The organism is Flavobacterium crocinum, from assembly GCF_003122385.1.
In the GTDB taxonomy this organism is placed as follows: Bacteria; Bacteroidota; Bacteroidia; order Flavobacteriales; family Flavobacteriaceae; genus Flavobacterium; species Flavobacterium crocinum.
On record NZ_CP029255.1, the window covers coordinates 2,652,890 to 2,710,560 of the forward strand.

Below are 57,671 nucleotides of genomic sequence, written 5' to 3' on the forward strand. Positions count from 1 at the left end.
TTTTAAACTAACTGTTTTTTCCTCTTTTTTATCTGATTTACAGCTTGAAAAGAGAGTAATAAATAGCAATAAAAAGGAAATATTTCTCATGAATAATTTTTAAAAATAGTATATATTAATCGATTTGCATACCACTTTCGGCATCAAATTGTTTGCGTTCTTCTTCGCTCATTCTGTTTCGCAACACCTTTATGGTATAACCGCCAAATAATTTACCATTTTCGAGATACATCCAATCGCTAATTTTAGAAGGATCAATATCTATTTTATCACCGGATTTATATTCTTTAACATATTCAGGATCATTGTTTAAAATCCCGGAATATTCCCCATCTTTAAAAACAATATCTCCAACCCACATATGTTCGGTTCCGCTTGAATTGGTAAACTGAACCTTTAAAGCCAGATTTTCAGCTTTAGGATTTAGTAATCCTGCATTAAAATCTTTTAAAGTTTCATTTGCTTTAAGTATCGCCGCATTCATTTCTTCGTCCTGACTTTCGACGCCGTAAATTGTAGGTTCGTTTTCTCTTTCAATTTTGTTTGAATCTTTGCAACTTATCAGGAAAAATATGCTTAGTATGGCTAAAAGTTTTGTTTTCATTTATCTGGTAATTTTTAGTTAAGTTTAAATAATGATTGTTTTGCTCTATTTGTATTCCTTGCCATTAAAAATCAATTTGGTTGTCTCTTTTTTAATTGTTTCTTTAGAGACACAATCTTCATTTTTAAAGGTATTTTTTGTTTTAGTAATCTTTGTTTTTACAATGAGATTATTAAAATTATTGGTTTGCAGTTTATCAATATCAATAGTTGAATCATTGTCTTCAAATTCACCATTACATTTCATGTCCCATTCTCCGCGATATCTGTAAATATTATAATTATGAAGCACCGGTTTCAGTACATTTTTATTTACAGTATATAAGGACAAGTTGGTTTCGCTGTACGGATTAGGTTGACTTTGGGTACGATAATCTACTCTTACGCCAAAAGCTCTAGTAGATTTGTTTAAATGGTACAAACCGGTATCGATGGTAATGGAGGTTAAAATAAGAGCATCAGATGTCCATGCATTGAGTTCGACACATTTGGAAATTATTTTTCCTGTTGCATTATCGACTACCAATATGTAAGCGTCCAGTGTGAAAGAACCTTCTTCTATATCAGTAGCATACTTTGGAACAACTAAAACGCTTTTACTTTTGTCATAGGGTAATATTTTTTCAGTAAAAAGCTGAACGTTTATTTGCTTTTCTTGTAATTTAAGCTGTTTCAAAACAGTATTGAGATGATCTGTATTTTGTGAAAAAGAAAACTGCACACAAAATAGTAAAATGAAGAGATTTGCTTTCATTGCTTTATGTCTTATATTTTAATTAAGTTGAACTTTTTCATTACTGGATTAAATTCATAATTAAGAGTATTTCCTTTAAAACAACTTTTGGCTTCTTCTAATAAAGAATTAGTAATATGTATTTTTTTTGTTCCAATAAAATCATATTCAAAACCGATGTAATTGTCTTTAAAATATTCAAGGCATTTTTCATCGTTTTCATTAATAAGTAATGTTGTAAAAAACGGATCAAATACATCTTTGAAAGGGATGTATGTTAATTGACCATTTAAATATTCGAAAGCCATAAACTGATTTCCATCTCCCACAATATCATCTGTTAGGACAATATAATTATTGGGTTTTATTTTATAGATAGACAAAATCCAGCTTCCGTCAACAACTCCAATGTGCAACGTGTTAGGTTGTATAAGTGCAATACTGGAAAAATGATCTCTTGATGGGAGTGTATAATTGTTTTGTTGTATTTTTTTTACATATTCGATTCTGTCTTCTTTTTTCCATTCCCAGCTTCCCATCGAACTGTCCGGTACTAGAGTTAGGATATTCAGCAGGTTTTTATGCTCGAGATAATTTATTTTTAAAGTATCAGGCTTTGCTATGTCATTGTTTCCTGTTTCTACTTTTACAGTGTCTTGTGCTTTTTGATTTGTAATTTTTGATTCGTCTTTTTCTTCATTCTTTTTACAGGAGAACAAAAACAGAATTAAGAGTGATAATAGTATTCTTTTCATTTGATTTTTCTCTTTGATTATAAGATTAATAGTCCCCGTCCTCACGTTCTTTTTCATATTCAGAAGTAAAAACACCACTTACTTGTTCGCTGTATTTTTCTACCCATTTTTTATAGTAATACTGAACATGCAAAACATTGTTTTTAAGTGTAATTTTTGAAAAGGGCTTTCCAATTTGCGGAATATCTTTTAATCCAAAAGTCTCATCTGTGCCATTGTCAAATTTGCAGTCCATCTCTCTTGACCAGATCATTTCAAATTGGGTATCACTTATTCTTCGAACAGGATAATTGTAAACGCATTGACCATGATATTCAAAAGCCAGAGAAGTCTTTCCAATATTGAGTGCAACCATACCATTTTCCCACCTTCCGGTAAAATCATTTGTTTGCTGAAAACTTTCGACAAAACTATCATAATCAAAACCTTCCAGATAGGATATTTTCCATTCGTTGTTTTCTTTTACAGCTTTAATATTATATACAATGCCATCGCCCCAGCTCCAATTGTAAAAGGCTTTGTTGTTTTCTATGGAAAGGTGCATGATCCAGATTTTATCCAAAAAATGATTGGGCGTATCCTGGCAATTACACCAGGGACTTGCTCCGGAACCAAACGGCGGGAGTTCGCCAACATTCCATTTTAAAGCTCCGCTTTTAAATTCACTGTCAATTTTTAGTGCAATTTTATTATAGTTAGCAATAAAATCTTTTGAAAATAAATGCGTGTTTTCGAGCTCTTTGACTCTGGCTTTATGAAGATTCATATCGATTCCGTTATAAATGCTGTCGACATTTTTACCTTCAATAGGGCTAAAATCGCTGCCGGTATTTTTCTCTTCCACCCATTTATAAAGTTTTTTTGTGAGTGCTAATAAAGCAATACTATCATTTTTGGAATCTGTTAAATTGGTTGTTTCTTCAACTGTATTATTCTCTTTTTTCTGAGGTTGTTTGTCTTTTTTGCAGCTTATAAATAGTAGTAACAAGCATAAAAGTAAAATTAGTTTCTTCATTTTTTAATTGGTCAGTAATTTTTTAATCAACACAATTTGTCCCAGATGATAATAGCTGTGTTCAATCATGGCGTCGATATTTCTTTCGTAACTTCCATACTTTTCATTCACAAAATACTGATTTAGCTCTTCGTCAGACATTTGTTCAACAAAAGAGGCAAATTCTTCGGTTGCATTCCAGAATCGAGTCAGAAATATGTTCCAGTCTTCTTGTGAAGAAATAGGAGGAAAGTCAAAACTAAACTTATCTTTTATGTCGAGTGTTCCGCCTTTAAAGACATTGTTTATTCCTTCAATATAATAATGAATATGCTGTGCCAGAAGTGCAATCGTATTTAGATTTTGAATCGGAGTAACAGCAATTTTCCAATCCAGATTCTGCAGTTGATCTTTGTAATTGGTGTTAGCAATCCAGGTTCCGTTTAAAATAGTTTCTCTAAAACGATTGGCAATTTCCGGTGCATTTTTCATTTTTCAATATTTTAGAATTTACAAAATTGGAAAAATTTATTCCTGCTGTATCCAGTCGTATTTTCCGTTTTTCAGATAAATAATACCGCCACCGCAGCTTTCTTCTGCATGAATAAAGATTCCGTCATTTGGGAGTTTTATTTTATCTTCTTCCTTAATTTCTTCATCGCCCATAATTTCGCCGTCATCGTTTACATTGTTCCAGACAATTTCTCCTTTCGGTGCTTTCTCGAATATTCCGGCCCAATCAATTTCGTCAAATCCCTGATTTAAAACATTATGTCCTAAACCAAGATAATCTGTTCTTTTTCCGTTTTCGTAAGTTATCCTTAAACCGCTTTTATCACTGTTTGTACTTCTTACAATTTCTACGGTTTCATTTTTTCCGTCTCCGTCCAAATCACATACAATTTGGTTGATTTTATGTTTTTTAGAAATTATTATTGTATCAGTTTCTGCAACTTTAGTTTCGGGTTCTGGCGCAATTTGGATGGTATCTTTTTGAGTAACCTGAGGAGTTTCAGTTTTTGTTTCGTTTTTACAGGAAACAGCAATTAAAGATAAGAGGAGTAAAATTCTGATTTTCATTATTTCATTATTTTGGCTTGGAAAAATTTTAAAGAAGCTAATATAAAAAAATACGTACAGAATTTAAAGCATTTGTATTTTAACTTTTAATGAAGTTTAAATGTATTTCAGCCACCAATGTTGATTTTCAGCTTTGTGTTTTCCAAACCATTTACAAGGTTTGTAAAGCAACGCTAATACAAAAATCCAAATTAGATAAACTGTCCAAATAGGGAAACCGCTTTCTATGTCTTTAGGTCTTCCAAAAGTTCCCGTTGTAAATTCAAATTGCGAAAAGCTGAAACCTTGTGCAAAAAGCATAACAAGCGTGAGAATATGAATGATATAAAAATGAATTACAAAATAAAACAAAGGGACTTTTCCATAAACCAAAGTCACTTTCTGAATTCTATTTGAGAAGTTTTCAGCAAAGGCAAGCAGTAAAAACATAATACCTAAAGTAACCAGACAGAACAGGAGTGAAGGCGGATATTTAGTTACATTCATAAAAGATAGAAAGGTAAAAACAGCATCTTTTTGCGTTGTCCACAAAGCAGGATCTCCATAAATATTTACAAAACGAATTATGGTAAACAATGTCAAAGCGCTCAAACCGATTTTAATGAATAGTTTTTTTCTTTTCTCTTCAGCCAATACAAAGAATTTTCCTGTTGCGAAACCAACCAGCATTATGCCTAACCATGGAATTGGCGGATATCCCATAATAAAAGCTCTTCCTGAAAACGGAAACACAACCGGACTAAAAAGTGGCGCTAAAACAGCTTTAAGAACAGAATTTTCGGCAAAAGGAATAAGCGGTAGAAGATTGTGGAAAAAGAGTATTAAGAGTCCAATAATACTTAAAGTTTGAGTGCGGATTTTGAGTAAAAAACTTAAAACGATAAATCCAAAACCTATTGCGGCTATGACTTCAAACAAAAGAGAATGAAAACCAATATCGAAGAATAAACCAAAATTGACAACAGTAAATTCAAGTAAAAGCAACCAAAGACCTCTTTTGAATAAAAATGCTCTCGTTTCGGCTAAATTATTTTTGTTTTGAAGCGAAAGATAAACCGAAGTTCCAGCCAGAAAAATAAATGTTGGCGCACACAAATGAGTAATAAAACGAGTAAAAAACAACAAAGGGGAAGTAGTCGATAAATCGGTTGGACTTTGCGTAATCGAATCAACATGCATCAAATCCCGAACATGATCGAGAGCCATAATAATCATTACGATTCCTCGAACAATGTCTATGGATGGCTGTCGTTTCATGGATTTGATTTTTAAATGCTTAAGGGTAAATTTAATGAATTGTTTTTTAAGTAGTTGTAATCAGTAACTAAATGTAAAACTAGTTTAGGAAGTAACATAAATTGCCTCCAGCTTTAGCTGGAGGTATGTGGGGAAAACGAAAACGGCTTTAGCCAAACTTATAAAGTTTTTGGCTAAAGCCGTTTTTGAAAGACTTTTATTGACATCCGGCTAAAGCTGGAGGCAATTTATATTTTACTTATTTTATTCTGTTTTTCACTTGATATACAATCTCCCAAAAAATAATTGCAATAAGAGCATTAGCAAATATTGCAGTTTTAATCTGATAAGGATCGTAATTAACCAAAAGATGTAAATTGGTAAATTGTAACGCTAAAAATAAAGACAAAGCAGCAATTCCAACAGCAAGTATGATATTTAAAAGCGGTTTCCATTTTAATGCTAAAAAAGCATAAATAAGATTAAAAAGAGCAAATCCGCAACCTAAAGTAATGTAAGGATCTGTCTTTAATTTTTGGCCTATAGAAAGAAAAAATGTAGTCGAAGTTAGGTATAAGAAGAATAAGATGGAGTAAAGCAGGATTCGTATTTGTGGTTTCATTTTAAATTATTTTTATTGAGCAAAATTAAGCATTTAAAATGAAGAGCCGATTAGGTTTTACTCCAAAATAGCCTCTACTTTAGCTTCAGACTTCTTTTTTAGCGGACTGTCTGCTTTCAAACTCCAAATTACTAAAAATTTTCCCTTGGCAATATACTCTTCCGGATGTTCATCGGTTGGTTCGCCAGCTTTTCCCCAAAGCAAACCTTGTAGAAATCGATCGCCTTTGAATACGTGATCAAATTCAAAATACATGATAGAGCCTTTATCTCCTTTATTTTTAAAACTTTGAATGGCTTTACTTTTTACCGTTCCAACAATATTGCTGTAAGTTTCAATATCAGTATAAAAATTACATGCCTGAGGCGTTACACAAATATTACCGTCGTTTGCAATATAACCTTTTGGGATTTCTTTTGGCTTTAGTTTTAAATCTGATAGAGTTTGGCTGAATGAATTGGTTGCAAATAATAGGAAAAGTGTTGATAGTAGAATTGTAGGTTTCATTGGATTTGGGGTTTGATTTGGTATGCTAAAATAGAATTTTTATTTGAGTTTTAAACGTCGGTTTTATATCCATTTAGTAAAACCTATCAGTCTAAAAAGGTATCAAAATATAAAAACATTTTGGCTAAAAATATTAGACTAAAGGCAAGAAAAACTAAGGAAAAAAATAAAAAGAACTTGTTTTTAAAAACGCTAAGAAATGCAAAAAATAAATAGCCAAAAATAACACTAGTAACGATGTATAGCATTTTCAGGAACTCTAAAGCATCTGCGTCAATCACAATGTATTCTCCATCATTGATAGTATATGGCGTAATAAAATAACTGCATAAAAAAAGAAAAACTCCAATAAAAAATAATATTCTTATTATGATTCTCATAGTTAACTAATAGGATTGTAATGACAGTGAATTAAAAGATTAATTTTTAATATTTAATTTGATGAAAAGATCTAGTATTTTTGAAGAAGTGAAGGTTTACTTTTTATGTTTTCGTTTGATCCGAACGTTAGCTTTATTGTTTGAAATGATTTGACTGGATATTACAGATTCTTGTAAACATTCCTGATAAAGTTTTTCAAGCCATTTTTCAAAAAGATCAATTAAAACAAAAAACAATTCTTCTGAAGGATTTTCCGGCTGACGCTTTTTCTCCATAAAACCTACTCCAATATTATGAGATATACCATTATTATTAATAACAAAATGTTGATCGCCGAAGTCTTCCATAACCCCATCTACATAATTATGTTTTAATACGAGATGATCAAGGTTCATTATTTCAGAAATTATATTTTTAATTTCAAAAGGTATTTCGCATTCAAATTGTTTTTCAAATTTATACCGATTTTTTGTATAAAAGTCTATCTCAACTTTACATTCATAAATGATATCTATATAAATTCCAGCTCTTAACAATCGTTGAGTCCAGCCATCATAATGATCATAAGAAAGAATATAATCTTGATGTAATTTGAAATATCCTGTTGCCGGGTCTATCCTGCGTATGTTAAGTACTTCAAAGTTCATTTGTTTAGGTATTAAATATTTTTTTTTGTTTTGATTACGTAAAGTTTATAAACAATCTTGTCAATTTCGACGAAGGAGAAATCTTCGTAAGTAACTCTACAAAGATTGGAAACATTATTCAAATAAATAATTCAAAAAATCTAAATCAGGATTAATAGTTTTTATTAGTTCGATTTTTTTTTCTCTTCGCCAGTCTTTTATTTCTTTTTCACGAGCAATTGCTTCTTGTATCCAAGTGAACTTTTCATAGTATAGCAAATATGTTGTATTGTATTTTGATGTAAAAGTTTTGCTTCCAGTTGTATTATTTCCTTTATGCTGGCTTAAACGGATTCTTAAATTATTTGTGACTCCTGTGTAGAAAACGGTTTTGTATTTATTCGTGAGAATGTATATATACTAAGTATGATAGCCTTCTTGATGTATCATTTTTTTTGGCTAAAGATAAAATTTATTTAAGTTTTTTCTTTCTTTTTGTCTTTTGTTTTTGATATGCTTTGTGGAGCTACTTACGAAGATTTCTCCTTACGTCGAAATGACAAAACTGTGTGGTTACTTTCTCTGGTTTCTTGTCTTTGTGATGATAAGTTATATACTTTGTAGAGTTACTTGCGAAGATTTATTTCGTCTGTTCGCTGTATTTTGAATGACAAAAAAAGCGGATAAAAAAATCCCGCCTCAATTAAGAAACGGGATTAGGTTGATATTCCTTTTTTTTCTATTGTTAAACCGCAGCAGCAACTTCTTCTGGTAACGGAATTTGATTTTTAAGTAAATCTTCGAAAGTTTCGGCTTGACGAATCAAGATTCCTTTTCCGTCTTTCCAAAGTACTTCGGCTGGTTTGTATCTTGAATTGTAGTTGGATGACATTGAGAAACAGTATGCTCCGGCATTTCTAAATTCTAAAATGTCACCTTCTGTGATTTCTGCAATTCTACGGTTGTTAGCAAAAGTATCAGTCTCACAAATGTATCCTACAACAGAATAAAAACGCTCTTTTCCTTTCGGGTTAGAAATGTTTTCAATATGATGTGAAGATCCGTAAAACATTGGACGGATTAAATGGTTGAAACCACTGTCGATTCCGGCGAAAACTGTTGAGGTTGTTTGTTTTACTACGTTTACTTTTACTAAGAAATGACCTGCTTCGCTTACCAAGAATTTTCCTGGTTCGAAAATCAATGTTAAATCTCTTCCATATTCAGTACAGAAAGCATTAAATCTTTTTGATAATTTTTTACCTAATTCTTCGATGTCTGTTTCGATATCGTCTTTTTTGTAAGGAACTTTGAATCCGCTTCCGAAATCTAAGAATTGTAGATCTTTGAAATGTTTTGCCGTGTCGAACAAGATTTCAGCAGCATACAAGAATACTTCGATATCTAAAATATCAGATCCTGTGTGCATGTGAATTCCAACAATACTCATTTTTGTATTTTCAACAATTCGCAAGATATGCGGAATCTGGTGAACAGAAATTCCGAATTTACTATCGATATGTCCAACAGAAATATTTGCATTTCCTCCCGCCATTACGTGTGGGTTGATACGGATGCATACCGGAATATTAGGATGTCTCGTTCCGAATTGCTCTAAAATAGATAAATTGTCGATATTGATTTGTACACCCATTGCGGCAACTTCTTCGATTTCTTCAAGAGAAACGCCGTTTGGTGTAAAGAAAATTCTTTCGGGTTCATAGCCAGCATGAAGTCCTAACAAAACTTCCTGAATTGATACAGTGTCTAAGCCAGACCCCATGTTCTTTAATAACTGAAGAATCGCAACATTAGACAATGCCTTCATGGCGTAATTAACTCTTAAGTTTTCTACCTTAGAGAAAGCTTTAGTTAATCGGTTGTACTGAGATTGGATTTTTTCGGCATCGTAAACATACAATGGACTTCCAAATTGGTCTGCTAACTGCAGTAAATCTTTTGCTTGCATTTTTAAATCATTTTGGGCAAAGTTATTACTCTTTTGTGTATCAACAAATAAATTGTAGAAAAATAACAAATTGTAACAAATTGTTTGTTTTTAAACAAAAAGTTGCTGTTTTTGGAATTTTGTAACATAGTAGGAGGTTCAAAGGGACAGAGAGACAAAGATACAAAGGTTTTTCGCTACGAATTCACTAATTTAACTTATCCTTAAATACTGCTGGAATTGTTTTTTGCCACAGATTAAAATGATTTGCACAGATTATTTTTTGTTAGCCACGAATTGCACAAATTTACACGAATTTTTCTCTTCTCTTTGGTTTCTATATTCAAATATAGCCCGTGGTTTCAACCACGGGGACGCAATATATGATTGCGTCCAATCCGTACGTTTCCCGTGGTTGAAACCACGGGCTATGTTTTGAGCATTTTGTGAAAATTCAAAATTAAAAATTCGTGTAAATTTGTGCAATTCGTGGCTAACAAAAAAATCCATTTAATCTGTGAAATCTGTGGCTAAAAAAAACAAAACCCCTGAATTATTAATTCAAGGGTTTGTTGGTAGTATGTGTTGTATTTTTGTTTAGTTTTTATAGGCTAGGAAGATCTCCTTTTCCTTTAGTAGGCAAGTTTGTAGATCCCATAAGGAATAAATCTACCTCTCTTGCAGCTTCGCGACCTTCTGAAATAGCCCATACGATTAATGATTGTCCACGACGCATATCTCCAGCTGTGAAGATATGAGGAACGTTTGTCTGATAGTTGTGCGCTTTGTAGTTGCTTCTCATATCAGTTTCGATTCCTAATTGTTCGCTTAACGTTTTCTCCGGACCTGTAAATCCAAGAGCCAATAAAGCTAAATCGCAAGGCCAGATTTTCTCTGAACCTTCTTTTTCGATTAATTCTGGACGCTGACCTGGAGTCATTTTCCATTGCACCTCAACCGTTTTTAATCCAGTTAATTCACCTTTATCATTAGAAATGAATTCTTTAGTATTGATCAACCAGTTTCTGTCGCAACCTTCTTCGTGAGAAGAAGATGTTTTTAACTGCAACGGCCAGAAAGGCCAAGGAGTTGATTCGCTTCTTCCAACTGGAGGTTTTGGTAAAATCTCAAAGTTGGTTACCGATTTAGCTCCGTGTCTGTTTGAAGTTCCGATACAGTCAGAACCCGTATCTCCACCACCAATAACGATTACGTCTTTTCCAGTTGCTTTAACTTGGTCTGGAATTGATTCTCCGTATAAAACTTTAGTTTGCTGTGTTAAGAAATCCATTGCCTGAACAACGCCTTTGCTTTCGATTCCTTTAGTCGGCAAGCTTCTTCTTTCAGTTGCTCCTCCGCATAAAACGATAGAATCGAATTGGTTTAATTCTTCAACACTGAAATTAACTCCAACATTTACATTTGTTTTAAAAGTGATTCCTTCTGCTTCAAGAATTGCTACACGACGGTCGATAATTCCTTTTTCTAATTTGAAATTTGGAATTCCGTAACGTAATAAACCTCCAATTGCGTTGTCTCTTTCAAAAACAGTAACGGTGTGACCCGCTCTGTTTAATTGTTGAGCAGCTGCAAGACCTGCAGGTCCAGAACCAATAACAGCAACTGTTTTTCCAGTTCTTGTTTTTGGTGCTTGTGGTTTAATCCATCCTTCTGCGAAACCTCTTTCAACGATGCTTTTTTCGATGTTTTCGATAGAAACCGGATCTTTGATGATTCCTAATACACATGATTTTTCACATGGAGCAGGACATAAACGTCCTGTAAATTCAGGAAAGTTGTTAGTAGATTGTAAAATCTCTAACGCGCTCTGCCATTCTTCCTGATGCACCATGTCGTTGAAGTCAGGAATTAAATTTCCTAACGGACAACCACTGTGGCAAAAAGGAATTCCACAGTCCATACATCTTGATCCTTGTTCTTTTAATTTATCTTTTGGTACCGGAATAGTAAACTCATTGTAGTTGGCAACACGCTCAGCTACTGCTAAATTACTTTCATCGGCTCTGTTATATTCTTTAAATCCGCCTATTTTACCCATGACTTTTTAATTAAATCTAAATGATAAATTCTAAAGTTCTAATTTTTTTAACCGCAAAGAGCGCAAGGTCTTTTTTGCTTTTTTGAGTGTTTTAAGTTCGCAAAGCTTTGCGGTTAAGTTTTAATCTAAAATCTGAACTCTAAAATCTAAAATCATTTATCCCGCTATTAATTCTTCTATTTGTTTTTCTTCTGCAATTCGTTTTAATGCTTTTTTGTAATCTGTTGGCATTACTTTTACGAAGTGCTGTTGTTCATTTTCCCAGTCTGCTAAAATTCTTTTTGCTAATGGACTGCTAGTGTACAATGAATGGTTTTTGATTAGTTTTCTTAGTTTAGTAACGTCCTCTTCTTCCATCGGATCGAATGCAACCATTTCCATGTTACATACTGTCGAATCGAATTTCTTTTTCGGATCGTAAATGTAAGCTACACCACCGCTCATACCAGCAGCAAAGTTTCTTCCAGTTTTTCCTAAAACTACAACTGTACCACCTGTCATGTACTCGCATCCGTGATCTCCAATTCCTTCTACAACTGCTGTTGCTCCAGAGTTTCTCACACAGAAACGTTCTCCTGCGATACCATTAATATAAGCCTCTCCGGTAATAGCTCCGTAAAGGGCAACGTTCCCAATAATGATGTTGTCTTCAGGTTTGAAAGTTGCAGTAGGAGGTACTTTTACAATTAGTTTTCCTCCAGAAAGACCTTTTCCTAAGTAATCATTACAGTTTCCGTGAATTTTAAATGACAATCCGTTTGTTGCAAATGCACCAAAACTTTGTCCGGCAGAACCTTCAAAATCAACTAAAATAGTGTCAGCTGGTAATCCTTGTGCGCCATAAATTTTTGAGATTTCGTTACTCAAAATTGCACCTACAGAACGGTCTGTATTTTTGATTTTGAATGTAACTCTCGTTTTCTCTTTTCTATAGATAGACGGAATAGCTTCTTTGATGATATCGAAATCCAATACATTTTCAAGAGCGTGGTCCTGAGTTGTTGTATTATGATTTGGAACCGTTTTAGCTTTTTCCGGTTTGTATAAAATAGCCGATAAATCTAAACCATTAGCTTTATAATGTTTGATAGCTTTGTCTACGTTTAATTTTTGAGACTGACCTACCATTTCTTTTAAAGTTCTAAAACCTAACTGCGCCATGATTTCTCTTAACTCCTCAGCAATAAAATACATGAAGTTGATTACGTGCTCTGGAGTTCCTTTGAAATTTTTTCTCAATTCCGGATCCTGTGTTGCAATACCAACCGGACAAGTATTTAAGTGACAAGCTCTCATCATGATACATCCGGAAGCTACAAGCGGAGCCGTTGCAAATCCGAATTCTTCTGCACCTAATAAAGCAGCGATAGCTACGTCACGACCTGTTTTTAATTGTCCGTCACATTCTAAAACTACACGGCTTCTTAAGTCGTTCAAGATAAGTGTCTGTTGAGCTTCAGCTAAACCAAGTTCCCATGGGATACCTGTGTGCTGTAAAGATGTTAATGGAGCAGCTCCAGTTCCTCCGTCATAACCTGAAATCAGGATAACGTCAGCTTTTGCTTTGGCAACACCGGCAGCGATAGTTCCAACTCCAACTTCAGAAACTAATTTCACGTTGATACGAGCTTCACGGTTTGCGTTTTTCAAATCGTAAATCAACTGAGATAAATCCTCAATTGAGTAAATATCGTGGTGAGGAGGAGGCGAAATCAAACCTACATAAGGCGTAGAGTTTCTGGTTTCAGCAATCCAAGGCACCACTTTTTCTCCAGGTAACTGTCCACCTTCTCCAGGTTTTGCTCCCTGAGCCATTTTGATTTGGATTTCTTTAGCGTTTGTCAAATAGTTGATCGAAACACCAAAACGTCCCGAAGCAACTTGTTTGATGGCAGAGTTTCTAGAATCTCCGTTAATTTCTTTCTGGAAACGTTTCGGATCTTCTCCACCTTCTCCAGAGTTACTTTTTCCACCAATTCTGTTCATTGCAATCGCTAAATTCTCGTGTGCTTCTCTGGAAATAGATCCGTAAGACATTGCACCCGTTTTGAATTTCTTAACGATTTCTGTCCAAGGTTCCACTTCATCAATAGAAATTGGATCCAAATTATTGAATTCAAATAAACCTCTAATCGTCATTAAGTTTGAGCTTTGCTCGTTTACAGCATTTGCGTATTCTTTATAGCTTTCTGGGCTGTTTAAACGAACTGCCTGTTGTAATTTAGAAATCGTAGTTGGGTTAAACATGTGTTTTTCTCCACCACGTCTCCATCTGTAAATACCTCCAATTTCAAGAGAAAGCAAGTTTGCGATTTTTGAATTTGGGAAAGCTTTTTGGAAACGTTTTTTCACTTCTTTTTCAACTTCCATTAAACCAATACCTTCAATTCTTGATGGCGTGTAAGGGAAGTATTTTGATGTAAATGTTTTGTTTAGACCTAAAATCTCGAAAATCTGAGCAGCTCTGTACGAATGTAAAGTAGAGATACCAATTTTGTTCATGATTTTCACGATTCCTTTTGCAATTGCTTTATTATAATTTACAACTGCATAATCTGCTTTTACTTTTGTAATAAAACCTTTTTCAACCTGATCGTGAATGATTTCGTTTACCATGTAAGGGTTGATCGCACTTGCACCATATCCGAATAATAAAGCAAAATGATGAGGTTCGCGTGGTTCCGCAGATTCGATAATGATTCCGAATTTAGAACGAACCTGTAAAATATTCAATGAGTGGTGAATGTAAGAACAAGCCAATAACATAGGAATTGGAGCTAATTCTTCGCTTACACCTCTATCAGATAAGATGATGATGTTGCATCCTTCTTCAACTGCTTTAAAAGTAGCCTGAACGCATTTTTCAAGAGCACGCTCTAGACCGTTAACTCCTTTTTCTATTTTGTATAAAGTAGAAATGGTAGCCGATTTGAAATCTGCGTGATCAATATTTCTGATTTTATCCAAATCCTCATTAGAAATAACCGGATTCTGGATTTTCAGTTTTTTACATTGCTTAGATTCAATTTCGAAAATATTGAAATCTCCTCCAATTGCTAAACTGATGTCTGTAATGATTTCTTCACGAATACCATCCAAAGGCGGGTTAGTAACCTGAGCAAACAATTGTTTGAAGTAATTGTACAACAACTGAGGCTGATCTGATAAAACTGCCAAAGGCGTATCGTTACCCATAGAGCTGATTGCTTCAGCTCCGTCGCTACCCATTGGGTTGATGATCGTTTTTAAATCTTCAATAGTATAACCAAACAAACGCTGTCTTGTTAAGAAATCTAATTTTTCAACAGGAGTAGGGTTGTTGGTGTAAGGAACGCTAGCCAAAGGCAATAAGTTTTCGTCAACCCATTGCTGGTAAGGACGTTTTGTAACTATCGCTTTTTTAACTTCTTCGTCTTCGATGATACGACCTTCATTCATATCAACCAGGAACATTTTTCCTGGCTCCAAACGTCCGTGCTGAATTACATCTTCCGGATCGATATCTAATACACCAATTTCAGATGACATAATTACGAAGCCGCTTTTCGTTAAAGTATAACGAGAAGGACGTAAACCATTTCTGTCTAGTAAAGCTCCAATTACGTTACCATCTGTAAACGGAATAGAAGCAGGACCATCCCAAGGCTCCATGATACAAGCATTGTACTCATAGAAAGCTCTTTTCTCCGGAGACATTGTCTGGTGTTTTTCCCAAGCTTCAGGAACTACCATCATCATTGCCTCTGGAAGCGAACGACCAGTCATTAATAAAAGTTCAACCACCATATCCATAGAAGCAGAATCTGATTTTCCTTCTAAGATAATTGGGAATAATTTTTTAATATCATCGCCAAAAACAGCACTTTGCATAAGCTCTTCACGAGCACGCATACGGCTTACGTTTCCACGAAGTGTGTTAATCTCACCATTGTGACACATGTATCTAAACGGTTGAGCAAGATCCCAAGAAGGGAATGTATTAGTAGAGAAACGCTGGTGTACAAGTGCAAGACGAGTTACCAGGTCCGGATCTTTCAAATCTATATAATAACGGCTGATGTCTTCCGGCATCAATAGACCTTTATATATAATAGTAGTTGTCGATAAACTAGTAAAATAAAACATGTGGCTTTCAGAAGTTTTAGATCCTCTTACGGCATGTTCAGCTATTTTTCTAGCTGCAAAAAGTTTTGCATTAAATTCATTTTCAGTTAAATCCTGTCCGTTTTTAGAAACGAAAACTTGTTTAATTGTTGGTTCTTTTTCTGCGGCGATTTCACCTAAATTTTCAACATCAACAGGCACATCTCTCCAACCTAAGATCTTTAAGTTCTGATCTTTAATAGTTGCTTCAAATGCATTGATACAAAAAGAAACCTGGTTTTTGCTTTTTGGTAAAAAAACCATTCCTACTGCATACTCACGAGCTTCAGGGATTTCAAAGTCACAAACTTTCTTAAAGAAATCATGAGGAATGTCGAATAAAATTCCCGCTCCGTCCCCAGTTCTTCCATCAGAACTAACGGCACCACGATGTTCCAATTTAATTAAGATGTCTAATGCTTTATGAATAATATCATTTGATTTAATACCATTCAAATTACAAATAAATCCCGCACCACAATTGTCGTGTTCAAATTCAGGCAGATAAAGCCCTTGTTCTTTAACTTTCATTCTTGATATTTTTTCTACAAAAATAAAGATTTCGTTAAACATAATGTAGTGAAATTATGCTTTTGCTTTCATTTTTGTTGTAATATTAGAAAATGGGTTCTTAATTATTAATAATATTATATAAAGCAGCCCGAATTGCTAAAAATATAATTACTCTTAAAATATATTAGGAAAAATCGTCGGCAGGCCAATAAATCCAGTGAATTTTTTGTTAAATATCAAACGTTTTACGCGGTTTGTGTTAACATTAACAAATTATTCGGTTAACGATTTGTTTGCATTGATAAATTCTCAACGCTTAATACCTATATATAACATTTATTTAATTGAAAAAGATTTTCCTATTAAGTTGTTATTTGTTACTTTTGTCGCACTTTTATTCTGAAATAAATTCAGAACCAGACAAATTCTATATTATGAACATACACGAATATCAAGGAAAAGAAATTTTAGCGAGTTACGGAGTACGCGTACAACGCGGAATTGTGGCTAACAATGCGGTTGAAGCTGTAGCTGCTGCAAAACAATTAACTGCCGAAACTGGTACAGGATGGCACGTAATAAAAGCACAAATTCACGCAGGTGGTCGTGGAAAAGGTGGTGGAGTTAAGCTGGCAAAAAACTTACAACAAGTTGAAGAGTTAGCTGAACAAATCATCGGAATGCAATTGATTACACCTCAGACTCCGCCAGAAGGAAAAAAGGTAAACAAAGTTTTAGTTGCTGAAGATGTTTACTATCCTGGAGAAAGCGAAACTTCTGAATTTTATGTTTCTGTTTTATTGAATAGAGGTACTGGACGCAACATGATCATGTATTCTACTGAGGGTGGAATGGATATTGAAGAAGTTGCTGAGCACACTCCACACTTAATCTTTACTGAAGAAATCGATCCTTCTGTAGGATTACAAGGTTTCCAGGCTAGAAGAATTGCTTTCAATTTAGGTCTTTCTGGAAACGCTTTCAAAGAAATGGTGAAATTCATCGACGCACTTTACAATGCTTACATTGGTTCTGATGCTTCTATGTTCGAAATCAACCCAGTTCTTAAAACTTCTGATAACAAAATCTTAGCTGTTGATGCTAAAGTTAACATCGACGATAACGCTTTATACAGACAACCAAAATATGCTGAAATGAGAGATATCCGTGAGGAGAATCCAATCGAAGTTGAAGCTAAAGAAGTTGGTCTTAACTATGTTGACCTTGACGGTACTGTAGGATGTATGGTAAACGGAGCTGGTCTTGCAATGGCAACAATGGACTTAATTAAATATGCTGGTTTTGAGCCTGCTAACTTCCTTGACGTAGGAGGAACTGCTGACGCAAAACGTGTTGAAACTGCTTTCAGAATTATCCTGAAAGATCCAAACGTAAAAGCTATTTTAATTAACATCTTCGGAGGTATCGTTCGTTGTGACCGTGTTGCTCAAGGTGTTGTTGACGCTTACAAAAACATGGGAGACGCTATCAATGTGCCAATTATCGTTCGTTTGCAAGGAACAAATGCTGAAATTGCAAAAGAATTAATTGACAACTCTGGTATGCCAATCTTATCTGCAGTTCAATTCCAAGAAGCTGCTGACCAAGTTAAAGCTGCTCTTTCTTAATTAAAATAAGAAATCAATTTATATAGAAAATCCATTCCGAAAGGAGTGGATTTTTTTTGCAGTCAATTTAACCGTAAAGCACGCAAGGATTTTTTTTACATATAAGAATCTATATAAGCGCAAAGTTCGCAAAGCTATATGGATAAAGCTTTGCGAACTTTGCGGTTGTATACATATTATTTGGTAGAAATCCTTGCGTGCTTTGCGGTAAAAAAAGCCCTATTTCAAAACAGTTGATAAGTCCACAATTTCAAATGTAGGATCATGTGCTATAAATTCTCTAATCAATGCAGCATGACCAGCGCCGACTAGAATCATTATTTTATTATCTGTACTTTCAGTCAATTTCTGAATTAAAGAATACATGTACAAGTTTCTTTTGTACCAATTTGAAACTAAAGAAGCTCCGGTAAAATCATCTGGGTTACCAGCTCTGTTGGCTACTTCCAAATACCATTGGATATTTCTATTTTCTGCTTGTTTTGTATTGTAATACAACATGAGTTCTTGTAATGAGCTTTTTGCGATTCTTTCATTATGATCTTTTTCATTTCTTTTTTTTGTTTCATCGCTTTTTTTCAATAAATCCTTCTGGTTTGCTTTTTCCATTGACATCAGTAAACTGTCATAAGGGAAAGAAGTATAGAGATTCATTCCGTATAATTTTTTATGATTCAGTTTTTTAGCCGTACGAAGTGCCAGTTGTGTTATTTCGTTTTTGTTATTTTTAAAAAGACTGTCGGTATTTTTATTGTAAAGCTTATCTAAATCGGCTTGTTCGTTAAATTCCCATTCTACAAATATTTTATCTGGACCAAATTTTTTGATTTTGTCACTCATTATTTCGAGTTCTTTTTGGCTTTTATCAGACAAGATATCAAAACTGTTTAGTTTAGCAACATCAAGGCCAGGATTGGCATAATGAAATGTTCCAACCAACAGAATCTGCTTTTTCTTAGTTTGAGCAGATGTCATGTTAAATGTAATAAGAGCTAGTAATACAATAATTTTTTTCATGATTTTTTGTTTTTATGGATAATGTATATCGTAGAGACGCTGCAGTGCGTCTACGCAAAGGTTAATGTTGAGGTTAGAAATAACTATTTCAAAACTGTTGCCAGTTCTACAATTTCAAATTCTGGATCGTGTGCCAGAAATTCTCTTAGCATTGCAGCGTGTCCGGCTCCAAGTAAAACCATTATTTTAGTATCAGTACTTTCGGTTAATTTCTGAACCAAAGAATACATGTAAAGGTTTCTTTTGTACCAATTTGAAACTAAAGAAGCTCCTGTAAAATCGTCTGGATTTCCAGTTCTGTTGGCTACTTCCAAATACCATTGGATATTATCTTCATTAGTTGCTTTTTCATTGTAGTAAAGCATAAGTTCGGTTAAAGAGCTTTTAGCCATTCTTTCATTATTGTCTTTCTGGAACCTTTCTGTTGATTCCGTATTTTTTTTCATTAAATCCTTCTGATTTGCTTTTTCCATTGACATCATTAAACTGTCATAAGGAAAACGAGTACGATAATCAATTCCATACATTTTTTTATGATTCAGTTTTTTAGCAGTACGTAACGCTAACTGAGTAATTTCATTTGTACTATTTTTAAGCAAACTGTCGGTATTTTTATTGTAAAACTGATCTAACTCGGCTTGTTTGCTAAATTTCCATTCTACAAAAATTTTATTCGGACCAAATTTTTTGATTTTGTCACTCATTATTTCGAGTTCCTTTTGGCTTTTCTCAGACATTACATTAAAAGTATTTATCTTGGCAACATCATGACCTGGATTTGAATAATGGAACGTTCCAATTAATAAAATTTGCTTTTTCCTGGTTTGAGCTGAAGCTAAGTTTAATGTAATAATTGTGAGTAATAAGATGATTTTGTGCATGACGTTTTGTTTTTAAATTCATGACAAATGTATTTCGTCTTTTGATCTCTGTTTTTTGTTTTTGATGAACATAGGATTTCATTTTATAAACAGATCAAATTTGCACTGTAATAATTTCATGTAAAGTTTTTGATCGTTCATCCCTAAAAAAGCATGTTTTAAATAAATGTCGTTTTCGATTAAAGGCTTAGTTGTATTTTTGAATTAATTATCAGAAACTATGAAATCAAGAATACCTTTTTACTACCACGTTGTCTTTTTCGTATTGTTATTTCTAACATACATTTTCTGGGATATTGGACTTAATGATCAAAAAATAGAAATTGTGATCAAAGCAATATGTTATGGAATTACGCCAACTCATTTGTTAGCAATATTTTGTATTTACATTCTCAACTTTTATTATTTCTGTGAATGGTTTTTAAACAGGAAGAAATTATTTTTTTATATTTTGACAATTCCAGTTTCGCTATTGCTTTTTGCGGCTGTTCGTTATTTTTTGCAAGAAGTTGTTATGTTTAATATTACCGGAATGCACAACTACTATGAAGAAGCCAGAGAGATAAGTTATTACATAAAAGACAACTTTTTCTTCGGATTACCAGCTGTACTTTTAAGTGCATTGACTTTTTTGTTTTGGCAGTTTCATACTACGCAACATCAAAATCAGGAATTGCTTTTGGAAAACAAAAAAGCCGAATTCCAAATGTTGAAAGCACAAGTTAGTCCGCATTTTTTGTTTAATACACTGAATTCTTTTTATAGTCAGTTGGTTTTAAAAGAAGATGAAATGGCTGATGATATATTAGTGCTTTCCGATTTGCTTCGATATGTGATTACCGAAACGGATAAAGATGAAGTAGTTCTTTCCAAAGAAATTCAGTTTATTCAAAACTATATTCATTTACAGAAAAAAAGGTTTGAAGATCAGTTGTATTTGGATTTTTCTGTTGAAGGCGAATATTCAAATGAAAGGATACTTTCTTCAGCTTTAATTCATTTTGTGGAGAATGTTTTTAAGCATGGAAAATTGAATGATAAAGAAGAGAAAGCTCTTATTTCGATCCAAATAAAAGACGGATTTTTAGAAATTTCAACATTTAATTATAATGTTGAAGGCGAAAATTATTCTTCTACCGGAATCGGCTTTGAGAACCTGACGAAGAGACTAGAATACATGTACAAGGATCAATTTATTCTTGAAAAAACAGAAGAAAATAATACCTTTAAAACCTACTTAAAAATACCACTAAAAAACTAATCTATGGCTTTGAAATGCATTATTGTAGATGATGAACCGCCTGCAACCAGGATATTGGAAAATTATATCGGAAAAGTAAATTTTCTTGAAAAATCCGGAGTTTTTAATGATTCCTTAAAGGCATTAGAATTTCTGAATACCAAAACAGTCGATGTTATTTTTTTGGATATTCAGATGCCTCAATTGACGGGTTTACAACTTTCAAAAATCATTTCGAAAAATATAAAAGTCATTTTTACAACTGCTTATCCGGACTTTGCTTTAGAAGGTTTTGAACTGAATGCAGTCGATTATTTATTGAAACCCATTTCGTTTGAACGTTTTTATCAGGCCGTTTCAAAACTGAATTCTGAACCAAAGACAATCGTTTCAAACCAAACTAATCAACCTGATTTTCTGTTCGTTAAAACGGATGGAAAAAACAAATTCCAGAAAATCTTTTTAAGTGATATTTTGTATGTAGAAAGCCTGCAGAATTATGTTTGTATTCATACCGAAAAACAGCAGATTATTACACATTCTTCATTGAAAAATGTAATCGAATCGCTTCCAGAAAATGATTTTATACAAATTCATAAATCGTATGTTGTTTCTTTGAAACATATTGAATCAACGGATAATTTTTCTGTTTTTGTAAATGGAAAAGAACTGCCGATAGGAGCAACGTTTAAAGATGCCTTTTTTGATAAAATAGAGGAGAATAAGATATAGATTTTAACCGCAAAGTGCGCAAGGATTTTTGGCCAAATATTGTGAATACAAACGCAAAGTTCGCAAAGCTAAACCAATAAGATTTTACGAGTTTTATTTCAGCATAGCCCGTGGTTTCAACCAAGGGTACAAAACGGATATCACGAAATGTATTTCTGGACGTCCCTGCGGTTGAAACCGCGAGCTATATCTGAGAATCAGACCGTAATTAGAACCTTTTTTAAAACACAAAGTTCGCAAAGCTCCATATAGCTTTGCGAACTTTGCGTTTATATTTAGTCTTTTAAGTAAAAAACCTTGCGTTCTTTGCGGTTAAATCCCCAGTTACGATTTTTTCTTATTACCGTTTTTAAAAACCACTTTTTCCACCACAACCGGTTTTCCATTTCCTTTTGGGAATGATTTCTTTTTAGGTTTTCCAGCAGCTGAACCAGATTTTGACGGACTTTTATCACCTCTGTATTTTTCAGAATCTTTAGGGCTCGCTTTAAATTCTGGTCTTTCCTTAGAAGTTTCTCTTTTTGGAATCTCAGCTTTATGTTTTGCTAAAACATCTGTTGGGTTTTTTGGGTTTTCTTTAGTTCCTCTTAAATGAATTACTAATCCGTTTAAGAAGTTTCTTAAAACCTGATCTCCACATTCCATATAATTTGGATGATCTTCGGCTCTGAAAAAAGCACCCAATTCTGATTTTGAAATTCTAAAATCTACTAATTCTAAAATTTCAACTATTTGATCGTCACGGAGCATCAAAGCCACGCGAAGTTTTTTAAGTATATCGTTATTTGTCATTGTTTATTTTTTACAAAGGTACGGTTTAAAAGCAAAAATTTGGAGTATTTTTTTTTGCCACGAATTGCACGAATTTTCACGAATTAAAATTTTAAAATGAATTAATGGAAATTTGTGCAATTGCTTAGCCTGTTTGCTATCGCTCGGGTCGTGGCTATTTTTTATTTAAAACGCCAACCAATTTGTCTAAATCTTCTTTTAAATGGTTGGCTGTAATTACAATTCGATTTAAAGGATCAGCTTCTTTTTTGTATCTGAAGCTGGCGATAATAATGTTTTCCTGTTGTAGTTTTTCTACTAATTCATTGGATAACAAATAAATCAGCGGATAAGTTTTGTCAAATTTCACATTGTTATTTTTATCTAAAATCGAATCAATGTAATTTAAATTATCCAACAGTTTCTGATGCTGTACTTGATAAATTTCTTTAGCCTCAGAAAGTGTCTGTACAAAAGCAGGATTCATTCCTGCGGCGCTGGTAAAAGTTTCCTGTTCTTTTATCTGATTTATGAATTCTGAATCGCCAGCAATAACACCGCCTGTTAATCCAAAAGCTTTTCCTAAAGAAGAAACCATGATTTTTCTTTTAACTGGAAATTGAATTAAAGAATAAATTCCAGATCCATTTTTACCTGTAATTCCTAAAGAATGAGATTCATCAATAATTAAAGTGATTTCTTTGTTTTTTGAAATCTTTTCTAAAAAAGATAAGTCAACAGGTTTTGTTTCAAAAGACGGAACTCCATCGGTTAAAATCGTTACTTTTTCAGGTTTTGAATCTAACAGCCGATCGTTTAATTTTCCGTTTAAGAATACAGGAAAACTATTTTCGGTTTGGATTGCGTTATGAGTATCATTCAAATGGAAAAAACAATCGGTTTGTCTTTTCATTAAATCGATAACCAATTTGCCGGCCAGCATTCCTGAAGAAACGGTTACAGCCTTTTCTGAGCCAATATGAGAAGCCAAAAAGTTTTCACCTTCATCATAAGCTTTTAATTGAATGTTAGCCGTTCTAGAGCTCCCGTAAGTCGTTCCCCAATTCAAAATATTCTGAACTACTAATTCTTGAAATGCTGTATTTGTTGGAAGTCCCAAATAAGCAGTTCCGCCAAAATACAAATATTGTTTTTGGTCAATTTCAATAATGCGATCGGGAAATTTATCGACTATCATTTTTATAAAAGTGTAACTCCAGTTCCGTTTAAATCTGAATAACTTACAACACCGTCTTTTATAGTTACTCCCGTTGCAATATCTTCTGCTAAAAGAAGCGCACCATCCATATCAACATAATCCAATTTGGGAAGTAAATGAGCGATTGCAGAAATTCCAACCGTAGATTCGGTCATACAACCTACCATCGTTTTTAATCCTAATTTTTTAGCTTCTTCAATCATGCGTTTTCCAGGAGTTAAACCACCGCATTTTACCAGTTTCACATTCACACCATGAAAATGATTATGGCATTTGGCAACGTCTTCTTCAATAATACAGCTTTCGTCTGCAATTACAGGAAGAACAGAATGCTTGAAAACCTCTTTATGACCTTCCCAGTTATCCGCTTTCATTGGTTGTTCTAAGAATTCAACACCGAGTTTTTTTAATTCTACAGCATTGTTTATCGTTTCTTCAACACCCCAGCCACAGTTGGCATCAATTCTAAAAATGGCATCAGTGTGTTTGCGAAGTTCTTTTACAATTTCAATATCTTCTTTAGTTCCCAATTTAATTTTATAAATTGGCCATGGAAGTTCCTGCATTTTAGAAACCATTTTATCGATAGAAGCAATTCCGATTGTATAATCCGTCATCGGATTTCTTTCGGTAGTGTAATTCCATAATTCATATAATTTCTTGCCTTTTTTGCGGGCATACAAATCATTGTAAGCCAGATCCAAAGCACATAAAGCAAACATATCGTCTTTTAAATACGGATGAATTTTAGCCCAAAATACTTCTGGAGTTTCGTCTTCGGTATTTTCAATAATGCTTCTTATTTTTTCCAAATCCTGCATCATCATTGGCACCGTTGTATTGTAATACGGATTTGAAGTGGCTTCTCCAAAACCTGAAAAACCATCACTTTGTAATTCAACAATTAAAGAAGGCTGAAAATCAATCGATTCTCTTGAAATCGTAAAAGTGTGCTTTAGTTTGAGATTGTATTCTCTTAAAATTAGTTTCATTTATAGGGATGTTTTTTTTATTTCTAATTAATAACCTAACCAAATTAAAGCTTCAGCAAAATGATCGCGCCAAAGTTTTTCGTTATGTTCTCCGCCTTTTACAATTTTGGTTTTGTCTAAATGAAGGCAATAACAACGTTTTGTATCAAGTAAACGTTTCATTTTGGTTAAATCGTTTACCATGTCGTCACTTTCTTTATCACCACACAAAAAATAGATTTTAGTTTTGATTTTGGATTGCTTTTCGGTGAAAGTATAAATGTCTGGAGAAAACCAAAAAGAAGGTGAAAAAACGCCTGCTTTTCCAAAAACTTCAGGATATTTTAATGCTCCATAATAAGAAACCAAACCACCAAGAGAGCTTCCAAAAAGAATAGTATTTTTTGCTTTTGTTTTGGTTCTGTAATTTTTATCAATATGTGGCTTTAATGTTTTTACAATGAATTCTAAATAATTAACGGCATTTCCTCCTCCATATTTTTCGTTTTTAAAAGGAGTCAGTTCGTCAATTCGTTTTTCATTTCCATGTTCGATTCCAACAACAATTACGGGAGCTTTCAAGCTGTCTAATTTTTCGTCAACATTCCATTCGCCGGAATAAGAAGTTTTAGCATCAAAAAGGTTTTGAGCGTCATGCATGTAAATAACGCTGTATTTCTTTCGAATGTCTTTAGAATAATTTTCCGGAAGATAAATCCAGATTTTTTTTGAAGTATTCAGTTGAGGCGCCTCAATTGTAAAGGTTGATACATTTTTTGAAGCAGTGCTTTGCGCTTTGCCAATAAGAGTAAATAGAAGTAAAACCGCCATGAAAATCCTCTTCATTATCCGTGTTTTGTATTTTTATTTAAAAGCAATATTTTAGCTAAAAATAAGAAATTGATGAATACAGAAGCAGAAAAAAGAAGTTTACTTTTGGAAATGATTACCCTCGCCACTGTAGACGGACATTTGCACAAACGCGAACTAGAATTTTTAAGACTTGTCGCTTTTGAATTGAATATAAGTGACGAAGAGTTTCAGGATTTATTTCATCAAGAAACAAAACCGCTTCCAATATCTTCTGAAATGCAAAGAATTAATCAGTTTTATAGACTGGCTTTATTGATGCATTGTGATGGTGTTTTGCATGAAAGAGAATTCCAGGCCATTCAGCAAATTGCTTTACAGATGGGGTTGAATCTTTCTGCGGTAAAGCGTGTTTTAGAAATGATGAAAAAAGCACCGAATACAGTAATCAACCCAATAGTTTTACTAGAAATTTTTCAGGAACAGCACAATTAAGCCAGCTGTTCCTGTAGTTTTTTAATTTCGTCACGAAGTTTAGCTGCTTGTAAGAAATCTAATTCTTTAGCTGCTTTCTCCATTGTTTTACGCTTTTCGCGAATCATTTTTTCTAGCTCAGCTTTAGATAAATATGCTGTTTCCGGTTCGGCCGCAACAGGAATCGGATGTCCTAATTCGTATTCTACCAATGGATTTTTGGTAAAAGCACTTTCGATTTTTTTGTTTAAAGCTTGCGGAATGATATTATTTTGAACGTTGAAATTAATCTGTTTGGTTCTTCTGTATTCAGTCTCGTCAATCGTTCGTTGCATGCTTGCCGTAATTTTATCAGCATACATAATGGCTTTACCATTTAAATTTCTCGCTGCACGACCAATTGTTTGCGTTAGAGATCTGTGGTTTCTTAAGAACCCTTCTTTATCAGCATCCAAAATAGCAACAAGAGAAACTTCCGGTAAATCCAGACCTTCACGAAGCAAGTTTACTCCAATTAAAACATCAAAAAGACCTTTTCGTAAATCCTGCATGATTTCGATACGCTCTAAAGTATCAACTTCTGAGTGAATATAACGGCATCGAATGCTTACTTTAGTCAAATATTTGGCTAATTCTTCGGCCATTCTTTTGGTCAATGTGGTTACCAAAACTCTTTCGTCCAATTCACATCGAACCTGAATTTCTTCAATCAAATCATCAATCTGATTCAAACTTGGACGAACCTCAATAATTGGATCTAATAAACCGGTTGGACGAATAATCTGTTCCACATAAACACCATCTGTTTTTTGCAATTCATAATCGGCAGGAGTTGCAGAAACATAAATAACCTGATTCTGCAAAGCTTCAAACTCTTCAAATTTTAAAGGTCGGTTGTCCATTGCGGCAGGTAATCTAAATCCGTATTCCACTAAGTTTTCTTTACGGCTTCGGTCACCTCCGTACATGGCATGAACCTGTGAAACGGTTACGTGACTTTCGTCAATAACCATTAAATAATCACTTGGGAAATAATCCAAAAGACAGAAAGGTCTCGTTCCGGCTTCACGTCCATCAAGGTAACGGGAGTAATTTTCAATTCCGGAGCAATAACCCAATTCACGAATCATTTCTAAGTCAAAATTGGTTCTTTCTTCCAGACGTTTCGCTTCGAGATGTTTTCCTATTTCTTTAAAATAATCTACCTGTTTCACCAAATCCTGCTGAATCTGCCAAATAGCGCCTTGTAAAACTTCCGGAGAAGTCACAAACATATTGGCCGGATAAATGGTCAGTCTTTGAAATTTTTCTATTACCTGAGATGTCTTAACATCAAACGATTCTATTTCTTCAATTTCATCGCCAAAAAAGTGTATTCTATAAGCGTCGTCAGCATAACTTGGATAAACTTCAACAGTATCGCCTTTTATTCTAAAAGTTCCAGGATTAAAATCGGCTTCTGTTCTGGCATATAAACTTTGTACCAGACTATGTAGTAATTTAGTTCTCGAAATAACCTGGTCTCGTTTAATTTCGATTACGTTTTTCTGAAATTCAACAGGATTTCCAATACCATACAAACAAGAAACAGAAGCAACAACCAAAACATCACGACGTCCCGAAAGTAGGGAAGAGGTGGTGCTTAAACGCATTTTTTCCAATTCTTCATTGATAGATAAATCTTTTTCAATGAAAACTCCTGTAACCGGCATAAAAGCTTCCGGCTGATAGTAATCGTAGTAAGAAACGAAATACTCCACCGCATTATTGGGGAAAAATTGTTTGAATTCAGAGTACAATTGCGCTGCTAAAGTTTTATTATGAGCCAAAACCAAAGTTGGTCTCTGTACTTCCTGTATCACATTGGCTACGGTAAATGTTTTTCCGGAACCCGTAACTCCTAATAGAGTTTGATATTTTTCTCCGTCGACTACGCCTTGCGCCAATTTCTGTATGGCTTGTGGCTGATCTCCTTTTGGACTGTATTCTGAAGCTACGTGGAAATTCATTTGTTGCTGATGAAAATTAGGTTTGTAAAGATACGAAGTTTAAAAACTGTTTTAAAAATGGTTCGCCACGAATTGCACGAATTAACACTAATTTTTATTTTCTGAAAGAATTATAAAAGTAAATTCGTGTAAATTGGTGCAATTCGTGGCAAAAAAACTCTTATTCTAGAAAATCAATAACCGCATCATTTACCATTTTTGGCTGATCGATAGTTAAAAAATGACCTGCGTCTTTTACGGTTTTTGTTTTACAATTGGATAAATATTTATTGGCTCTTTCTAAACTTTCTTCAGAATTAATGACGTCTTTATCACCAATTAAAACCAAAACGGGATTTGTAATGGATTCTAATTCTTTTTGAGAAAAAGGCATCATTTTAAGCATGCTGGAATTCGATTTTGAATATTTATTGGCCAAATAAAACTGTCTTTTATAAATGACACTGATATTTTCCGGATGAGTAGAAAAAGTCTTTAATGTTTTTCCGAATTTCTTTTCGCTTGGGAAAAGTTTCAACATTAAAGCAGAAGATGTTTTTCCGACTTTATCAATAAATTTAAAAGTCTGCGCGGGACTTAGTAAAACTATTTTGTCTATCGAATTAGGTTTTTCTGTAGCTAATAAAGTAGCAATCCAGCCGCCTCTTGAAGCGCCAATTAGATCAAATTTCTTTAATTTATAATGATCAAAAACTTCATTATAAAAAGCAAGAATATCTTTTGATGAAAGCGATTTTACCGTTAAATTGGATTTATTGGGTTCCATTATAAAATCGATGGCATAAACGCGATGTTTTTTGGTGAAAGCTTTAATATTTGGATACCACATCGTAGAGCTGGCATCCATTCCGTGGAGTAATACCAAATCTTTTCCGTTTTTTGGGCCGGCAATAACTACGTGAGCTGTTCCAAAACTGGTTTTTACATCTTCTTCCGTGTATGGAATGTTCCAAAGTTTTAAAGCCTTATCGTAGGAAGCTTGATATTTTTGTTCTTCGCTTTTGGTTTTAAAGACATAATCTTCAAATTTTACTTTTTTAGAAGCACAACTTGTGATTAAAAATAGCACAATTGCTAAACGAGAATATTGTTTTAACATGGTAATAAAATTCAATTTTAAACTTAAAGTTACGATTATCGTAAGCGGAAAGCGTATCAGAATTTTATTTTAAAGTATCATAATTTTAAGATTGTTCCTTTTTGGAAGTCAGATAATAAATCTGAACAAAAGCTAAAATGGCATTCGGAATAATTACAGGCCAAAGCCACTGATTGAAATCCCGATAATCATTTAAAAATATGCCGTAAATTACAAAACAGATACAGCCAAACATATTAATAAATCGGATTGTTCTAAGATTTTTCAATAAAAAACCTCCAACAATAAAAACAGATGCGAGATAACCAATGTATTCTGCCATGATCTTGATTTTAAATAGTTTACAATAAATGTAGCAAATGCTAATTATAAAATCAAGTTTTGGTTTTGGAAATCAGTAGAATAGAATTTTTTAGAGTGGTGAATGGGAATAGAATTTTTAGTAATGTCTACCAAATTATTTCTTCTTCCATTGTTCAATTTTATCTTTGATTTCAGAATGTGAGTAAGAGTTTCCTTTTTTTATATCTTCTTCGGCAGAAACTAAATCTTTATTATATTTTTTCTAAATAATCCATATCGCGATTATTTAAGTTTTTTAAAGTCCAAGATTTCTGTTCATTTTCATTTAGAAAACTCCAAGCCACAATACGACTCGTTTTCTGTCCCTGTGACATTTCAATTGTTTTTACGGAAACAGCATTAACTTTTTTCAAGATTTTATAAATCGATGCAAGGTTTTCTTGTTTAGAAACCAAAGTTGTAAACCATAAAACCTGCGAAGTATATTTGGCGCTTTCGTAAATCATTTGAGTTATAAATCCGATTTCACCGCCATTACACCATAATTCTGCATTTTGACCGCCAAAGTTTAAAACAGGATTGCCATTTCTTTTCTCTTTCGGATTAAGATTGGAAACTTTTCTTGAAGCACTTTTGTTTGCTTCTTCAGCCGAAGCATGAAAAGGCGGATTACACATCGTGAAAGCAAAACGATCTTCCGGTGTAATAATATTTTTGAAAATAAATCGGGGTTCTGTTTGTTGCTGTAAACTAATAGAATCAATTAAATCCGGATTGGCTTCGATAATTTTACTGCAGTTTTCAATTGACTTTTGATCAATATCTGTTCCGACAAAACTCCATTTGTATATAGAATTTCCTAATATCGGATAGATTAAGTTAGAGCCTGTTCCGATGTCTAAACCTAAAACATATGAAGTTTCAGGAATTTGATTATGGTTGCTTTCCGCTAATAAATCGGCTATATAATGTATGTAATCGGCACGTCCGGGAATTGGCGGACAAAGATAATTTTTAGGAATATCCCAATTTTCCATTCCGTAATACGTTTGAAGCAAAGCTTTATTTAAAGTTTTTACCGCAAGTGGATTGTTGAAATCAACGGTTTTAATTCCGTGTTTGTTTATGGAAACAAAAGCTTTTAATTCAGGACAATTTGAAATAAGTAACTCAAAATCATAACGTGAACGATGAAGATTTCTTGGGTGTAAATTGTCTTTTTGTGAAGTGTTGTCTGCTTTCATTTTTATTGATTTCGATGCAAAGATAGGTATTCCTTTTTTGGTTTTAGAATTCCGCAGGAATGACCAATATTGTAGCAACGGATTTTAATCCGTTGAATTAAGGGTGACGGAAAGAAAAAAGTTCCTTAGGAACGGCTTGTCTTATTGTGGAATATGTATCGAGCCTACGGCTCTTTAATTCTAGGAGGCTATTGTTTAAACCGGATTAAAATCCGGCCCTACAAAATTATTAGAGCCTAATGGCTCTATCTGTTTTTAAGAAAATTCCGTAGGAATGGCAAATATTGTAGCAATGGATTTTAATCCGTTGAAATAAATTGAAGATCTTCAAAAGAGTTCCGTAGGAACGGTTCATTTCTTTAAGTATTTCTAATCAAAACACTCCATTAATAGTAAATCTCCATTTGTATGTGAAATAGTTACAATCCCATCTTTTTCGACAGAATTACTGCTTCCAGTTCTATAACCCATTGTAAGCGTATCGTCGTTTAATTCATATTTTAAATTCGTGGAATAAATTCCGTTTACCACACCAATTGGAATTAATGAAATTGGAGTTTTGGCTGTGTACCATTTCTCAAATTTTGTTGGTAAAAGGAAGATTTTCGAATGATCGTCGAGAATAACAATTTTCAATAAATTACGGTATCGAACGATATTGGTGAGATTTGTAATGGTATGATCAGCACGTTTTCCGGTTGCCCAAACTACATTTACTGCAGGAATTTTTCTTTCGATTAAATAATCAAAAGCTTTTTCTAAATCGGTTTTATCCTGATCTGGTGTATGAACGATTTCGATTGGAAATTGAGAAGTTTTATAGATTTCAGGATCAAATCCACGGTCAAAATCTCCTAACAGTACATCTACTTTTATTCCTAGTTCAATCACTCTTTCTATAGCGGAGTCTAACACAACTACTAAAGGAGACCATTCCAGTAATTGTCCTAATAATTCGGGGTCACAGGCAGCTCCGTTGGCAATTATTAAAGCAGGTTCCTGATCGTCGCGTACAATATGGTGTGAAGACATTTAGAGTTGATTTTAAATATGCCGCAAATGTACGAAAGTTATAGACTTTGACCGGAGATTGGTTTGTTTAATTGATTTTAAAAGCAACCGCATCCACTTCTATCTGCATTTTGTCGAGTGCTAATCTTGGAACCGGGATTAAAGTGCTGGCAGGAAAAGGTTTGTTTTTCCATGTTTTGCTAATTTCCTCTTCCCATATTTTGAGTTTTTCTGCAGAATGGTCAACTATTAAAACAGTAATTTTCATAACATTTTCCGGTTTTAGTTGATAACTATCCAAAACCGTTGTCAGGTTTTTTAAAGCAGTCTGAACTTGTTCTCTAAAGTCTGAACTTAAAATATGGTCTTTTCCCAAGCCGCCGCTCTGACCCGAAATATAAACTAATTCTCCAGGTGTTTTTACAGAAGAAGCATGACTAAAACCATAAGGACTGGGATTAAATAAAGAATCAGGATTTTTGAACGTTTGTCCTTTTGTTTGAAATGTGCAAAAACATAATGCACATATAATTAAATGTTTCATGTTTTAAAAATTAAAATTAAAAAGACAAAGGTTTCGTAATTCTAATTTTTAAAACATTTACATATGTTGAGGTTTTACAATTTTACTGTTTTTGTTTCTATGATTAATCCAGTAGCCTTCTGTGGTAATTAATCTGCCCTAAATGATAAGCTAAATGTGTAGAAAGATGAACGAGAAAAAATCCGGTTGTCATTTCTTTTTCAAAAACAATCTGCGGATAAATAGCTTCTAAATCGGCTTCGTTTAAAGAATCAAGCGAATTGTTTATCACTAAAATTATATCTTCGATTTTTTGGAGTAATTCAGATCTCGGAATATCTTTTAAAGAAAATTCTAAAGGGCGATTTCTTACATATCCCGTTTTTCCGATTTCTGCTCCAATATAGGTATTTAGATTTCCCATCAAATGCAAACAGAGATTTCCTGCCGAATTGGATATGTTTTTATCAATAATCCAAATAGCACTTTCATTTTTGTATGATTCAATCTCAAGTTTTAATGCATTTAAATCCCGATTAAAAAGTGTTTTAAGTGTTTGAATGATCATAATTAATCTCTGTTTTTTATAGGAATCCAGATTTCTTCTTCAGAATCAGGATCGTCTTTTTTGTATTTTTCGTCCATTACAGCAAAATGTGGTCTGTCATCTACAGTATATTCTGAATTGGGCAGCCATTCTGCAAAAATAGTATGATAGGTTTTATGTCCTTCACTGGCGGGACCTTTATGGATAAAAACGGCATACAAGCTATTTGGAATTAACAAAGTTTCCATTTCATCCGGAATGGTATTGAAATCGGTTACTTCAACAGCCGCCCATTTTTGAAAGGTTCTGCCTGAATCAAAATTATCAAAATAGTTTAAAGGAAATACTTCAAGCGAATATAAATTGGCATCCACTTTATTGGTGATTTCTTTTTGCTTTGGCATAAAACTACTCCACAATTGAAACGTTTTATTTTCAATAAAGGACATTTCAATATGTTTTCCGATTAATTTTTTTTCGATTGCGGTTTTAATTTTTGCTTCCATTTTTTATTTAGGATTTATTTTATACTTAACCGAGTAAGTTTCGCAAAGAGAGAAATAACCTAAAGGATAATTATCTTTATTGGTTACATTGACAATATTTCCTTTTACAGTTGCAGGAGGAGACTGAAAAGGACCTCCAACATTACTTCCGGCAACACTGACTAAAATATTCATATAATTATAGTATTGTTTTGAAATTCCGAAATGGGTTATTTCGATTTCATTTCCAACGACTAAATCTTCGTCATCTGAAAGACTGAAAAACTCATTTCCATTAAAGAATTTGTCCTCATCTGCATAAAAGGTTGATTTCACTTTATTAGGATATACATATTTGTACAAATAGAAATTATCTTCATCTGCAGGATCATTGTAAAATGCCTTTATTTCAATATCTTTTCCTGTAAAGCCACCATTGTTATTTTGTTCTATTCGGGTAATAGGCGCTACAGATTGTAAAATTTCACTTGCAATGTATCGGTTTCCTCTGCTAATTACAGTTAGAGTGTATTTTTCTCCAATAACAGGTTTGAAATTAGTACATACATATTGACCGGTTTTCTTAACTTCTATAAAATTAAACTGTTCGTCATGACTGTTTTTTATATAAACAATTGCATTAGATATAGTAGGAATTACGTTTTCAAAATAACCGGTTGTAGTAGTTAATTTTACTAGCTGTTCGTCTCCTTTTTCTCCTTTCTCCCAATTGATAGCTGCTTCAATTACTAATCTTGGCGGCGCTGTATCTAAATCAACATCTACAACTTCCTCACAACTTGTTAGGAAAAGGGATATGAAAAACAAGATTATTAAAGTTACTTTTCTCATAACATGTTTTTTAGAATTTGAAATTATAACTTACTGCCGGAACAATTCCAAAAATAGATAATTGTACTGCTTCATTGGCTCCTGTATCTACATTTTGACGGAAATTAATAGAGGCAGCATTCATTCGGTTGTACAAATTGTAGATACTAAAAACCCATTCGCCTTTCCAGTTTCGGTCTTTATTTTTTCGTGGAGTCAAAGTCGCAGAAACATCTAAATGATGATAGGCAGGAAGTCTGTTTTCGTTTCGTAATCCATAGCTTGGAACGGTAATTCCTAGATATTCATATTGTCCGTTTGGATAAGAAGCCGGCTGCCCGGACTGTAAAGCAAAATTAGCTCCAAAAGACCATTTTTCATTTAGATTATAAGCTGAAGTTATGGCTAAATTATGGGTTTTGTCATAAGCCGAAGCATACCATTGTCCGTTGTTAATTCCTGTTTCTTCAGGCGTTCTGCCCGGAGTTTGCTGTTCAGATTTTGATAAAGTATAAGCAATCCAACCGTTAAATTTGCCTTTGTTTTTCTTTACCATAATTTCGAGACCATAAGATCTCATTTGCCCATTTAATATAACCTGTTCGATTGCGTTATTGGCAATTAAATCGGCTCCATCAATATAATCGAGCCTGTTTTGAATTTCTTTATAGTAGGTTTCTATTTCAAAAGAATAAGCTCCATTATTAATATTTCTAAAATATCCCAGTGCAACCTGATCTGCAAGCTGAGGTTTAATGTAATTGTCACTAGGCATCCAGACATCCAGTGGAGTTGGAGAAGAAGTATTTGAAACTAACTGAAGATACTGAGCCATTCGATTATAACTTGCTTTTATGGCCTGATCCTCATTTAACTGATAAGAAACAGAAAAGCGAGGCTCAAAATTGTCATAACTTTTAATGACTTTGTTTTTGCCAAAATATTTTGTGGAAACGGGAGTGCCTTTTTCATAAATCTGCATATCAGTATTGAAAGTTACGGCCTGATTGTTTTCGTAATAATTAATTGTTGAGGAGCCCAATCTGTAAAACAGGCTATAGCGTAATCCGTAAGAAATATTGATTTTTTTAGAAAGCTGACTTTCGGCATCTAAATAAACAGAAGGTTCAAAAGCATATTTTTTATCCAGTTGATCAGGATTAATTCCGGAATCTTCTCCGTTAGGTTTTATAGTTCCGGGATTAAATTGATAGTAAGTTCCGTTTACACCGTAATTTAGTTTTAATTTATCAGAGAGATAATGTTTAAAGTCGTACTTGATATTGTAGTTTTTAATTCCGGAATCCCAGTTGAAACCTATAAAATTGAGATCAAGTCCGTAATAATAATCACTATAAATTAAGGACAAATTCGCGAATAGCTTATCAGAGTACAAATGGTTCCATCTCAAATTTAGAATCGAATTTCCGTAAGTATTGGTAAAACTTTTATTTAAACTAAAAACATCTCGTCCAAAATAACCGGATAAATATAAGTTGTTGTTATTGTTGAGTTTGTAACTTAATTTAGTGTTCAGATCATAAAAATAAGCAGAGTTGTTTTTGTTTTCTTCAGAGAATTTTAGAAATAAATGAGCATATGAAGCTCTTCCGCCAATTAAGAACGAACCTTTGTCTTTTACAATTGGACCTTCAGCAAGCAAACGACTGGAAATTAATCCAATTCCTCCATTCATATGAAATTCTTTGCTGTTTCCGTCTTTTTGGTAAATATCCAAAACAGAAGAAGCTCTTCCGCCGTAACGTGCCGGAATACCGCCTTTGTACAATTTTAAATCTTTAATGGCGTCTGGATTAAAAACGGAAAAGAAGCCAAATACATGCGATGAATTAAATATCGTAGCTTCGTCTAAAAGAATCAGGTTTTGATCTGCACCTCCGCCACGAACATTGAATCCGGAAGCTCCTTCGCCGGCATTGGTTACACCCGGAAGTAGGAGAATAGATTTTATAACGTCTACTTCACCTAAAACTACCGGCATCTTTTTTATCGTCGAAATAGAGAGTTTGTTGACGCTCATTTCGGGCGACTTAATGTTTACTTTTTCTTTATTGTCTGTAATTACGACTTCCTGAAGTTCTTCGCCCGAACTAATGGAGAAGTTGCTTTTCGTATTTTGGTTTAAAAGAATGGTTTTCTGAATGGTTTGGTAGCCCACATAACTGATTTCAATTTCGTATTCGCCTTTTGGGGCAGAAAGAGAATAAAATCCGTATTCGTTTGTCGTAGTTCCAATTTTCAGATTTGGTATGTAAATATTAACTCCAATTAGAGTTTCGTTGTTTTTGCTATCAATGATTGTACCGCTTAAAGTAAATTTTTCCTGAGAGAAAGAACTAAAAATCGTTAAAATAAAAAGAAAAAATGTGCAGGTATTTTTTGTAATCATTACATTGATTTTGATTTACATAGATAACAATTCTAGCCAAATGTTTTTCTGAAACTACTGTTAAAGATAAGTTAAGATAAAAAAAGGACAACTGTTGAGAGTTGTCCTTATAGTATTTATTGTAGATGCACAGAGTGCGTCTGAATTATTTGATTTTTGCAATAATTGCGTTAAATGTTTCGCTAGGACGCATTGCTTTACTCACTAACTCAGGAGTTGGCTGATAGTAACCTCCAATGTTTTGAGCTTTCCCTTGCGCACTAATTAATTCTGCGTCGATTTTAGCTTCGTTAGCTTCAAATTCAGCAGCAATTGGAGTAAAAATCGCTTTCAATTCAGCATCTTTAGTTTGACCAGCTAAAGCCTGAGCCCAGTAGAATGCTAAGTAGAAATGAGAACCACGGTTGTCAATTTGTCCTACTTTACGAGCTGGAGATTTATCGTTTGCTAAGAATTTATCGTTAGCCTGATCTAAAGTTTCAGATAAAACAATCGCTTTAGAGTTGTCTAAAGTTTGTCCTAAATGCTCTAAAGAAGCACCAAGAGCTAAAAATTCTCCTAATGAATCCCAACGTAAATAGCCTTCTTCTGTAAATTGCTCAACGTGTTTAGGAGCAGAACCTCCGGCACCAGTTTCGAACAATCCACCACCATTCATTAAAGGAACGATAGAAAGCATTTTTGCAGAAGTTCCTAATTCTAAGATTGGGAATAAATCTGTTAAGTAGTCACGTAAAACGTTTCCTGTTACAGAAATAGTATCTAAACCTTTGATGATTCTGTCTAAAGTAAATTCAGTAGCAGCGATTGGGTTTAAAATACGGATATCTAAGTTTGTAGTATCGTAATCTTTAAGGTATTTTTGAACTTTTACGATCAATTCTCTATCGTGAGCTCTGTTTTCGTCTAACCAGAAAACAGCAGGAGTATCAGATAAACGAGCTCTGTTTACAGCCAATTTAACCCAGTCCTGAATAGGAGCATCTTTTGCCTGGCACATTCTGAAGATATCGTTTGCTTCAACGTTTTGTTCCATTAAAACAGTTCCGTTTGCATCCACAACACGTACAACACCATCACCTTTAATTTGGAAAGTTTTGTCATGAGAACCATATTCTTCTGCTTTTTGAGCCATTAATCCAACGTTAGGAACGCTTCCCATTGTTTTTGGATCAAAAGCACCGTGTTTTTTACAGAAATCGATAGTTGCTGTATAAACACCAGCGTAAGAACGGTCTGGAATAACTGCAAATGTATCTTGTGCTTTTCCTTCTTTGTTCCACATTTGACCAGAAGTACGAATCATTGCTGGCATAGAAGCATCAACAATTACGTCAGAAGGAACGTGTAAGTTTGTAATTCCTTTATCAGAATTAACCATTGCCAAAGCTGGTCCGTTTGCGATAGCTTGATCGATAGCCGCTTCAACTTCTGCCTGCTCAGGTCTTCCTGCAATTTTAGCGTAGATATCACCTAAGCCGTTTCTTGTATCAACATTTAATTCTGCGAATAAAGAAGCGTATTTTTTGAAAACATCTGCAAAATATACTTCAACGATAGCGCCAAAGATAATTGGATCAGAAACTTTCATCATTGTAGCTTTTAAGTGTACAGAAAGTAAAACGCCTGCAGCTTTAGCTTCAGCGATAACATCAGCAGCAAAAGCTTTTAATTTATTTACGCTTAAAACAGAGCTGTCAATAATTTCTCCGGCTTTTAACGGAGTGCTTGCTTTAAGAACAGTTGTAGATCCGTCTTTAGCAACAAATTCGATTTTTACATCATTAGCTTCGTTTACAGTCAATGATTTTTCACTTCCGTAAAAATCACCTCCTGACATAGAAGCCACTTTAGTTTTTGAGTCAGCAGACCAGGCACCCATTGAGTGCGGATTTGCTTTTGCGAAGTTTTTAACTGCTCTTGGAGCTCTACGGTCAGAGTTTCCTTCACGTAAAACTGGGTTTACAGCAGAACCTAATACTTTTGCATATTTTGCTTTAATTTCCTTTTCAGCATCGTTTTGAGGATCTTCCGGGAAATTTGGTACGTTGTATCCGTGTGATTGTAATTCAGCAATAGCCGCTTTTAATTGAGGTACAGATGCCGAAATGTTTGGTAATTTGATGATGTTAGCTTCTGGTTTTGTAGCTAATTGGCCAAGTTCAGCAAGAGCATCACCCGTTTTTTGAGCATCTGTCAATGATTCAGGAAAGTTTGATAAAATTCTTCCTGCTAAAGAGATATCTCTGGTTTCAATAGCGATACCTGCTGTAGAAGTAAATGCCTGCACAATTGGTAACAAAGAATAAGTCGCTAATAATGGCGCCTCATCAGTTAAGGTGTAAAAAATTTTTGAATTCTGTGTCATTTTTTTTTTTTTTTTTTTATAAGCGTGTCGTCAAAAGATGACGATATGAAAAGTATAGTCGGCTCAAAACGAGCGGAGCAAATATAATAAAAACAGCCCGAAATCGGTGTAGTTTTATGGAGAAATACCGGAATTATCAGATTGTTATTTCGTGGTTATTAAATTATCAAATCGATGATTTTGATATTAAAAAATTACGGTTTTGATATTGGCTGAAAAAAAAGGCATAAAAAAACTCGTTTTAAAGTGAATGAAACGAGTTTTTTATAATAAATCAATAAGGATTATCTTTTTTTGTTTTTAATCTTAGCATTTACCAGTAAGTTCTATAAAGCATCGCTTTAAAATACATTAAATGTAATGTCTTAAGTAATAAATGTTAATGAATCATCTATTGTCATTTTTATTGACTACGTTTATAAATCTTCACAGAAAATCAATAAAAAGCATTTGATGCTCCTCATTTAATTCAATGTTATTTTTGTGGAAAGTTTATTGTTTTTATGATTTATTCTATAGGTGTTATACCAGTTGTATATGTGATTGTAAATCTGCCACCTATAACAACATTGTTTGTATTCAATGGTGTTGTACTACTTCCTACTGTACCTCCCGGGGTTTGAAGTATACCAACAATTCGGAATAGATTTCCGTTGTAAGGAACAATGAAACAGGTTGCGGGTGTATAATTTGATCCTGCTGAAGCAAAAGCTGTTTTTACATCTCTAATTGCATAAGTATATTCTGTATTAGAATTGGTAGGTCCACTATATGCAGGGTGTTCTGTTGAATCAAATGAAAATCCAGCTGGCAAGGAAAATAGATAGTCGCCACTTCCGGCTCTTCCTCCAGCTCCATTTGTAGCAGAGTATAGAAAATCAACTTCAAGTTGATTATTGCTTAAAATTCGGTATCGGATAAAATTATTTTGTGTTACAGTTGCCGGAAGCGGACTAATGCCTGGTGATGTAAGAATTGTCAAAGGTACTTTTGCTGAGAAGGGATTGGGAGCCATTGTTTTTAAAACACCATTCGCATCGGCAACTACAACCATGTCTGTTGCTGGTGTAATACTTTGTTGCAACCCTTCAAAACGCACTGGGTTTATTCCTGTAACTGGTGTTACATGTAAGGTATTTAAAGGCGCGGTATTGCCAATTCCTACTTTTATAGCATCAGTCCCTGTCCCGCCTAGTACCATGCTGTTAATTGCAGATACTTTTGCATTATTACCTATAGCTGTAGCGTTGGAAAGTGCATTAGAACTTGCGTTAGCGGCATTACCAATAAATATATTGTTACTACCTGTCGTATTAACCGTCCCGGCGTTAGTACCAATCGCTATATTAAAAGTACCAGATATATTGTTCTGAAGAGGGGAGGCGCCTATACCAATATTTGAAGCACCGCTTGTATTGTTTTGAAGTGAATAAAGACCTATTCCTATATTATTCATAGCATTTGTCTTTGTAAGTGCATAAGCACCAATACCAATATTTCCATTAGATAAATTAGATGCAAGTGCATTATCGCCAATACCAATGTTGGAATATGCTCCATTACCCGGTGTTACAGGAGCTCCAGCCAAACCAGCGTTAACACCGAAATATACGGATGACGTTCCTGGTCCGCCTGTTTGAAATCCTAGCCATCCGGCATGAATATTATTAATTCTGAAATTAAGTGCAGCGTTGTCTGTAGTACCAATAAAATTAGAAGTAGTACTAGTTGGATTAGAAGTAGTACCCACGTTGCCTTTAAGCAACCAGCCGTTGTTTAATGAAGAAGGATTAAGTGTTTTTAAAACTCCGGTTGTAGGATCAGAAACAATTAAATTATCTGTGCCAGAAATACTGTTTTGAAGCCCTGAAATGGCAAATGTATTAGTTGGGCTGGCGTTGATTGTTGTTGTGGGTTGTGTTAATGTGCCACCTAGTTGTATATTCCCATTAGTTGCTGTTAATCCGTTATTAGCGGTAGTAAGAGAATTGGGGTTGATTTGTACTTTTTCGCCGTACATTGTTACAACTGTTTTTGTTTGTGCAGCTAAAAATCCGAATTGGATTAATAAGATCAAACACACTAGTTTTTTCATTTTTTTATTTTTTACAGTGAAGGATTTCTTTTTTGTTTTTATTTTTTTTGCCTTCTAACGACTAGAAATTGACCGCGCAAAATTAGACTAATAAATGGGTGAGCACTGGCCAGTAGACGTCATGTAAATGATAAATTAAGCTAAATGTTGTCTTTGTAAGTTGTTTGTTTTTTAGTTGTTTATGTTTTTGTAGGTTTAATTTTGTAAAAAAAAATGTTTAATTTTGTATCGAGTTGGTCGCAGTTAATAGAAGCCAGATATTTTTTATTCGAAGTTTTATAAAAAAAAAGACTCGTTTCAAATAATATGAAACGAGTCTTTTTATAACAGATTGATAAATGATTATCTTCTTTTATCTTTAATCTTAGCTTTTTTACCAGTAAGTTCTCTGAAGTAGAAAATTCTAGCTCTACGTACAGCACCTTTCTTGTTCACTTCGATTTTTTGTAAAGCTGGTAAGTTTACTGGGAAGATACGCTCAACACCAACAGAACCAGACATTTTACGAATAGTAAAAGTTTCTGTAATTCCAGAACCTCTTCTTTGGATAACAACTCCTTTAAAGAACTGAGTTCTAGTTTTTTCACCCTCTTTAATTTCGTAGAAAACAGTGATTGTGTCTCCAGCTCCGAAATCTGGAAAATCTTTTTTAGCAACGAATTCGTCCTGAACGAATTTTAATAAATCTGCCATGATAATTTAAATTATGGTTTTTATATTAGAGCAACATTCACGGATCTCGCCAGAGGTTGGTCAAATTCGGGTGCAAATGTAGGTAAAAAAAAGCAAATTCCAAATTTTTAAAACTCCAAATTCCAATTTTTTAAAATATTGATAGAGTAGGAGTTAAGTGTAGTTTGTATTGTTCACTTTTTTAGTAATCAGTCTGTTGAGCCAGTTAGTAGTAATTCTGAAAACTGAATACTAAAAAAACTGAACACTGAGTACTATTTGTCTTCCAATAAATCCGGACGTCTGTTTTTTGTATGTTCATACGCCATGTCTTCGCGCCATTTGTCAATTTTTGCTGCATGTCCGCTGGTTAAGACTTCAGGAACTTTCCATCCTTTATAATCGGCAGGTCTTGTGTAGATTGGTCCTGAAAGCATATTGTCCTGAAAACTATCTGTCAAAGCTGAGGTTTCATCACTTAAAACTCCAGGAATCAAACGGATTAATGCATCTGATAATACAATTGCTCCTAATTCTCCTCCAGATAAAACATAATCGCCAATCGAAATTTCCTTAGTAATAAAATGATCTCTGACTCTTTGGTCAACACCTTTATAATGTCCGCATAAAATGATAATATTTTCATACATCGACATTTTATTGGCCATTTTTTGATTCAGCGTTTCACCATCAGGTGACATGTAAATTATTTCGTCGTATTCTCTTTGACTTTTCAAATGTGTAATACAGTCATCAATAGGCTGAATTGTCATTACCATTCCGGCTCCACCGCCAAAAGGGTAATCATCAACGCTTTTTTGACGATTAGTACTGTAATCACGAAGGTTGTGAAAATGAACTTCAACAAGGCCTTTGTCAATAGCACGTTTCATGATTGAGGCCTCAAAAGGGCTTTTTAATAATTCAGGTAAAAGGGTAATAATGTCGATTCGCATTTTCGATTCAATAGTTTTCTTGTTGGCAAAGATACAAAGTTAATTTTTGTCAATTTTCAAAGATTTATAACTCGCTTTCTATCAGTAGAATATAAGATTATACATCTTGATGTGTATTTCGTCGTATAAATTGTGCACTTTATCGGATTTAATATTATAATAAACTTTAACTATGTTTATTTTATAAAATAGTATTAAATTTATAAGAATTTACCACTAAAACCAAAAACTACCAGATTTGCTTATGAAAAAAAAATTACTCTTACTTGTTGTTGCTTTTGTGCAGATTTCATGCTCCAACAGCAATAAAACCAATGAGAAATGGCTTGGAGAGACCAAGCAGAAACTGATAAAGAGCTGGGGACCACCGGTAAGAATACTTCATGATGATCAGGACAATGAGATCCTTCTTTATGCAGATCAGGTTTTTACTAAGGATCATAACGATGATTCAGGAATTGCGGGTCCGTCTTATTGGAAATACGATTATATGTATGTAAATAAAGAAGGAAAAATTTATTTATGGCATAATGAAAAACAAAAATTTCCGCCACAGTCGGTTGACTCAAGGAATTTAGCAGGTGTGAATTCTAAAACGGGCAGATAAAAGTGGTTTATATTTTGTTTGAGAATTACATTAACAAATAAATAGTATTTTTAAAGTATCGCTTTAGAAATACTATTTATATTTTATACCAATGCCTTTACCAAAAATAAAGATACTCGCTATAACAGGCAGTACAAGAAATAATTCAAGTAATTTTAGAATTCTGAACTATATTTCGAATCATTTAAATAATGAATTTAATGTAGAAATTTTTGAGAATTTAGCAGAGTTACCACATTTTAATCCGGATTTGGATACCGAAAATCCTCCACAGGCAATAATTTCATTCAGAAATAAAATCGAACAATCAGATGGTGTTTTGATTTGTACGCCCGAATATGTGTTTAGTCTTCCGGGAAGTCTTAAAAATGCATTGGAATGGTGCGTTTCTACAACTATTTTTTCCAATAAAGAGGTCGGTTTGATAACAGCTTCGGCTTCAGGCGAAATGGCGCATGAACAGCTTTTATTGATTATGAAAACTTTAGAAGCTAAATTTGATGACAATACGCAGCTTTTAATTCAGGGAGTTCGCGGAAAGATTAATGCCGAAGGAGAAATAATAGAAGAAGAGACAAAAGAAGCACTTCAGAACTTTATAAAAAATTTCGAGAATCATTTTTTATGATAAATTTACTTTCTGAAACTTATCTAACCACATGATTACAAGAAGAAATTTTATAGTAACCACAGGTCTTGCCACGACAGCAGTTTTAGCCCGGCCATCATTAGCATTTTCTATGAATAAAAAAGAAATAGGACTTCAATTGTACACGCTTCGTGAAGAACTTCCAAAAGATGTAAAAGCAACTTTAGAGAAAGTAGCCAGGTCAGGATACACAACTGTTGAAACATATGGTTTTTCAACGAAAGATCAATTTTGGGGATTGACTCCAAAAGAATTGAAAAAGATTCTGGAGGATAATAATCTGAAAGCAGTTAGCGGACATTATAATCTTGGAAGTTTTTTATACGATGGAAATACCACAGAACTGATTGCTTCGATTGAGGCAGCGAAAACTTTAAAAAGTGAGTTTTTGACCATTCCATGGGTAGATGAACCATTTAGAAGAAATATAGAAGATTATAAAAAGATTGCCGCCCGTGTAAATGAAGCAGCGTTGATGTGTAAAAAAGCGGGTTTGAAACTGGCTTATCATAACCATGATTTTGAGTTTCAAAAACATGACGGGATTACTGGCTATGAGATCTTGCTAAAAGAAACTGATAAAGATTTGGTTTATTTTGAATTGGATTTATATTGGGTCATTCATTCCGGAAATGATCCTTTAAAATTGTTTAAAGAAAATCCCCGACGTTTTAAAATGTGGCACGTGAAGGATAAAGATAAAAACAATAATGATTTAAATACGGAAGTAGGTTCCGGAACAATCGATTTTAAGCCTTTATTTGCAGCAGCAAAACAATCCGGAATGGTTCATTTTTTTGTAGAGCAGGAAAATAATTTTGCGAGGGATTCTTTTGATTCGATTAAAGAAAGTTGTGATTTTATTTCTAAAAATATACTCTAATTTTATTTCAATCTATGAAGAAAATTCTTTTGGTGTTTCTTGTGATTTTTTGTTCTTGTCAATCTGAGAAAAAAGAAAAAACAAATTCAAAAATACAATTAGCTTCGCAGTCAATATTACCGCCGGAACCTTATTTTACAGATATTAAAGTTAATGATGTAAAGCTTGGAAAACCTGCTTATGGCGATTGGTTGTTTTCTCATAAAGAAAAAGGACAAAGTTTTGAACAATTTGTTCGTACCAAACATGTTGTTCCAACCGAAGAAGAGAATATTATCTATTTGAAACCAATTGGAAAATTTGATTCGTCACAGTTAAAACAGATTGAATTGGTTCGGCAGTATTTGCAAATATTTTTTCAGCTTGAAACTAAAGTTTTGGAAAATGCTTCCAATGATATTATTCCCAATAAAGCCAGACGGATTGGCGATGTTGGACAGGAACAGTTTTTAGCAGGATATATTTTGACTGATGTTTTGAAGGAGGAAAGTCCTGATAAAAGAATTGCATTAATGGCAGTAACTGAAAAGGATTTGTATCCAAAACCAGAATGGAATTATGTTTTTGGTCTGGCATCTTATAGTGAGAAAATAGCAGTGAGTTCGATGTACAGAATGCAAAAAGAAGCAGATTTTAATTTGTGCTTAGAACGATTACTGAAAATTTGCTCGCATGAAATAGGTCATATGTTTGGTTTGCATCATTGTATCGTAGCAAATTGTGTTATGAATGGAACCAATAGTATGACAGAAACAGATTCTAACTCAATAAGATTGTGTTCGCTTTGCCAAAGAAAACTAAATTCGGGAATTGAATACGATAATAGTAAAAGGTTAAAAGAATTAGAAAAATACTTTAAAGAGAATCATTTGACTGATGGGTTAGCTTTGATGCAAAAAGATCTTGAAAAAATTAAAAACAAATAAAAATGAAAACTAGCAAAGAATTTATAAAAGGAGATGAAATAGAGTGGGAAGTAGTAGGTAATGGAATAAAACGTAAAATTCTGGCTTTTGATGATCGCGTAATGATTGTAAATGTTCATTTTGAAAAAGGAGGAATAGGAACTCTGCATGAACATCATCATTCTCAGGCGACATACATTGCAAGCGGGGTTTTTGATGTTACAATTAACGGAGTTACGCAAACTCTAAAAGAAGGCGATAGTTTTTATATCCCGCCTCACGCGATTCATGGAGTTGTCTGTCTGGAAACGGGAATGCTGACAGATGTTTTTAGTCCGGCAAGAGAAGATTTTTTGAATTACTAAACGATTCAGAATCAATTAAAATTTGATGTCGAAATTCTGATCTAATCTTAAAATTAAAAATTTTATAACTTTTTTAAAGTTTCAATTAAGATTAGATCGGTATTTTTGCAGCATGAATTTATCCAAAACAAATGTACTTTTTATGGCAGTTTGCACTGGACTTATAGTTGCAAATCTTTATTACTGCCAGCCTTTGATTGTTTTAATCGCTAACGAATTTAAAATTCCTGAAGCCAATGCCGGAACGATAACCTATCTTACTCAGGCAGGTTATGCAATTGGATTGTTTTTTATGGTGCCGCTTGGTGATAAAATCGAAAGAAAAAGGCAAATTTTAATGACTACTTTTGCAACAGTAATTGCTTTACTGATTGCGGCAACAGCCAAAAGTTTTCTGGTTTTACAGATTGCTTCATTGTTAATCGGAATTACTTCTATTGTGCCGCAGCTTATCTTGCCTTTGGCAGCCTCTATGAGTGCACCTGAGCAGCGAGGAAAAGTGGTCGGAACCATTATGAGCGGATTATTGGTTGGAATTTTGCTTTCGCGAACGTTAAGCGGATTTATTGGTCAGGTTTTAGGCTGGAGATCCATGTTTTATATTGCTGCAGGAATCTGTCTTCTGATCTTTTTTGTGATTCAGAGTAAATTCCCGGTTAATAAACCACAGTTTCAGGGAACTTATGGACAGTTAATCAGATCCTTATTTACGCTTATTAAAACACAGCCGGTTTTAAGAGAAGCAACGGCAATCAATGTTTTCAGTTTTGCTCAGTTTGGCGCTTTCTGGACTACAATGGTTTTATTGCTTTCCGGAGAACCGTTTAACTTTAATAGTGCTACAATCGGTTTATTTGGAATTGTGGGGGCTTCCGGAGCTTTGGCTGCACCTTTAGTTGGAAAACTTGGAGATAAAGGGAATTCCAGAATTGCAGTAGGTTATGGAATTTTATTAGTTTTAATAAGCTTTCTGATTTTTTACTTTTCAATCGAAAGTGTAATCGGAATCGCAATTGGAATTGTATTTATAGATATTGGTATTCAGGGCGTTCACATTTCTAATCAGACACGTGTTTATTCTTTATTGCCCGAAGCCAGAAACAGACTAAATACAGTATTTATGTCACTTACCTTTTTAGGAACCGCGGCAGGATCTGCATACGGATTATTATTATGGAAATTAGGTGGATGGCACGCTGTAACAATTGGCTGTATGGTCTTATCTTTAGTATCATTAACGGTTTACGGACTTACTTATAAATCAAAATCTAAAAGAGAGAAAGCACAAATTGATTAAGAAATTAATTGTAAATTTGCGTTCAATTAAAAAATAACAACAATGGAAAACGGAATATACGCTAAATTCAACACTAGCAAAGGTTCGATTTTAGTTAAACTAACACACGATTTAACACCTGGAACTGTAGGGAACTTTGTGGCTCTTGCAGAAGGAAATATGGAAAATAAAGTAAAACCTCAAGGACAAAAATTCTATGATGGTTTAAACTTCCACAGAGTTATCGCTGATTTTATGATTCAGGGTGGATGTCCTAAAGGAACTGGAACAGGAGATCCAGGATATAAATTTGATGACGAGTTTGTGTCAAGCTTAAAACACGATCGTCCGGGAGTTTTATCTATGGCAAATTCTGGTCCTGGAACTAACGGATCTCAATTCTTCATCACTCACGTACCAACTCCTTGGTTAGACGGAAAGCACACTGTTTTTGGACACGTTGTTGAAGGACAGGATGTTGTTGATGCTGTTGCTCAGGGTGATGCATTAGAATCTGTAGAAATTATCAGAGTAGGAGAAGAAGCTCAAAAATGGAATGCAATCGAAGCTTTCATTTCTTTAAAAGGTGCTAGAATGAAAAGAGAGGCAGCTTTAAAAGCAGAATCTGAAGCAAAAATGGAACAATTAGCTGCTGGTTTTGATAAAACGGAAAGCGGTTTACGTTATAAAATGATTCAAAAAGGGGAAGGTAAAAGAGCTGAAGCTGGTAAAACGGTTTCTGTTCACTACGAAGGGTCTTTAGAAAACGGAAAAGTTTTTGATTCTTCTTACCCACGTAAAAAACCAATCGAATTCAAATTAGGAATTGGACAAGTTATTGAAGGCTGGGACGAAGGTATTGCTTTATTACAAGTTGGAGACAAAGCTCGTTTTGTAATTCCTTCTGATTTAGCTTATGGACCATCTGGTGCAGGTGGAGTTATTCCTCCGCATGCAACTTTGATTTTTGACGTTGAATTAATGGACGTAAAATAAGAATTTAGAAGCAATTTAGTATTGTTTTAAATAGCAATCCCATATACCACGGTATATGGGATTTTTTTATATTTATAAAAAAAACAAAGCTGATGAAAAATATTTTAATCCTTGCAGGGCTTGCATTATTTATGGTTGCCTGTGGTTCTCAAAAAACGGCTGCTGTTGCTTCAACGCCTGCTGAACCTTCTAAAACAGTTGCATTGACACCTGAATTAGAAGCCGGTAAAAGCATGTACGAGAACAATTGTGCAAAATGCCACAAATTGTACGATCCTAAAAAATTTACAAAAGAAGAATGGAGTCCAATTTTGGTGAGAATGGGTAAGAAAGCCAAGCTAGACGAAACTCAATTAGCGTCGGTTACAGATTACATTCATTCGCAATTATAGTTTGTAATTTTGAAAAGCATAAAAAAAACTGTTCGATTGAACAGTTTTTTTATTTTCAGATAGATATAAAAAAAACACCGTCACAGAATGAGGTGTTTAAAAAGTTAAGAATGCGAAACAGCCGAATTGTCTACAGCTACTACTTTTAATGTTTTAATACCAGCCGGCAGTTCCCAATCTACTTCGTCATTTTCTTTAAAACCAATAATAGCTACACTTAACGGCGCCAGAATTGATATTTTAGATTGTTTTACATCTGCAGCAGATGGTAAAACGATTTGAATTTTCATTTGTTTTTTTGCTTTCACATCCTCAATTGTTACTATAGAATTGATTCGGATTACAGAACTGTCCAGTTCGCTTTCTTTGCTAATAACAGCACGATCCAATTCTTGCGAAAGCTGATTAGCTTCTTTAGTATTTGTTGAGTTTTTGCTTTTTAAAATCAATTCTCTTAAAAATTGATAATCTGATTTACAGAAAGTGGGTGTTGGTTTCATATCTACATTGAATTTATTGTTATACTATCTGAGTAATTTTTCTTCTTTTGGATTTATAAAAAAAATGCATTCTGGTCTTTAAAAAAGACAATAATCGAAAATGTTTAAACTGGAAAAAACAAAAAAATATCTGATCAAAAACTGATTTTGTCAAATAAAGAAATGTTTAAGCTTGATATAAATCCTCCGTCAAAAAGAAGAAAACTGAAGTAGACGGAGGCCTAATTAATAAAGGCCTTATTATGTGAAATAATTACAGCAGCAAGCGGCTTTGCAAAGCAAAACGACTTTTCAGAGGCTGTAAATGGCATTTTATTTCCCATAAGGATGATTAAATTGATTTGCAAAGATAGTTAATCTTTTTGAATTTAGTGCGTAATTTACTTCCATTTTATGCCGCAACCCAAACTTGGTTTTTGTGGTTCCTTTAAACTTCTGTTGTAAATTAAGGCATCAATTGCTCCTCTAAGATCGCTTCCGCTAAGCGGAATTCCGTTACCAGGTCTTGAGTCGTCCAATTGTCCACGATAAAATAATTTATCTTGATTATCAAATAAATAAAAATCCGGAGTACAAGCTGCCTGATAAGCTTTTGCTGTTTCCTGGCTTTCATCGTACAGATATGGGAAATCGATTCTGTTTTCCAATGCAAATTCCGTCATTAATTCCGGAGAATCCTGTGGATATTTTACAACATCGTTACTCGAAATAGAAATTACGCCAATTCCCATAACCCGATAATCATTGGCAATCATGACAACTTCCTGTATAACATGATGTACAAACGGACAATGATTGCAGATGAACATAACCAAAGTTCCTTTAGATCCTTTTAAATCTTCAAATGAGAAAGTATCGTTGGAATTGGTGTCTTTTAAATAAAAATCGGGTGCAATTGTGCCTAAAGGAAGCATTGTCGATTCTGTACGTGCCATTTTACTAGAAATTTGATTTTCAAAAATAGCTTTAAAAATCTGTAAATAAAAGCGCACAAGAATAAAAAATATCCAAAGAAGCAGTTAGCTTTTTGGGCTTGCTCTTTGGATACTTTTCTTTATTTTTTAAGAATTTAAAAATTGAAGTAAATCCTCGTTTAGTTTTTCTCTTTCTGTATAAAATAAACCATGTGGAGCGCCTTCATAAACAATGAAGTTATTATCTGCGATGGCATCAGCTGCTTTTTTTGAAGTTAAATCCATTGAAACCACTTTATCATCATCTCCATGAATAATTAAAGTGGGAACTTTTATAGTATTCAGTTCGTCTCTAAAATCGGTTGTATTTAAAGAAGCTGCACATTGTAATGTTGCTCTTGGAGAAGCTGCCGAGCATAAATTTCTATAGTATTCTAACAGAGGGTTGCTTACAGGTTTATTGATGATGTTTACACCAAAAAAGATTTTGCCAAAATTATCCAGAAAACCAATTCTGTCTTCTTTTATGGATGCAGCTGTATTTTCGCTTTTTTCTACTGGTCGTCCATCAGGATTGTCTTCCGTTTTTAGTAGAAACGGAATAATAGATGAAATTAGAGCAGCTTTTGTGATGCTTTTTCCGTGATGTCTGCTAAAGTAACGAACCACTTCGCCACCGCCCATTGAAAAACCAACTAAAGTAGCTTCTTTTAATTCAAGCTGTTCAATAATTTCGCTTAAATCATCTGTAAGAGTGTCAAAGTCATAGCCATCCCAAGGCTGAGACGATTTTCCAAAACCTCTTCTGTCATAAGCGATAACTCTGTAATTGTTCTGAACTAAAAACTCGATTTGATATTCCCACATTTCGTTAGACAAAGGCCAACCGTGAATTAAAATTACTGGTTTTCCTTTTCCATAATCTCTTACATAAAGACGAACATTTTGGGCAGTTTCTATATATTTATCAGTATTGTGCTGTTTTACATCAAAGTCATAATCTCTAAGAGAAGGATTGGCATTCATCAAACTATTTTCCATTTTCTATCTTTTTAATGTTAGTTTTTCTCCATATTCCGTAAAAATAGAAGTGAAAGCCTAAAAAAAGATTATAGAATTAAACGTGATCATTACAAAATTAATAGGTTTGTAAATCTAACAGAATTATAAAAATGGATTTAACCTGGAATGAATTTGAGCGTACCGACATGCGCGTAGGAACTATTTTAGAAGTGAACGATTTCCCTGAAGCAAGAAAACCGGCTTATCAATTGACAATCGATTTTGGTTCAGAAATTGGAATTAGAAAATCATCGGCACAAATTACCAAACGATATCAAAAAGAAGATTTGATAAACCGTCAGATTGTTGCCGTTATCAATTTTCCTAAAAAACAAATTGGAAAATTTATGAGCGAATGTCTGGTTTTGGGTGCAGTAGGAGAGGAAGGAGACGTCGTTTTATTGACTCCGGATTTTAAAATACCTAATGGACTGCGAATTGGATAATGTTCAGTGTTTAGGTTTTTAGTGTTCAGTAGCAATTTTAAACTTTAGTAAACTGAACACTAAAAATCTGAACACTGACTACTTTTTAATGTTCTCAATCAACTTCTGTAATAGGAACTGTCCTTCTTCCCAATATTTTAAATCAGAATCAGAATTAATGTGTCCTTGCTGGCCGATATTTACAAAATCGCTTCCCCATTGTTCAGCGAAGTATTTTTTTCTTTCGAAAGAAGCATAAGGGTCATTTTCGCTTGCTACAACTACCGATGGAAAAGGTAATTTGTAAAGCGGAATCGGAGAGAAGTTTCTCGTACATTCCGGTGTGTGCTGAGGTGAATCAACATCCGCGGGAGCAACTAAAAAAGCCCCGATAATATTCGGATTATTATATTTTTCTGCCCAATGTAAAACCAATGAAACAGCCAGACTATGCGCGACTAAAATGGTTGGTTGGTCTAGTTTTAAAATATTCTCGTTTAAGCGTGCAATCCATTCTTCCCGAATAGGTTCGTCCCAATTGTCCTGTACAACACGAATTGAGTTTTCGAATTTTTCATGCCAAAAGGTCTGCCAGTGTTTTTCTCCAGAATCTCCGAGTCCTGGTATAATTAAAAGTTGTGTCTCCATTGCCGTGGATTTTTATTTAGTGATTATTTTTGATGTTCTTTTAAAATTCGGTTTACTTCATTTACTAATAATGGAAAAGCGGGTTCTGTCATTCCGTGGCCGTAACCATCCAGTTCATAAAGTTTGGTTTCTTTATGTCCGTTCAGTTTCATCATTCTTGCCATATAAGCATTTTCTTCGTAACGCCCCAGCATTTCCAATTCACGGTCTCCGGTAATTAATAACAACGGCGCAGCATCGGCGCGAACATGAAATAAAGGAGCAAAAGGGTCAATTGTGGGTTGTTTTTCCGGAATTCCGTTTTCTCTTCTAATTTCAAAATGTGTGATACATTGCCCACTAAACGGAATAAGTCCGGCAATCTGATTAGCATCAATATTTTCTTTTTGAAGCCATTTTTTGTCTAAACCGATCATCATCGCTAAATATCCTCCGGCAGAATGTCCGGAAACAAAAATAGAAGATTTGTCACCACCGTAACTTGCAATATTATTAAAAGCCCAGGCAACTGCTGCGGCTGCATCTTCAATTGCTTTTGCTGCTTTTGCCTTTGGTGATAGTCTGTAATTTACTCCAATAATTGCAAAGCCTTTATTTTTTAAAGCCTCTGGAATTTCTTTATTTCCACCAGTCAATCCACCGCCGTGAAACCAAATAATGGTAGCGAAATCTTTTTTATTTTTAGGATAATAAATATCGAGTACGCATCTTTCGTTGATATATTTGTCAGATTTGTTTAGGGTTGCATTATAATATTGGATGTTATTTTTCGTTTCGTATTCTAGATTCTGTGCAGAAAGAGAAATTGCAAGGAAGAAGAAACTTAAAAGAATGATTATTTTTTTCATTTAATTAAAGTTGATTTGAAAGTTATGCGTTAAGAGTTATGTGCTGGTAAAAAGTTAAAGTTTAACATTTAACTTATAACTTATAACTCCTAACGTAAAACCTAAATATATAAAAAAAGTCCAAAATGCTGAACAATTTGGACTCTTACTTTATTGTAAAGTTTATTTTGAATTAAATATCATCAAAATCAATATCTGTAAAGCTTGATCTTGAACTTTCAGATTTATCTGAATTATATTCTTTTTTGAAATCTTTTTGATGTCTTTCAGAAATTACTTCTTCGCCTTTGTGGTTCAAAACATAAGAAGTCATTTCCTCTAATATTTCTGCGAAAGCGCCAAAATCTTCTTTGTATAAGTAAATTTTGTGTTTTTTGAAGTGAAATGAACCATCTTCCTCAGTAAACTTTTTGCTTTCGGTAATAGTAATATAGTAATCATCAGCTTTGGTAGCTCTCACATCAAAGAAATAAGTTCTTCTTCCTGCTCGTAATACTTTAGAAAAAATCTCTTCTTTTTCTAACATGTCATTTTCTCTCATAATACGTTCTATCATTTTTGGAATTAATAGTACTCAAAAATCATAAAAAATTATCTATTACGCAACAATTAAAGTAATTCTTTTTCCGAAAGTTGTTTTAAATATAACGACGCATAATAACCCTCCTGATTTATTAATTGATTATGAGAGCCTTGTTGAATAATCTTACCATCTTCAAGTATGATAATTTTGTCTGCATTCTTGGCAGATGACACTCGGTGACTTACAATTATGGTTGTTTTGTCTTTCGAAATCTCAAATAAATTATTCAAGATCATTTCTTCAGTTTCTGTATCGACTGCTGATAAGCAATCGTCAAAAAGTAAGATTGCAGGGTTTTTAATAATGGCTCTTGCAATAGAAACACGCTGTTTCTGACCTCCGGAAAGAGTAATTCCTCTTTCTCCTAAAATAGTGTCATACTGTTTGTTAAAGGCGATAATGTTATCATGAACCACTGCATTTTTGGCTGCTTCATAGACTTCTTCATCCGTTGCATTCTGGTTTCCGAATTTGATATTGTTTTTGATAGTATCCGAAAATAAGAAAGCATCCTGAGGCACAATTCCGATATTGTTTCGAAGATCGTTTAGGTTTAAAGTGCTGATTTCGTTTTCGTCAATTTTTACTTCCCCTTCGGTTACATCATACAATCTTGAAATCAAAGAAAGGATGGTTGATTTTCCGGAACCAGTTTTTCCTAAAATGGCAAGTGTTTCTCCTTTTTTCACTGTAAAAGAAATATTTTTCAGCGCTTCAATATTAGTATCTTTATAAGTAAAGGAAACATTGTCAAAATGAATCGTTCCTTGGATATCGGATGCGTTTTCGTTGTTGTTTTTGATTTCCGGCTCGATTTTCAAAAATTCATTTAAACGTTTTTGAGAAGCTTCTGCTTCCTGAACCATAGAAGAAACCCATCCTAAAGAAGCAACAGGCCAGGTCAGCATGTTTACATATAAAATAAACTCGGCAATAGTTCCGATATTCGGGATACTTCCGTTGATGTACATAACGCCTCCAAAATAAATTACAACCAAATTACTGATTCCAATAAGGGCAATCATTAAAGGGCCAAATAAAGATTGAACTCTTGCCAGGCTTAAACTTTTACGTTTGCTTTCTTCGGCAAGATCAACCATATTATTCTGATGCTGATTTTCTAAAGAATACGCTTTGATTACACGGATTCCTGAAAAAATTTCCTGAGTAAAACTGGAAACCTTGGAAAGGTATTGCTGGAAAGTCGTGCTTCGTTTATTGATTTCGGAACTTAGTTTGAAAATGCAGTAAGAAAGAATCGGTAACGGTAATATCGTATATAATGTAAGACGCGGAGATACATTATACATATATAATATAACAATCGCAAAACGGATAGCGGTATTAATAGTGTACATAACTGCCGGTCCAACATACATGCGGACTTTCGAAACATCTTCGCTAATACGGTTCATTAAATCTCCCGTACGGTTTTGTTTATAGAAAGTCTGTGATAGATTTTCATATTGTCTAAAAACTTCATTTTTCAAGTCAAATTCAATATGGCGGGACATTACAATTAAAGTCTGACGCATTAAAAACGTTAAAAAGCCGGCTACAATCGTAGTGCCAATGATTAATAATACGTTATGGATTAAATCCTGACGATAAGCGGAAATTACAATTTCTGATTTTTGGTCTGCAGCAGATAGTTTGTCAAAATTCTCAATAGCATTTAAAGACTTACTGATGAGCTTTGGAGTATATAATGAAAATATTTGTGCGATTATAGTGGTTAAAATTCCAAGTGAAAAACTGTATTTATATTTGATGAAATATTTGTTTAAATAGCTTAATTCTTTCATTTTTTTAAGAAATATGATATTGAATTGATTTGTATTTAAGAATTATTATTAAATAAAATTATAATAATTTGCGATTTAATCAAAACAATTATATTGTGATATTGTTATTTTAAAGATAAAAAATTAGCACTTGTGTATTTTTTAATTATGTTTGGTTTGTCTTTTTGACGAATTCATAATTTTAACCTAATTAATACTAGCGCTATGGATGCAACTTTCGCAACTGGAAAGGAACTTCAAAAAATGGATCCTGTTTTTGGTCAATTATCTTTTGACGATCACGAACAAATTGTATTTTGCAATGACAAAGATACAGGTTTAAAAGCAATTATTGGTATTCATAATTCGGTTATGGGGCCAGCTTTGGGAGGAACCAGAATGTGGAATTATAACACAGAATGGGAAGCTTTAAACGATGTTTTACGTCTTTCCAGAGGTATGACGTTTAAATCTGCCATTACTGGACTTAATATTGGTGGAGGTAAAGCCGTAATTATCGGTGATGCTAAAACACAAAAAACACCTGAATTAATGCGTAAGTTTGGTGAATTCGTTCATTCACTTAGCGGAAGATATATTACTGCAGAGGATGTAGGGATGGAAACTAAAGACATGGATACCGTTAGAGATGTTACACCTTATGTTACGGGTATTTCTGAAGAGAGAGGTGGTTCCGGAAATCCTTCTCCAATTACAGCTTACGGAGTTTATTTAGGTATGAAAGCAGCTGCTAAAAGTCAGTTTGGTACTGATGTTTTGGATGGTAAAAAAGTTTTGGTACAGGGAATTGGACACGTAGGAGAAACTTTGGTTGAGTATTTAACTAAAGAAGGAGCTCAGGTAACGATTTCTGATATTAACGAAGAAAAATTATATCAGGTTGCTTCAAAATATAACGCGACCATTTACACTGGTGAAGATTTATATACAGCAGATGTTGATATCTACGCGCCTTGTGCAATGGGAGCAACAATCAATGATAACACAGTGAACAAAATTAAAGCTAAAGTGATTGCAGGTGCTGCCAACAATCAATTAGCAGACGAAAATGTTCACGGTGCAAGATTGCAGGAAAGAGGAATTTTATACGCTCCGGATTTCTTAATTAACGCGGGTGGAATTATCAATGTTTATGCTGAATTGGCAAACTATGGTAAAGCTGAAATCATGAGTAAAACAGAAAACATCTATAATACAACTTTAGAGATTATAGATTTTGCTGCTAAAAATAATATGACAACAACGCATAAAGCGGCTCTTACAATTGCTCAAAACAGAATTGATCAAAGAAGAATAGAGAACGCGGCGAAGTAATTAAGTGTTCAGTGTTCACTTTTTTTAAGTGTTCAGTCTTAAAGTCTCAGTTTACAGTTTAATCTGTAACTGAGATTTTTTTTGCGAATGTTTGGTACTGCTCACTAAAAACTGCTCACTGACCACTAAATCCTGAAAACTGACTACTAAAAAGGCGACTTTTTTACGAATTAATTTTAGAATACGCTTCAAAAGTTATACTTTTGCAGACTAATTTTTAAATGTTCTTACGAGGTGGTAAATAGAAGACACATACGCGTTAAAGTAATGCAATCCATTTATGCAATGCATCAAAGCGGTTCTGATAATATGGAAAAAGAAGAGAAATTTCTTTTTTACAGCATTGATAATATTCAGGATCTATATCTTATAATGCTTTCTTCATTGATAGAAATTTGTAAAAAAGAAGCCGTTTATTTACATCTGTCAAGTAAAAAACATCTTGCTACTGCAGCAGAACGTAATCCAAATGAAAAATTTGTAAAAAATAAAATTTTTCAACTTCTTGCCGAAAGCAACTCTCTTAGCATCGCTTTAGAAAATCGTAAAATCAACAACTGGTCATTAAACGACGATTATATTATTTTGCTTTTAAATGATGTTAAAGCAAGTGATATCTATAAAAAATACATGTCGAATAATGTCAATACGTTTGAAGAAGACAGGCAATTTATTATTGATTTGTTTGAAAACGTAATTGTTCCGAATGAAAAATTATATGAGTATTTAGAGGATGATAAATTAACGTGGGTTGATGATATTCCAGTTGTAAATACACATATTGTGAAACAATTGAAAGCCATTAAAACAGAAGATTCGGATGATTTTAGAGTGCCTAAATTGTACAAAGATGTTGAGGATAAAGATTTTGCTAAAGATTTGTTTAGAAGAACAATTTTAAATGAAACCGCTTTCGCTAAAGAATACGAAGACAAAACACCAAACTGGGACAGCGATCGTATTGCCGAAATTGATACTATTATCTTAAAAATGGCGATCTGTG

Annotated in this window: 57 protein-coding genes (2 of these 57 running past the window's edge); 15 read left to right on the forward strand and 42 right to left on the reverse strand. The window is 33.8% G+C overall.

The features are described from left to right. The 15 genes from HYN56_RS11885 to gltB all read right to left on the reverse strand — a co-directional run. On the reverse strand, positions 1–90 hold the beginning of the coding sequence (locus tag HYN56_RS11885; RefSeq protein WP_109192368.1) for a M949_RS01915 family surface polysaccharide biosynthesis protein. 621 nt of this gene lie to the left of the window's left edge; 90 of the gene's 711 nt are visible here — the first part of the coding sequence; it begins with the start codon at positions 88–90; the stop codon falls past the left edge of the window. A 25-nt stretch (positions 91–115) separates the two neighbouring features. Continuing rightward, entirely contained in the window at positions 116–604 is a 489-nt protein-coding gene (locus tag HYN56_RS11890; RefSeq protein WP_109192369.1) for a YegJ family protein, read from the reverse strand. A gap of 45 nt (positions 605–649) precedes the next feature. After that, the gene (locus tag HYN56_RS11895; protein ID WP_109192370.1) at positions 650–1,357 is read right to left on the reverse strand and encodes a PA3715 family protein; all 708 of its coding nucleotides are present in this window, start codon (positions 1,355–1,357) and stop codon (positions 650–652) included. An 11-nt stretch (positions 1,358–1,368) separates the two neighbouring features. Beyond that, entirely contained in the window at positions 1,369–2,091 is a 723-nt protein-coding gene (locus HYN56_RS11900) for a hypothetical protein (protein WP_146194591.1), read from the reverse strand. Between the two features lie 25 nt (positions 2,092–2,116). Further along, positions 2,117–3,106, reverse strand: a complete 990-nt coding sequence (locus HYN56_RS25160) for a hypothetical protein (protein WP_205727656.1) — start codon at positions 3,104–3,106, stop codon at positions 2,117–2,119. A gap of 3 nt (positions 3,107–3,109) precedes the next feature. Beyond that, entirely contained in the window at positions 3,110–3,577 is a 468-nt protein-coding gene (locus HYN56_RS11910) for a DUF1572 domain-containing protein (RefSeq protein WP_109192372.1), read from the reverse strand. 36 nt (positions 3,578–3,613) lie between these two features. After that, positions 3,614–4,165, reverse strand: coding sequence for a hypothetical protein (locus tag HYN56_RS11915; protein WP_109192373.1), 552 nt, complete (start codon positions 4,163–4,165; stop codon positions 3,614–3,616). A gap of 96 nt (positions 4,166–4,261) precedes the next feature. Then, on the reverse strand, positions 4,262–5,422 hold the full coding sequence (locus tag HYN56_RS11920; protein ID WP_109192374.1) for a DUF1624 domain-containing protein: 1,161 nt from the start codon (positions 5,420–5,422) through the stop codon (positions 4,262–4,264). A 238-nt stretch (positions 5,423–5,660) separates the two neighbouring features. Beyond that, positions 5,661–6,023 (reverse strand): hypothetical protein, encoded by a 363-nt coding sequence (locus HYN56_RS11925; protein WP_109192375.1) that lies wholly within the window; start codon positions 6,021–6,023, stop codon positions 5,661–5,663. Positions 6,024–6,080: 57 nt separating this feature from the next. Next, positions 6,081–6,530 carry a hypothetical protein gene (locus HYN56_RS11930; protein ID WP_109192376.1) on the reverse strand — a complete coding sequence of 150 codons (450 nt, stop codon included), beginning with the start codon at positions 6,528–6,530 and terminating at the stop codon, positions 6,081–6,083. Positions 6,531–7,006: 476 nt separating this feature from the next. Then, a complete protein-coding gene (locus tag HYN56_RS11940; protein ID WP_109192378.1) occupies positions 7,007–7,558 on the reverse strand; it encodes a hypothetical protein in 552 nt (183 codons plus the stop codon). Between the two features lie 114 nt (positions 7,559–7,672). Next, positions 7,673–7,954 carry a GIY-YIG nuclease family protein gene (locus HYN56_RS11945; protein WP_240622699.1) on the reverse strand — a complete coding sequence of 94 codons (282 nt, stop codon included), beginning with the start codon at positions 7,952–7,954 and terminating at the stop codon, positions 7,673–7,675. A 328-nt stretch (positions 7,955–8,282) separates the two neighbouring features. Next, complete coding sequence (lysA, locus tag HYN56_RS11950; RefSeq protein WP_394336274.1) at positions 8,283–9,575, reverse strand: diaminopimelate decarboxylase; 1,293 nt, start codon at positions 9,573–9,575, stop codon at positions 8,283–8,285. A gap of 514 nt (positions 9,576–10,089) precedes the next feature. Then, a complete protein-coding gene (locus tag HYN56_RS11960) occupies positions 10,090–11,544 on the reverse strand; it encodes a glutamate synthase subunit beta (protein ID WP_109192381.1) in 1,455 nt (484 codons plus the stop codon). A 156-nt stretch (positions 11,545–11,700) separates the two neighbouring features. Then, positions 11,701–16,218 (reverse strand): glutamate synthase large subunit, encoded by a 4,518-nt coding sequence (gene gltB / locus HYN56_RS11965; protein ID WP_109192382.1) that lies wholly within the window; start codon positions 16,216–16,218, stop codon positions 11,701–11,703. 416 nt (positions 16,219–16,634) lie between these two features. On the opposite strand from gltB, the gene sucC reads away from it, so the two are divergent. Beyond that, positions 16,635–17,828, forward strand: coding sequence for an ADP-forming succinate--CoA ligase subunit beta (gene sucC / locus HYN56_RS11970; protein ID WP_091131042.1), 1,194 nt, complete (start codon positions 16,635–16,637; stop codon positions 17,826–17,828). A gap of 219 nt (positions 17,829–18,047) precedes the next feature. Here sucC and HYN56_RS11975 read toward each other — a convergent pair whose 3' ends face one another. Together HYN56_RS11975 and HYN56_RS11980 are read right to left on the reverse strand one after the other, a co-directional pair. Next, complete coding sequence (locus tag HYN56_RS11975) at positions 18,048–18,845, reverse strand: DUF5694 domain-containing protein (RefSeq protein WP_109192383.1); 798 nt, start codon at positions 18,843–18,845, stop codon at positions 18,048–18,050. 83 nt (positions 18,846–18,928) lie between these two features. Next, on the reverse strand, positions 18,929–19,726 hold the full coding sequence (locus HYN56_RS11980; protein WP_109192384.1) for a DUF5694 domain-containing protein: 798 nt from the start codon (positions 19,724–19,726) through the stop codon (positions 18,929–18,931). Between the two features lie 220 nt (positions 19,727–19,946). Between HYN56_RS11980 and HYN56_RS11985 the strand changes: the two genes are divergently transcribed. Together HYN56_RS11985 and HYN56_RS11990 are read left to right on the forward strand one after the other, a co-directional pair. Next, entirely contained in the window at positions 19,947–20,987 is a 1,041-nt protein-coding gene (locus HYN56_RS11985) for a sensor histidine kinase (protein ID WP_109192385.1), read from the forward strand. A 3-nt stretch (positions 20,988–20,990) separates the two neighbouring features. Continuing rightward, positions 20,991–21,698, forward strand: coding sequence for a LytR/AlgR family response regulator transcription factor (locus HYN56_RS11990; RefSeq protein WP_109192386.1), 708 nt, complete (start codon positions 20,991–20,993; stop codon positions 21,696–21,698). Positions 21,699–22,022: 324 nt separating this feature from the next. Here HYN56_RS11990 and HYN56_RS11995 read toward each other — a convergent pair whose 3' ends face one another. From HYN56_RS11995 to HYN56_RS12010, 4 genes are all read right to left on the reverse strand, one after another. Further along, positions 22,023–22,490 carry a DUF1456 family protein gene (locus HYN56_RS11995; protein ID WP_109192387.1) on the reverse strand — a complete coding sequence of 156 codons (468 nt, stop codon included), beginning with the start codon at positions 22,488–22,490 and terminating at the stop codon, positions 22,023–22,025. 154 nt (positions 22,491–22,644) lie between these two features. Then, positions 22,645–23,667, reverse strand: a complete 1,023-nt coding sequence (locus tag HYN56_RS12000; RefSeq protein WP_109192388.1) for an aminotransferase class I/II-fold pyridoxal phosphate-dependent enzyme — start codon at positions 23,665–23,667, stop codon at positions 22,645–22,647. A gap of 2 nt (positions 23,668–23,669) precedes the next feature. Continuing rightward, a complete protein-coding gene (locus HYN56_RS12005; protein ID WP_109192389.1) occupies positions 23,670–24,680 on the reverse strand; it encodes a dipeptide epimerase in 1,011 nt (336 codons plus the stop codon). Positions 24,681–24,707: 27 nt separating this feature from the next. Next, positions 24,708–25,505, reverse strand: coding sequence for an alpha/beta hydrolase (locus HYN56_RS12010; protein WP_109192390.1), 798 nt, complete (start codon positions 25,503–25,505; stop codon positions 24,708–24,710). A 57-nt stretch (positions 25,506–25,562) separates the two neighbouring features. Between HYN56_RS12010 and HYN56_RS12015 the strand changes: the two genes are divergently transcribed. Then, on the forward strand, positions 25,563–25,964 hold the full coding sequence (locus HYN56_RS12015) for a TerB family tellurite resistance protein (RefSeq protein WP_109192391.1): 402 nt from the start codon (positions 25,563–25,565) through the stop codon (positions 25,962–25,964). Here the strand turns inward: HYN56_RS12015 and uvrB are convergent. The 14 genes from uvrB to trmD all read right to left on the reverse strand — a co-directional run bounded on the left by uvrB (position 25,961) and on the right by trmD (position 42,496). After that, positions 25,961–27,952 (reverse strand): excinuclease ABC subunit UvrB, encoded by a 1,992-nt coding sequence (gene uvrB / locus HYN56_RS12020; protein ID WP_109192392.1) that lies wholly within the window; start codon positions 27,950–27,952, stop codon positions 25,961–25,963. The genes HYN56_RS12015 and uvrB overlap by 4 nt on opposite strands. A gap of 160 nt (positions 27,953–28,112) precedes the next feature. Then, a complete protein-coding gene (locus HYN56_RS12025; protein WP_109192393.1) occupies positions 28,113–29,051 on the reverse strand; it encodes an alpha/beta fold hydrolase in 939 nt (312 codons plus the stop codon). Between the two features lie 85 nt (positions 29,052–29,136). Next, on the reverse strand, positions 29,137–29,373 hold the full coding sequence (locus HYN56_RS12030; RefSeq protein WP_091496092.1) for a uroporphyrinogen decarboxylase: 237 nt from the start codon (positions 29,371–29,373) through the stop codon (positions 29,137–29,139). A 232-nt stretch (positions 29,374–29,605) separates the two neighbouring features. After that, positions 29,606–30,598 (reverse strand): 23S rRNA (adenine(1618)-N(6))-methyltransferase RlmF, encoded by a 993-nt coding sequence (gene rlmF, locus HYN56_RS12035; protein ID WP_109192395.1) that lies wholly within the window; start codon positions 30,596–30,598, stop codon positions 29,606–29,608. A gap of 369 nt (positions 30,599–30,967) precedes the next feature. Further along, positions 30,968–31,630 (reverse strand): thiamine diphosphokinase, encoded by a 663-nt coding sequence (locus HYN56_RS12040; RefSeq protein ID WP_109192396.1) that lies wholly within the window; start codon positions 31,628–31,630, stop codon positions 30,968–30,970. A 67-nt stretch (positions 31,631–31,697) separates the two neighbouring features. Further along, positions 31,698–32,153 (reverse strand): RidA family protein, encoded by a 456-nt coding sequence (locus tag HYN56_RS12045; protein ID WP_109192397.1) that lies wholly within the window; start codon positions 32,151–32,153, stop codon positions 31,698–31,700. A gap of 103 nt (positions 32,154–32,256) precedes the next feature. After that, on the reverse strand, positions 32,257–32,700 hold the full coding sequence (locus HYN56_RS12050) for a DinB family protein (protein ID WP_109192398.1): 444 nt from the start codon (positions 32,698–32,700) through the stop codon (positions 32,257–32,259). A 2-nt stretch (positions 32,701–32,702) separates the two neighbouring features. Next, the gene (locus HYN56_RS12055; RefSeq protein WP_109192399.1) at positions 32,703–33,185 is read right to left on the reverse strand and encodes a GyrI-like domain-containing protein; all 483 of its coding nucleotides are present in this window, start codon (positions 33,183–33,185) and stop codon (positions 32,703–32,705) included. A gap of 3 nt (positions 33,186–33,188) precedes the next feature. Then, positions 33,189–34,016, reverse strand: a complete 828-nt coding sequence (locus tag HYN56_RS12060; protein WP_109192400.1) for a DUF4249 domain-containing protein — start codon at positions 34,014–34,016, stop codon at positions 33,189–33,191. A gap of 10 nt (positions 34,017–34,026) precedes the next feature. Next, on the reverse strand, positions 34,027–36,405 hold the full coding sequence (locus HYN56_RS12065) for a TonB-dependent receptor (RefSeq protein ID WP_109192401.1): 2,379 nt from the start codon (positions 36,403–36,405) through the stop codon (positions 34,027–34,029). Between the two features lie 145 nt (positions 36,406–36,550). Then, a complete protein-coding gene (locus HYN56_RS12070) occupies positions 36,551–38,773 on the reverse strand; it encodes an NADP-dependent isocitrate dehydrogenase (RefSeq protein ID WP_109192402.1) in 2,223 nt (740 codons plus the stop codon). Positions 38,774–39,281: 508 nt separating this feature from the next. Further along, complete coding sequence (locus tag HYN56_RS12075) at positions 39,282–40,868, reverse strand: hypothetical protein (protein ID WP_109192403.1); 1,587 nt, start codon at positions 40,866–40,868, stop codon at positions 39,282–39,284. Between the two features lie 342 nt (positions 40,869–41,210). Next, entirely contained in the window at positions 41,211–41,561 is a 351-nt protein-coding gene (rplS, locus tag HYN56_RS12080; RefSeq protein WP_109192404.1) for a 50S ribosomal protein L19, read from the reverse strand. Positions 41,562–41,815: 254 nt separating this feature from the next. After that, positions 41,816–42,496 carry a tRNA (guanosine(37)-N1)-methyltransferase TrmD gene (gene trmD, locus HYN56_RS12085; protein ID WP_109192405.1) on the reverse strand — a complete coding sequence of 227 codons (681 nt, stop codon included), beginning with the start codon at positions 42,494–42,496 and terminating at the stop codon, positions 41,816–41,818. A gap of 244 nt (positions 42,497–42,740) precedes the next feature. On the opposite strand from trmD, the gene HYN56_RS12090 reads away from it, so the two are divergent. The 8 genes from HYN56_RS12090 (at position 42,741) to HYN56_RS12125 (ending at position 48,569) form a co-directional block, all read left to right on the forward strand. Further along, a complete protein-coding gene (locus HYN56_RS12090; RefSeq protein WP_109192406.1) occupies positions 42,741–43,103 on the forward strand; it encodes a hypothetical protein in 363 nt (120 codons plus the stop codon). Between the two features lie 91 nt (positions 43,104–43,194). Next, positions 43,195–43,731 (forward strand): NADPH-dependent FMN reductase, encoded by a 537-nt coding sequence (locus HYN56_RS12095; protein WP_109192407.1) that lies wholly within the window; start codon positions 43,195–43,197, stop codon positions 43,729–43,731. Positions 43,732–43,762: 31 nt separating this feature from the next. Next, complete coding sequence (locus HYN56_RS12100) at positions 43,763–44,635, forward strand: sugar phosphate isomerase/epimerase family protein (RefSeq protein ID WP_109192408.1); 873 nt, start codon at positions 43,763–43,765, stop codon at positions 44,633–44,635. Between the two features lie 14 nt (positions 44,636–44,649). Next, positions 44,650–45,561 (forward strand): archaemetzincin family Zn-dependent metalloprotease, encoded by a 912-nt coding sequence (locus tag HYN56_RS12105; RefSeq protein WP_109192409.1) that lies wholly within the window; start codon positions 44,650–44,652, stop codon positions 45,559–45,561. Between the two features lie 2 nt (positions 45,562–45,563). Then, positions 45,564–45,905: a cupin domain-containing protein gene (locus HYN56_RS12110; protein ID WP_109192410.1), complete on the forward strand. Its 342-nt coding sequence runs from the start codon at positions 45,564–45,566 to the stop codon at positions 45,903–45,905. A 142-nt stretch (positions 45,906–46,047) separates the two neighbouring features. Next, complete coding sequence (locus tag HYN56_RS12115; protein ID WP_240622694.1) at positions 46,048–47,202, forward strand: MFS transporter; 1,155 nt, start codon at positions 46,048–46,050, stop codon at positions 47,200–47,202. Positions 47,203–47,244: 42 nt separating this feature from the next. Next, positions 47,245–48,177, forward strand: coding sequence for a peptidylprolyl isomerase (locus tag HYN56_RS12120; RefSeq protein ID WP_109192412.1), 933 nt, complete (start codon positions 47,245–47,247; stop codon positions 48,175–48,177). Positions 48,178–48,269: 92 nt separating this feature from the next. Further along, complete coding sequence (locus HYN56_RS12125) at positions 48,270–48,569, forward strand: c-type cytochrome (RefSeq protein ID WP_109192413.1); 300 nt, start codon at positions 48,270–48,272, stop codon at positions 48,567–48,569. 104 nt (positions 48,570–48,673) lie between these two features. Here HYN56_RS12125 and HYN56_RS12130 read toward each other — a convergent pair whose 3' ends face one another. The 3 genes from HYN56_RS12130 to HYN56_RS12140 form a co-directional block, all read right to left on the reverse strand. Next, entirely contained in the window at positions 48,674–49,069 is a 396-nt protein-coding gene (locus HYN56_RS12130; RefSeq protein WP_109192414.1) for a GreA/GreB family elongation factor, read from the reverse strand. Positions 49,070–49,449: 380 nt separating this feature from the next. Further along, positions 49,450–50,004 (reverse strand): thioredoxin family protein, encoded by a 555-nt coding sequence (locus tag HYN56_RS12135; protein WP_109194784.1) that lies wholly within the window; start codon positions 50,002–50,004, stop codon positions 49,450–49,452. Between the two features lie 126 nt (positions 50,005–50,130). Beyond that, entirely contained in the window at positions 50,131–51,024 is an 894-nt protein-coding gene (locus HYN56_RS12140; protein WP_109192415.1) for an alpha/beta fold hydrolase, read from the reverse strand. 131 nt (positions 51,025–51,155) lie between these two features. Between HYN56_RS12140 and HYN56_RS12145 the strand changes: the two genes are divergently transcribed. After that, positions 51,156–51,491, forward strand: coding sequence for a tRNA-binding protein (locus tag HYN56_RS12145; RefSeq protein WP_109192416.1), 336 nt, complete (start codon positions 51,156–51,158; stop codon positions 51,489–51,491). Positions 51,492–51,569: 78 nt separating this feature from the next. Here the strand turns inward: HYN56_RS12145 and HYN56_RS12150 are convergent, their stop codons facing one another. From HYN56_RS12150 to HYN56_RS12165, 4 genes are all read right to left on the reverse strand, one after another. Next, entirely contained in the window at positions 51,570–52,118 is a 549-nt protein-coding gene (locus HYN56_RS12150; RefSeq protein WP_109192417.1) for an RBBP9/YdeN family alpha/beta hydrolase, read from the reverse strand. A 23-nt stretch (positions 52,119–52,141) separates the two neighbouring features. Continuing rightward, positions 52,142–52,966, reverse strand: a complete 825-nt coding sequence (locus tag HYN56_RS12155; RefSeq protein ID WP_109192418.1) for an alpha/beta hydrolase — start codon at positions 52,964–52,966, stop codon at positions 52,142–52,144. Between the two features lie 172 nt (positions 52,967–53,138). Beyond that, complete coding sequence (locus HYN56_RS12160) at positions 53,139–53,507, reverse strand: PUR family DNA/RNA-binding protein (RefSeq protein WP_109192419.1); 369 nt, start codon at positions 53,505–53,507, stop codon at positions 53,139–53,141. A gap of 68 nt (positions 53,508–53,575) precedes the next feature. Continuing rightward, positions 53,576–55,354, reverse strand: coding sequence for an ABC transporter ATP-binding protein (locus HYN56_RS12165; protein WP_109192420.1), 1,779 nt, complete (start codon positions 55,352–55,354; stop codon positions 53,576–53,578). A gap of 204 nt (positions 55,355–55,558) precedes the next feature. On the opposite strand from HYN56_RS12165, the gene HYN56_RS12170 reads away from it, so the two are divergent. Both HYN56_RS12170 and nusB read left to right on the forward strand, forming a co-directional pair. Next, positions 55,559–56,668, forward strand: a complete 1,110-nt coding sequence (locus HYN56_RS12170) for a Glu/Leu/Phe/Val family dehydrogenase (RefSeq protein ID WP_109192421.1) — start codon at positions 55,559–55,561, stop codon at positions 56,666–56,668. 267 nt (positions 56,669–56,935) lie between these two features. Beyond that, on the forward strand, positions 56,936–57,671 hold the 5' portion of the coding sequence (gene nusB, locus HYN56_RS12175) for a transcription antitermination factor NusB (protein ID WP_109194785.1). 176 nt of this gene lie beyond the right edge of the window; the window shows 736 of its 912 coding nt (coding positions 1–736); the start codon lies at positions 56,936–56,938; the stop codon falls past the right edge of the window.

Excerpts from the sequence above, each read along its gene's own strand:
- HYN56_RS12155 (WP_109192418.1), bottom strand. The coding sequence starts at position 52,966 with ATGAAAAAAATAATCATTCTTTTAAGTTTCTTCTTCCTTGCAATTTCT.
- HYN56_RS12025 (WP_109192393.1), bottom strand. The coding sequence starts at position 29,051 with ATGTTAAAACAATATTCTCGTTTAGCAATTGTGCTATTTTTAATCACA.
- HYN56_RS12055 (WP_109192399.1), bottom strand. The coding sequence starts at position 33,185 with ATGGAAGCAAAAATTAAAACCGCAATCGAAAAAAAATTAATCGGAAAA.
- HYN56_RS12090 (WP_109192406.1), top strand. The coding sequence starts at position 42,741 with ATGAAAAAAAAATTACTCTTACTTGTTGTTGCTTTTGTGCAGATTTCA.
- HYN56_RS11960 (WP_109192381.1), bottom strand. The coding sequence starts at position 11,544 with ATGGGTAAAATAGGCGGATTTAAAGAATATAACAGAGCCGATGAAAGT.
- HYN56_RS11990 (WP_109192386.1), top strand. The coding sequence starts at position 20,991 with ATGGCTTTGAAATGCATTATTGTAGATGATGAACCGCCTGCAACCAGG.
- HYN56_RS11980 (WP_109192384.1), bottom strand. The coding sequence starts at position 19,726 with ATGCACAAAATCATCTTATTACTCACAATTATTACATTAAACTTAGCT.
- HYN56_RS12050 (WP_109192398.1), bottom strand. The coding sequence starts at position 32,700 with ATGATCATTCAAACACTTAAAACACTTTTTAATCGGGATTTAAATGCA.
- HYN56_RS12005 (WP_109192389.1), bottom strand. The coding sequence starts at position 24,680 with ATGAAACTAATTTTAAGAGAATACAATCTCAAACTAAAGCACACTTTT.
- HYN56_RS11995 (WP_109192387.1), bottom strand. The coding sequence starts at position 22,490 with ATGACAAATAACGATATACTTAAAAAACTTCGCGTGGCTTTGATGCTC.
- HYN56_RS12095 (WP_109192407.1), top strand. The coding sequence starts at position 43,195 with ATGCCTTTACCAAAAATAAAGATACTCGCTATAACAGGCAGTACAAGA.
- HYN56_RS11940 (WP_109192378.1), bottom strand. The coding sequence starts at position 7,558 with ATGAACTTTGAAGTACTTAACATACGCAGGATAGACCCGGCAACAGGA.
- HYN56_RS12015 (WP_109192391.1), top strand. The coding sequence starts at position 25,563 with ATGAATACAGAAGCAGAAAAAAGAAGTTTACTTTTGGAAATGATTACC.
- HYN56_RS11890 (WP_109192369.1), bottom strand. The coding sequence starts at position 604 with ATGAAAACAAAACTTTTAGCCATACTAAGCATATTTTTCCTGATAAGT.
- HYN56_RS12010 (WP_109192390.1), bottom strand. The coding sequence starts at position 25,505 with ATGAAGAGGATTTTCATGGCGGTTTTACTTCTATTTACTCTTATTGGC.
- HYN56_RS11915 (WP_109192373.1), bottom strand. The coding sequence starts at position 4,165 with ATGAAAATCAGAATTTTACTCCTCTTATCTTTAATTGCTGTTTCCTGT.
- HYN56_RS12100 (WP_109192408.1), top strand. The coding sequence starts at position 43,763 with ATGATTACAAGAAGAAATTTTATAGTAACCACAGGTCTTGCCACGACA.
- sucC (WP_091131042.1), top strand. The coding sequence starts at position 16,635 with ATGAACATACACGAATATCAAGGAAAAGAAATTTTAGCGAGTTACGGA.
- HYN56_RS11930 (WP_109192376.1), bottom strand. The coding sequence starts at position 6,530 with ATGAAACCTACAATTCTACTATCAACACTTTTCCTATTATTTGCAACC.
- HYN56_RS12140 (WP_109192415.1), bottom strand. The coding sequence starts at position 51,024 with ATGGAAAATAGTTTGATGAATGCCAATCCTTCTCTTAGAGATTATGAC.
- HYN56_RS12000 (WP_109192388.1), bottom strand. The coding sequence starts at position 23,667 with ATGATAGTCGATAAATTTCCCGATCGCATTATTGAAATTGACCAAAAA.
- uvrB (WP_109192392.1), bottom strand. The coding sequence starts at position 27,952 with ATGAATTTCCACGTAGCTTCAGAATACAGTCCAAAAGGAGATCAGCCA.
- HYN56_RS11900 (WP_146194591.1), bottom strand. The coding sequence starts at position 2,091 with ATGAAAAGAATACTATTATCACTCTTAATTCTGTTTTTGTTCTCCTGT.
- HYN56_RS12065 (WP_109192401.1), bottom strand. The coding sequence starts at position 36,405 with ATGATTACAAAAAATACCTGCACATTTTTTCTTTTTATTTTAACGATT.
- HYN56_RS12120 (WP_109192412.1), top strand. The coding sequence starts at position 47,245 with ATGGAAAACGGAATATACGCTAAATTCAACACTAGCAAAGGTTCGATT.
- HYN56_RS12110 (WP_109192410.1), top strand. The coding sequence starts at position 45,564 with ATGAAAACTAGCAAAGAATTTATAAAAGGAGATGAAATAGAGTGGGAA.
- HYN56_RS11895 (WP_109192370.1), bottom strand. The coding sequence starts at position 1,357 with ATGAAAGCAAATCTCTTCATTTTACTATTTTGTGTGCAGTTTTCTTTT.
- HYN56_RS12075 (WP_109192403.1), bottom strand. The coding sequence starts at position 40,868 with ATGAAAAAACTAGTGTGTTTGATCTTATTAATCCAATTCGGATTTTTA.
- HYN56_RS12070 (WP_109192402.1), bottom strand. The coding sequence starts at position 38,773 with ATGACACAGAATTCAAAAATTTTTTACACCTTAACTGATGAGGCGCCA.
- rlmF (WP_109192395.1), bottom strand. The coding sequence starts at position 30,598 with ATGAAAGCAGACAACACTTCACAAAAAGACAATTTACACCCAAGAAAT.
- HYN56_RS11985 (WP_109192385.1), top strand. The coding sequence starts at position 19,947 with ATGAAATCAAGAATACCTTTTTACTACCACGTTGTCTTTTTCGTATTG.
- HYN56_RS12115 (WP_240622694.1), top strand. The coding sequence starts at position 46,048 with ATGGCAGTTTGCACTGGACTTATAGTTGCAAATCTTTATTACTGCCAG.
- HYN56_RS12145 (WP_109192416.1), top strand. The coding sequence starts at position 51,156 with ATGGATTTAACCTGGAATGAATTTGAGCGTACCGACATGCGCGTAGGA.
- HYN56_RS12060 (WP_109192400.1), bottom strand. The coding sequence starts at position 34,016 with ATGAGAAAAGTAACTTTAATAATCTTGTTTTTCATATCCCTTTTCCTA.
- HYN56_RS25160 (WP_205727656.1), bottom strand. The coding sequence starts at position 3,106 with ATGAAGAAACTAATTTTACTTTTATGCTTGTTACTACTATTTATAAGC.
- HYN56_RS12150 (WP_109192417.1), bottom strand. The coding sequence starts at position 52,118 with ATGGAGACACAACTTTTAATTATACCAGGACTCGGAGATTCTGGAGAA.
- HYN56_RS12045 (WP_109192397.1), bottom strand. The coding sequence starts at position 32,153 with ATGAAACATTTAATTATATGTGCATTATGTTTTTGCACATTTCAAACA.
- HYN56_RS12170 (WP_109192421.1), top strand. The coding sequence starts at position 55,559 with ATGGATGCAACTTTCGCAACTGGAAAGGAACTTCAAAAAATGGATCCT.
- HYN56_RS12165 (WP_109192420.1), bottom strand. The coding sequence starts at position 55,354 with ATGAAAGAATTAAGCTATTTAAACAAATATTTCATCAAATATAAATAC.
- HYN56_RS12105 (WP_109192409.1), top strand. The coding sequence starts at position 44,650 with ATGAAGAAAATTCTTTTGGTGTTTCTTGTGATTTTTTGTTCTTGTCAA.
- HYN56_RS12135 (WP_109194784.1), bottom strand. The coding sequence starts at position 50,004 with ATGGCACGTACAGAATCGACAATGCTTCCTTTAGGCACAATTGCACCC.
- HYN56_RS12125 (WP_109192413.1), top strand. The coding sequence starts at position 48,270 with ATGAAAAATATTTTAATCCTTGCAGGGCTTGCATTATTTATGGTTGCC.
- HYN56_RS12040 (WP_109192396.1), bottom strand. The coding sequence starts at position 31,630 with ATGTCTTCACACCATATTGTACGCGACGATCAGGAACCTGCTTTAATA.
- HYN56_RS12030 (WP_091496092.1), bottom strand. The coding sequence starts at position 29,373 with ATGGCAGAATACATTGGTTATCTCGCATCTGTTTTTATTGTTGGAGGT.
- gltB (WP_109192382.1), bottom strand. The coding sequence starts at position 16,218 with ATGAAAGTTAAAGAACAAGGGCTTTATCTGCCTGAATTTGAACACGAC.
- HYN56_RS11975 (WP_109192383.1), bottom strand. The coding sequence starts at position 18,845 with ATGAAAAAAATTATTGTATTACTAGCTCTTATTACATTTAACATGACA.
- HYN56_RS11920 (WP_109192374.1), bottom strand. The coding sequence starts at position 5,422 with ATGAAACGACAGCCATCCATAGACATTGTTCGAGGAATCGTAATGATT.
- rplS (WP_109192404.1), bottom strand. The coding sequence starts at position 41,561 with ATGGCAGATTTATTAAAATTCGTTCAGGACGAATTCGTTGCTAAAAAA.
- HYN56_RS12130 (WP_109192414.1), bottom strand. The coding sequence starts at position 49,069 with ATGAAACCAACACCCACTTTCTGTAAATCAGATTATCAATTTTTAAGA.
- HYN56_RS11910 (WP_109192372.1), bottom strand. The coding sequence starts at position 3,577 with ATGAAAAATGCACCGGAAATTGCCAATCGTTTTAGAGAAACTATTTTA.
- HYN56_RS11925 (WP_109192375.1), bottom strand. The coding sequence starts at position 6,023 with ATGAAACCACAAATACGAATCCTGCTTTACTCCATCTTATTCTTCTTA.
- HYN56_RS12160 (WP_109192419.1), bottom strand. The coding sequence starts at position 53,507 with ATGAGAGAAAATGACATGTTAGAAAAAGAAGAGATTTTTTCTAAAGTA.
- trmD (WP_109192405.1), bottom strand. The coding sequence starts at position 42,496 with ATGCGAATCGACATTATTACCCTTTTACCTGAATTATTAAAAAGCCCT.